At 66.0% G+C, this 56605-nt stretch carries 62 protein-coding genes and 1 tRNA gene (1 of these 63 cut by a window edge); 54 read left to right on the top strand and 9 right to left on the bottom strand.

From position 1 onward, the window contains the following. The 5 genes in view from E8P82_RS08235 to E8P82_RS08215 are tightly spaced (at most 58 nt apart) and all read right to left on the bottom strand, a layout consistent with a single transcriptional unit that may run on beyond the window. Positions 1 to 114: the 5' end (the start) of an NADH-quinone oxidoreductase subunit J gene (locus E8P82_RS08235; protein WP_136454021.1), read on the bottom strand. The gene continues 456 nt to the left of window position 1, outside the view; 114 of the gene's 570 nt are visible here — the first part of the coding sequence; its start codon is at positions 112 to 114; its stop codon lies beyond the left edge, outside the window. Further along, positions 111 to 1043 (bottom strand): NADH-quinone oxidoreductase subunit H, encoded by a 933-nt coding sequence (locus E8P82_RS08230; protein ID WP_246021110.1) that lies wholly within the window; start codon positions 1041 to 1043, stop codon positions 111 to 113. Before E8P82_RS08230 ends, E8P82_RS08235 begins: the two co-directional genes overlap by 4 nt. After that, positions 1036 to 2340 (bottom strand): hypothetical protein, encoded by a 1305-nt coding sequence (locus E8P82_RS08225; protein WP_136454020.1) that lies wholly within the window; start codon positions 2338 to 2340, stop codon positions 1036 to 1038. The genes E8P82_RS08230 and E8P82_RS08225 overlap by 8 nt, the downstream gene beginning before the upstream one ends. Beyond that, the gene (locus E8P82_RS08220) at positions 2331 to 2681 is read right to left on the bottom strand and encodes an NADH-quinone oxidoreductase subunit A (protein ID WP_211096835.1); all 351 of its coding nucleotides are present in this window, start codon (positions 2679 to 2681) and stop codon (positions 2331 to 2333) included. Before E8P82_RS08220 ends, E8P82_RS08225 begins: the two co-directional genes overlap by 10 nt. Positions 2682 to 2739: 58 nt before the next feature. After that, entirely contained in the window at positions 2740 to 3975 is a 1236-nt protein-coding gene (locus tag E8P82_RS08215) for a pyridoxal phosphate-dependent aminotransferase (protein WP_136454019.1), read from the bottom strand. 225 nt (positions 3976 to 4200) lie between these two features. Between E8P82_RS08215 and E8P82_RS08210 the strand changes: the two genes are divergently transcribed. The 7 genes from E8P82_RS08210 to rplL all read left to right on the top strand — a co-directional run bounded on the left by E8P82_RS08210 (position 4201) and on the right by rplL (position 8555). After that, positions 4201 to 4273 (top strand) — tRNA-Trp (locus E8P82_RS08210). A 154-nt stretch (positions 4274 to 4427) separates the two neighbouring features. Next, positions 4428 to 4685 carry a preprotein translocase subunit SecE gene (gene secE / locus E8P82_RS08205; RefSeq protein WP_211096834.1) on the top strand — a complete coding sequence of 86 codons (258 nt, stop codon included), beginning with the start codon at positions 4428 to 4430 and terminating at the stop codon, positions 4683 to 4685. Positions 4686 to 4783: 98 nt separating this feature from the next. Beyond that, positions 4784 to 5713: a transcription termination/antitermination protein NusG gene (gene nusG / locus E8P82_RS08200; protein WP_136454017.1), complete on the top strand. Its 930-nt coding sequence runs from the start codon at positions 4784 to 4786 to the stop codon at positions 5711 to 5713. A 122-nt stretch (positions 5714 to 5835) separates the two neighbouring features. Beyond that, positions 5836 to 6267 (top strand): 50S ribosomal protein L11, encoded by a 432-nt coding sequence (gene rplK / locus E8P82_RS08195; RefSeq protein ID WP_136454016.1) that lies wholly within the window; start codon positions 5836 to 5838, stop codon positions 6265 to 6267. 134 nt (positions 6268 to 6401) lie between these two features. Beyond that, positions 6402 to 7106 carry a 50S ribosomal protein L1 gene (rplA, locus tag E8P82_RS08190; protein WP_136454015.1) on the top strand — a complete coding sequence of 235 codons (705 nt, stop codon included), beginning with the start codon at positions 6402 to 6404 and terminating at the stop codon, positions 7104 to 7106. A gap of 366 nt (positions 7107 to 7472) precedes the next feature. Next, complete coding sequence (gene rplJ / locus E8P82_RS08185) at positions 7473 to 8117, top strand: 50S ribosomal protein L10 (RefSeq protein ID WP_136454014.1); 645 nt, start codon at positions 7473 to 7475, stop codon at positions 8115 to 8117. Positions 8118 to 8174: 57 nt separating this feature from the next. Next, positions 8175 to 8555 carry a 50S ribosomal protein L7/L12 gene (rplL, locus tag E8P82_RS08180; protein WP_136454013.1) on the top strand — a complete coding sequence of 127 codons (381 nt, stop codon included), beginning with the start codon at positions 8175 to 8177 and terminating at the stop codon, positions 8553 to 8555. Positions 8556 to 8680: 125 nt separating this feature from the next. Here rplL and E8P82_RS08175 read toward each other — a convergent pair whose 3' ends face one another. Together E8P82_RS08175 and idi are read right to left on the bottom strand one after the other, a co-directional pair. Then, the gene (locus E8P82_RS08175; RefSeq protein ID WP_136454012.1) at positions 8681 to 9880 is read right to left on the bottom strand and encodes an acetyl-CoA C-acetyltransferase; all 1200 of its coding nucleotides are present in this window, start codon (positions 9878 to 9880) and stop codon (positions 8681 to 8683) included. A gap of 90 nt (positions 9881 to 9970) precedes the next feature. Beyond that, complete coding sequence (gene idi / locus E8P82_RS08170) at positions 9971 to 10570, bottom strand: isopentenyl-diphosphate Delta-isomerase (protein WP_136454011.1); 600 nt, start codon at positions 10568 to 10570, stop codon at positions 9971 to 9973. An 81-nt stretch (positions 10571 to 10651) separates the two neighbouring features. Here idi and E8P82_RS08165 point away from each other — a divergent pair, with 81 nt between their 5' ends. The 43 genes from E8P82_RS08165 (at position 10652) to glmM (ending at position 48101) form a co-directional block, all read left to right on the top strand. Further along, the gene (locus E8P82_RS08165) at positions 10652 to 11719 is read left to right on the top strand and encodes a polyprenyl synthetase family protein (protein WP_136454010.1); all 1068 of its coding nucleotides are present in this window, start codon (positions 10652 to 10654) and stop codon (positions 11717 to 11719) included. Beyond that, on the top strand, positions 11720 to 12619 hold the full coding sequence (locus E8P82_RS08160; RefSeq protein WP_246021107.1) for a phytoene/squalene synthase family protein: 900 nt from the start codon (positions 11720 to 11722) through the stop codon (positions 12617 to 12619). Next, positions 12616 to 14280, top strand: coding sequence for a phytoene desaturase family protein (gene crtI / locus E8P82_RS08155; protein WP_136454009.1), 1665 nt, complete (start codon positions 12616 to 12618; stop codon positions 14278 to 14280). Before E8P82_RS08160 ends, crtI begins: the two co-directional genes overlap by 4 nt. 248 nt (positions 14281 to 14528) lie before the next feature. After that, positions 14529 to 18038, top strand: coding sequence for a DNA-directed RNA polymerase subunit beta (gene rpoB / locus E8P82_RS08150; protein ID WP_136454008.1), 3510 nt, complete (start codon positions 14529 to 14531; stop codon positions 18036 to 18038). Positions 18039 to 18232: 194 nt separating this feature from the next. Continuing rightward, positions 18233 to 22123 carry a DNA-directed RNA polymerase subunit beta' gene (locus tag E8P82_RS08145; RefSeq protein ID WP_136454007.1) on the top strand — a complete coding sequence of 1297 codons (3891 nt, stop codon included), beginning with the start codon at positions 18233 to 18235 and terminating at the stop codon, positions 22121 to 22123. Positions 22124 to 22413: 290 nt separating this feature from the next. Continuing rightward, positions 22414 to 22788: a 30S ribosomal protein S12 gene (gene rpsL, locus E8P82_RS08140; protein WP_136454006.1), complete on the top strand. Its 375-nt coding sequence runs from the start codon at positions 22414 to 22416 to the stop codon at positions 22786 to 22788. 1 nt (position 22789) lies between these two features. After that, on the top strand, positions 22790 to 23260 hold the full coding sequence (gene rpsG, locus E8P82_RS08135) for a 30S ribosomal protein S7 (RefSeq protein WP_087076905.1): 471 nt from the start codon (positions 22790 to 22792) through the stop codon (positions 23258 to 23260). Positions 23261 to 23347: 87 nt separating this feature from the next. After that, positions 23348 to 25462, top strand: coding sequence for an elongation factor G (gene fusA, locus E8P82_RS08130; RefSeq protein ID WP_136454005.1), 2115 nt, complete (start codon positions 23348 to 23350; stop codon positions 25460 to 25462). Positions 25463 to 25660: 198 nt separating this feature from the next. After that, a complete protein-coding gene (gene tuf / locus E8P82_RS08125; protein ID WP_136454004.1) occupies positions 25661 to 26851 on the top strand; it encodes an elongation factor Tu in 1191 nt (396 codons plus the stop codon). An 87-nt stretch (positions 26852 to 26938) separates the two neighbouring features. After that, positions 26939 to 27436, top strand: coding sequence for a hypothetical protein (locus E8P82_RS08120; protein WP_136454003.1), 498 nt, complete (start codon positions 26939 to 26941; stop codon positions 27434 to 27436). A 387-nt stretch (positions 27437 to 27823) separates the two neighbouring features. Continuing rightward, positions 27824 to 28132 (top strand): 30S ribosomal protein S10, encoded by a 309-nt coding sequence (gene rpsJ / locus E8P82_RS08115; protein ID WP_026531952.1) that lies wholly within the window; start codon positions 27824 to 27826, stop codon positions 28130 to 28132. A gap of 16 nt (positions 28133 to 28148) precedes the next feature. Continuing rightward, positions 28149 to 28805 carry a 50S ribosomal protein L3 gene (gene rplC, locus E8P82_RS08110; RefSeq protein WP_136454002.1) on the top strand — a complete coding sequence of 219 codons (657 nt, stop codon included), beginning with the start codon at positions 28149 to 28151 and terminating at the stop codon, positions 28803 to 28805. Between the two features lie 4 nt (positions 28806 to 28809). Then, positions 28810 to 29430: a 50S ribosomal protein L4 gene (gene rplD / locus E8P82_RS08105; protein ID WP_136454001.1), complete on the top strand. Its 621-nt coding sequence runs from the start codon at positions 28810 to 28812 to the stop codon at positions 29428 to 29430. Then, on the top strand, positions 29427 to 29732 hold the full coding sequence (gene rplW, locus E8P82_RS08100; protein ID WP_136454000.1) for a 50S ribosomal protein L23: 306 nt from the start codon (positions 29427 to 29429) through the stop codon (positions 29730 to 29732). Before rplD ends, rplW begins: the two co-directional genes overlap by 4 nt. A 31-nt stretch (positions 29733 to 29763) precedes the next feature. Next, positions 29764 to 30603: a 50S ribosomal protein L2 gene (rplB, locus tag E8P82_RS08095; RefSeq protein ID WP_136453999.1), complete on the top strand. Its 840-nt coding sequence runs from the start codon at positions 29764 to 29766 to the stop codon at positions 30601 to 30603. Positions 30604 to 30615: 12 nt separating this feature from the next. Then, complete coding sequence (gene rpsS / locus E8P82_RS08090) at positions 30616 to 30897, top strand: 30S ribosomal protein S19 (protein WP_136453998.1); 282 nt, start codon at positions 30616 to 30618, stop codon at positions 30895 to 30897. A gap of 36 nt (positions 30898 to 30933) precedes the next feature. Beyond that, positions 30934 to 31299 (top strand): 50S ribosomal protein L22, encoded by a 366-nt coding sequence (gene rplV / locus E8P82_RS08085; RefSeq protein ID WP_087030095.1) that lies wholly within the window; start codon positions 30934 to 30936, stop codon positions 31297 to 31299. Continuing rightward, a complete protein-coding gene (gene rpsC, locus E8P82_RS08080) occupies positions 31300 to 32133 on the top strand; it encodes a 30S ribosomal protein S3 (RefSeq protein WP_136453997.1) in 834 nt (277 codons plus the stop codon). Then, complete coding sequence (rplP, locus tag E8P82_RS08075; protein ID WP_136453996.1) at positions 32134 to 32550, top strand: 50S ribosomal protein L16; 417 nt, start codon at positions 32134 to 32136, stop codon at positions 32548 to 32550. It abuts the gene before it with no gap. Positions 32551 to 32552: 2 nt separating this feature from the next. After that, positions 32553 to 32897 (top strand): 50S ribosomal protein L29, encoded by a 345-nt coding sequence (gene rpmC / locus E8P82_RS08070; protein ID WP_136453995.1) that lies wholly within the window; start codon positions 32553 to 32555, stop codon positions 32895 to 32897. Next, a complete protein-coding gene (gene rpsQ / locus E8P82_RS08065) occupies positions 32894 to 33205 on the top strand; it encodes a 30S ribosomal protein S17 (RefSeq protein ID WP_136453994.1) in 312 nt (103 codons plus the stop codon). The genes rpmC and rpsQ overlap by 4 nt, the downstream gene beginning before the upstream one ends. A 318-nt stretch (positions 33206 to 33523) precedes the next feature. Further along, positions 33524 to 33892, top strand: coding sequence for a 50S ribosomal protein L14 (gene rplN, locus E8P82_RS08060; protein ID WP_026549116.1), 369 nt, complete (start codon positions 33524 to 33526; stop codon positions 33890 to 33892). Between the two features lie 3 nt (positions 33893 to 33895). Further along, a complete protein-coding gene (gene rplX / locus E8P82_RS08055; RefSeq protein ID WP_136453993.1) occupies positions 33896 to 34270 on the top strand; it encodes a 50S ribosomal protein L24 in 375 nt (124 codons plus the stop codon). After that, the gene (gene rplE, locus E8P82_RS08050; protein WP_136453992.1) at positions 34270 to 34854 is read left to right on the top strand and encodes a 50S ribosomal protein L5; all 585 of its coding nucleotides are present in this window, start codon (positions 34270 to 34272) and stop codon (positions 34852 to 34854) included. Before rplX ends, rplE begins: the two co-directional genes overlap by 1 nt. An 87-nt stretch (positions 34855 to 34941) precedes the next feature. Further along, entirely contained in the window at positions 34942 to 35340 is a 399-nt protein-coding gene (gene rpsH, locus E8P82_RS08045; protein WP_136453991.1) for a 30S ribosomal protein S8, read from the top strand. An 18-nt stretch (positions 35341 to 35358) separates the two neighbouring features. Beyond that, the gene (gene rplF / locus E8P82_RS08040) at positions 35359 to 35895 is read left to right on the top strand and encodes a 50S ribosomal protein L6 (RefSeq protein WP_136453990.1); all 537 of its coding nucleotides are present in this window, start codon (positions 35359 to 35361) and stop codon (positions 35893 to 35895) included. 2 nt (positions 35896 to 35897) lie between these two features. Beyond that, positions 35898 to 36281: a 50S ribosomal protein L18 gene (gene rplR, locus E8P82_RS08035; protein WP_136453989.1), complete on the top strand. Its 384-nt coding sequence runs from the start codon at positions 35898 to 35900 to the stop codon at positions 36279 to 36281. A 29-nt stretch (positions 36282 to 36310) separates the two neighbouring features. Next, positions 36311 to 37009 (top strand): 30S ribosomal protein S5, encoded by a 699-nt coding sequence (gene rpsE / locus E8P82_RS08030; protein ID WP_246021106.1) that lies wholly within the window; start codon positions 36311 to 36313, stop codon positions 37007 to 37009. Beyond that, positions 37009 to 37227, top strand: a complete 219-nt coding sequence (gene rpmD / locus E8P82_RS08025; RefSeq protein WP_136454150.1) for a 50S ribosomal protein L30 — start codon at positions 37009 to 37011, stop codon at positions 37225 to 37227. Before rpsE ends, rpmD begins: the two co-directional genes overlap by 1 nt. Continuing rightward, positions 37227 to 37721 carry a 50S ribosomal protein L15 gene (rplO, locus tag E8P82_RS08020; RefSeq protein ID WP_136453987.1) on the top strand — a complete coding sequence of 165 codons (495 nt, stop codon included), beginning with the start codon at positions 37227 to 37229 and terminating at the stop codon, positions 37719 to 37721. Before rpmD ends, rplO begins: the two co-directional genes overlap by 1 nt. A gap of 222 nt (positions 37722 to 37943) precedes the next feature. Beyond that, positions 37944 to 39254: a preprotein translocase subunit SecY gene (secY, locus tag E8P82_RS08015; RefSeq protein ID WP_136453986.1), complete on the top strand. Its 1311-nt coding sequence runs from the start codon at positions 37944 to 37946 to the stop codon at positions 39252 to 39254. Then, positions 39251 to 39823, top strand: a complete 573-nt coding sequence (locus E8P82_RS08010) for an adenylate kinase (RefSeq protein WP_136453985.1) — start codon at positions 39251 to 39253, stop codon at positions 39821 to 39823. Before secY ends, E8P82_RS08010 begins: the two co-directional genes overlap by 4 nt. 7 nt (positions 39824 to 39830) lie before the next feature. Beyond that, entirely contained in the window at positions 39831 to 40658 is an 828-nt protein-coding gene (map, locus tag E8P82_RS08005) for a type I methionyl aminopeptidase (protein WP_136453984.1), read from the top strand. Positions 40659 to 40870: 212 nt separating this feature from the next. Continuing rightward, the gene (infA, locus tag E8P82_RS08000) at positions 40871 to 41092 is read left to right on the top strand and encodes a translation initiation factor IF-1 (protein ID WP_019481515.1); all 222 of its coding nucleotides are present in this window, start codon (positions 40871 to 40873) and stop codon (positions 41090 to 41092) included. A gap of 21 nt (positions 41093 to 41113) precedes the next feature. Beyond that, positions 41114 to 41227 (top strand): 50S ribosomal protein L36, encoded by a 114-nt coding sequence (rpmJ, locus tag E8P82_RS07995; protein WP_136453983.1) that lies wholly within the window; start codon positions 41114 to 41116, stop codon positions 41225 to 41227. Between the two features lie 163 nt (positions 41228 to 41390). After that, entirely contained in the window at positions 41391 to 41768 is a 378-nt protein-coding gene (gene rpsM / locus E8P82_RS07990; protein ID WP_136453982.1) for a 30S ribosomal protein S13, read from the top strand. 191 nt (positions 41769 to 41959) lie between these two features. Beyond that, positions 41960 to 42361, top strand: a complete 402-nt coding sequence (gene rpsK, locus E8P82_RS07985) for a 30S ribosomal protein S11 (RefSeq protein ID WP_136453981.1) — start codon at positions 41960 to 41962, stop codon at positions 42359 to 42361. Between the two features lie 153 nt (positions 42362 to 42514). Continuing rightward, positions 42515 to 43525: a DNA-directed RNA polymerase subunit alpha gene (locus E8P82_RS07980; protein WP_136453980.1), complete on the top strand. Its 1011-nt coding sequence runs from the start codon at positions 42515 to 42517 to the stop codon at positions 43523 to 43525. A 63-nt stretch (positions 43526 to 43588) separates the two neighbouring features. Next, positions 43589 to 44245: a 50S ribosomal protein L17 gene (rplQ, locus tag E8P82_RS07975; RefSeq protein WP_136453979.1), complete on the top strand. Its 657-nt coding sequence runs from the start codon at positions 43589 to 43591 to the stop codon at positions 44243 to 44245. 20 nt (positions 44246 to 44265) lie between these two features. Beyond that, positions 44266 to 45192, top strand: a complete 927-nt coding sequence (locus tag E8P82_RS07970; protein ID WP_136453978.1) for a tRNA pseudouridine synthase A — start codon at positions 44266 to 44268, stop codon at positions 45190 to 45192. A 337-nt stretch (positions 45193 to 45529) separates the two neighbouring features. Next, a complete protein-coding gene (rplM, locus tag E8P82_RS07965; RefSeq protein WP_136454149.1) occupies positions 45530 to 45973 on the top strand; it encodes a 50S ribosomal protein L13 in 444 nt (147 codons plus the stop codon). Between the two features lie 37 nt (positions 45974 to 46010). Continuing rightward, complete coding sequence (rpsI, locus tag E8P82_RS07960) at positions 46011 to 46508, top strand: 30S ribosomal protein S9 (RefSeq protein WP_136453977.1); 498 nt, start codon at positions 46011 to 46013, stop codon at positions 46506 to 46508. A 234-nt stretch (positions 46509 to 46742) separates the two neighbouring features. Next, entirely contained in the window at positions 46743 to 48101 is a 1359-nt protein-coding gene (glmM, locus tag E8P82_RS07955; RefSeq protein ID WP_136453976.1) for a phosphoglucosamine mutase, read from the top strand. A 243-nt stretch (positions 48102 to 48344) separates the two neighbouring features. Here the strand turns inward: glmM and E8P82_RS07950 are convergent, their stop codons facing one another. Both E8P82_RS07950 and coaA read right to left on the bottom strand, forming a co-directional pair. After that, positions 48345 to 49160: a M15 family metallopeptidase gene (locus E8P82_RS07950; RefSeq protein ID WP_246021102.1), complete on the bottom strand. Its 816-nt coding sequence runs from the start codon at positions 49158 to 49160 to the stop codon at positions 48345 to 48347. 2 nt (positions 49161 to 49162) lie between these two features. Further along, complete coding sequence (coaA, locus tag E8P82_RS07945; RefSeq protein WP_246021095.1) at positions 49163 to 50140, bottom strand: type I pantothenate kinase; 978 nt, start codon at positions 50138 to 50140, stop codon at positions 49163 to 49165. Positions 50141 to 50201: 61 nt separating this feature from the next. On the opposite strand from coaA, the gene glmS reads away from it, so the two are divergent. The 4 genes from glmS to glgX all read left to right on the top strand — a co-directional run bounded on the left by glmS (position 50202) and on the right by glgX (position 56486). Continuing rightward, positions 50202 to 52148, top strand: a complete 1947-nt coding sequence (glmS, locus tag E8P82_RS07940) for a glutamine--fructose-6-phosphate transaminase (isomerizing) (RefSeq protein ID WP_136453973.1) — start codon at positions 50202 to 50204, stop codon at positions 52146 to 52148. 45 nt (positions 52149 to 52193) lie between these two features. Next, entirely contained in the window at positions 52194 to 52565 is a 372-nt protein-coding gene (locus E8P82_RS07935) for a holo-ACP synthase (protein ID WP_136453972.1), read from the top strand. A gap of 41 nt (positions 52566 to 52606) precedes the next feature. Beyond that, positions 52607 to 54163, top strand: coding sequence for an NAD(P)H-hydrate epimerase (locus E8P82_RS07930; protein WP_136453971.1), 1557 nt, complete (start codon positions 52607 to 52609; stop codon positions 54161 to 54163). Positions 54164 to 54299: 136 nt separating this feature from the next. Next, positions 54300 to 56486 (top strand): glycogen debranching protein GlgX, encoded by a 2187-nt coding sequence (gene glgX / locus E8P82_RS07925; RefSeq protein WP_136453970.1) that lies wholly within the window; start codon positions 54300 to 54302, stop codon positions 56484 to 56486. The last annotated feature ends 119 nt before the right edge of the window (positions 56487 to 56605 follow it).

Genomic DNA, 56605 nt, shown 5'->3' with positions numbered 1-56605 from the left:
CACCGCCAGGGCATAGGTGGCCCGGGCCATGGAGTCCACCCGGAACACGGCGATACCGGAGGCGACGGACACGACCGCCAGGAGCCAGAAGACGCCATCGAGAACGACACTCATAGCACCACCATCACACCGACGAGAAGAAGTTGGAGCAGCACCGCGGGCAGGACGACGATCCAGGCCACCTCCGCGAGTCGATCCGGGCGCACCACGGGCAGGAGCCGCCGTACCCCGATGAGAGCCGCGAGCACGGCCAGGGTCTTCACGAGCGTCCACACCCACGCAGGAGCAAGAGGACCCGACCCGCCACCCAGGAAGAGTGCGACGACGAATCCCGCGCCGGCGCTCAGCAGCGCATACCGGCCTGCCAGCACCAGCAGACGGTCGACGCCCGACAGCTCGGCGAGGACACCGCCGGCGATGTCCTCACCTGCGGCAGCACCGAAGGGGCCCCAGACGGAGAACGCCACGACGCCTGCGCAGAAGACAAGGAAGGCCACGGGCATCCAGACCACGAACCACAGGTCCTGCTGCGCCGCGACGACATCCCCCACCCGCAGGCTGCCTGCAGCGATGGCAGGCCCCGTCAGGGCGAACATCAGCGGCAATTCGTAGGACAGTGCCTGCCCGAGGAACCGGTACCCGCCGATGAGTGCGTGGGCGCTGTTCGCTCCCCATCCGATCAGCCACACCAGGGCCCACACCATCACATCCATGGCGTTGAACCACACCATGCCGATGGAAAGATCTGCGACGGTCCACCATCCGAGCGGAACGACGACGACCTTCAGCAGCGCCACGACGAGCAGCCCCACCACGCCGATACGCCACAGCAGGGAATCCGCGGCCACGATCGTCCGGCGCCGTTGCCTCAGGAGGCGAGCGGCCTCCCAGAGCGGCGCGGTCACGCCCGAGAAGGCCCGCCGGCCCTGCAGCCGCGCACCCAGCGTCCCGTCGAACGCCGCGGCCAGGACCGCGACGACCCCGAGAAGCACGGCGGCGGTGAGGGCACCGAGCGGCCCTACCTGCACCATGCCCTCAGTCACGGTCGGAGCCTGCCAGTGCCACCGGTGCCGTGTCCAGTCCCAATGAGGCGACCACGAGCCGCGCGGCGGTGACATCGAGACCCGTGATCAGCCCGGGGATCTGCTCCACGCCGGCCGTCCCGGCGGTGGGGGAGTAGCGGACGGCGGTGACCGCGTCGGCCGCACTGCCCAGGTTCGTCTCGGCCGCGCCCAGCATGGCGAGCAACCGCTCGCGGGCTCCGGGGAGATCCTCCAGGGACCAACGAAGCACCCGCGACCGACGGATGTGCCGGCCGAGGTGCGCCACGTCCGCGGCGACCTGATCGGGTGGCGTTCCGTCCAGCACCGCATCACGAAGCCGCTCAGCCCGTGCCGCCATGCGCTCGAACCCCAGGAGGGACAGCAGGCCGGCCGCCTGGTCACAGGTCCGGGCACTCGTGAACCCAGGAGAACTACGCATCATCCCTGCGTCCCCATGAAGCTGCTCCACGCCTGGATCGGCGGCACGGAGGAGTTCCACGGAGGCGTCGGTGACGACGTCGCCCTGCAGCGAGCAGCGGACCACCAATCCTGCCGGCCAATGCGGAAGCACCGGACCGAGCGAGACATGCAGGACATCCAGATCGAGGCCGTCCCTGTCGGTCCCCCCCTCGGCCAGGCCGATCCCGCCGGGCATCGGCATGTCCATGTCGCCGTGGTCCATGCCCGCATGGTCCATGTCCGCTTGGTCGCCGTCCCCGTGAGACATCCCCTTGTGGTCCATGCCCCCATGATTCATATTTGCCTGGTCGTCCTCACCGTGGTCCATGCCGCCGTGGTCCGTGTCCTCGTGCGCCGTGTCCCCCTGGTCGCCGTCCTCGTGGGACGTGTCGCCGTCACCGTCAGCAGCAGACTCCGGCTCGGTCTCCTCGGTCTCCTGATCCGATCCGTGGTCGTGGTCGTGGTCGTGGTCACTCGACGGTCCAGCGGCCGCTGCGGTCCGGGCGTCGGCGTCGTCGCGCTGGGTTGCGCCGTCCAGGAGCGCCTGCACGGACCTGTCCAGCACCGCGAGGACCTGGTCCGGATCCATTGCGTCGACCCGTACCCTCGGGCCGGGGAGCTGGTCCCAGACGCGGTCGAGGACCTCGCCGAACTCCGGGCCCGGTAGCCCGCAGGTGAGCAGGATGTCGGAGTCCGCCGGTGCATCCGCGCGTACCCAGCCCCGACGACGCAGCTCGCGTTCGGCGCTGATCCGGGTGAGGGCCCATCCGGGGACCTCGACGACGAGCACGTGCGGACGTCGAGCAGCCATGCGGGCGACGGCGGACATCAGGTCCACCGCAGCGCCCCTTCGCGCCATGCCCAGACGACGCCGGCCATCAGGACGCCGAGGAAGACGAACATCTCGATCACGGCGCCGATCCCGGCGTCGGCGACGATGACCGCCCACGGGTACATGAAGAGCATCTCGACGTCGAACGCCAGGAAGAGCATCGCGAGGGGATAGTACCGCGCGTGGTAGCGGGACAGTGCGTGCTCGGACGGTTCCCAGCCGGACTGGAACGGCAGGCTGGTCAGGGGCTCACGGGCAACAGCGACGAGCCGCGCCGCACCGTACAGGCACCCGGCGACGACAAGTGCGACGAAAAGCATGAGCAGGATGTTGAGATACGCGGACATGCGGGCCTCCTGATGTGCAGTCGGCGTCAGCGGACTTCCCCGAGCCCATCGACGCTCCTCAGCGGGCTGAGCCCAGGAACTCCTGCAGCCGGCCCACGCCCGTTGCGAGATCCTCGTCCCCGAGGGCATAGGACAGCCGGAGGTAGCCACTCGGGCCGAAGGCTTCCCCGGGAACGACGGCGACCTCTGCCTTCTCCAGGATCAGCGCGGCCAGCTCGGCCGACGTCGCGGGACGCACGCCGTCGAAATTGCGGCCGAGGAGGCCTCGGACATCCGCATAGGCGTAGAAGGCACCGTGGGGAGTGGGACACTCGACGCCGTCGATCGCGCTGAGCCCTGCGACCATGGCCCGACGCCGCCGATCGAAGGCCACCTTCATCTCGTCGACGGCGGTCAGCGGCCCGGACACCGCAGCCAGGGCGGCCATCTGCGGCACGTTGGAGACGTTCGAGGTCGCGTGCGACTGCAGATTGGTCGCCGCCTTGATCAGGTCCTTCGGCCCGATCATCCAGCCCACACGCCAGCCCGTCATGGCGTAGGTCTTCGCGACGCCGTTGAGGATGACGAGCCTGTCACCCAGCGACGGCGCAGCCGTTGCGATCGAGGTGAAGGGGACGTCGTCGTACGTCAGGTGCTCGTAGATCTCGTCCGTGAGCACCCACAGACCACGTGCTGCGGCCCATTCGCCGATCTCGCGAACGGCATCGGGGCCGTAGACGGCCCCTGTCGGGTTCGACGGCGAGACGAAGAGGAGCACCTTGGTGCGCGGTGTCAGCGCGGCAGCGAGCTGATCCACCGTGACGAGGTACCCCTGCTCGGGGCCGGCGAAGACCTCCACGGGCACTCCTCCCGCCAGGCGGATGGCTTCGGGATACGTGGTCCAGTACGGGGTGGGCACCAGGACCTCGTCCCCCGGATCGAGCAGCGCCGCGAAAGCCTCGTACACCGCCTGCTTGCCGCCGTTGGTCACCAGGACCCGAGCCGGGTCGGCCTCGTACTGCGAGTCGCGCATGGTCTTCGCCGCGATCGCCTCCCTCAGTTCCGGAAGGCCGGCGGCGGGGGAATAACGGTGGAATCGCGGTTGCCGGGCGGCGTCGATGGCGGCATCCACGATGTAGTCGGGCGTCGGGAAGTCGGGCTCGCCTGCGCCGAACCCGATCACCGGGCGACCGGCGGCCTTCAGGGCCTTCGCCTTCGCATCGACCGCGAGGGTCGCGGACTCGGCGATGGACGCGATCCTGCCGGAGATCCGGGGAAGCGCTGCGCGGATGGAGTCATCGGTCGTCACGTTCATCGGGTCCCGTTCAGTGAGGTTCCATGGATACCCTCAGCTTAGGTGTCACCGGGGCATACCGCAGTCCTGGACCCGGCCGTGCGGCGTGGTCGACCGGTTCGACGTTCGGCCCCCCAGTGCGTAGACTTGATCCTCGGTGTTGGATCGCCATGATGGACCGTGCCCTGGCAGGGGCCGTCCGGAGTCGGTGCAGCACTGGTGGTGGTCGGCGATGTTGCTGATCGAAGGGTAGTGGCGCAATTGGTAGCGCAGCGGTCTCCAAAACCGCAGGTTGCAGGTTCGAGTCCTGTCTGCCCTGCGCGTGGTCCTCGCGGTTCACAAGGCGAGGATGCGGCAGAAACAGATCACGAAGATCCGGCGCGGTCGCATCCGCGGTCGGCGGTAGACACGATCAGTCGGGACGCCGTGCGGTGGCCCCGGCCGGAGTACCACACAGATAGATGAGGTTGACGGTGACCGACACTGCTGCGAGCAGCTCCAGGGGAAGACCTCAGGACAAGGAAGGTCCCCGGCGCGGGTTCTTCGGACGGATCATCCTGTTCGTCCGGCAGGTCTTCGCCGAACTCGCGAAAGTCGTCACGCCGACGCGCCGCGAACTGGTCCGCTTCACCATCACCGTCCTGATCTTCCTGGTCATCATGATGCTCCTCGTCACTGCGCTGGATCTGCTGTTCGGCGCGGGCGCGGTGTGGGTCTTCGGCGACAGCTGAGGAATTCTCCGTCGAGTATCCCGTTACACCAGCAGACGCGGTGGGTGCACAACAGACAAGCAAGACAACTTCCGAAGAATGTCAGAAAGCAGGGCTAGGTGTCCGAGCAAGAACTCGAATCGCAGATCACTTCCGAGAACGGTCTGGAGAACGAGGAAAACGTACGGGACGGGGTCGAGTCGGCTCCGGGATCGGACGTGCCTGCTGACGGATCCGCAACAGGATCCGACGACGCAGTACCTGCCTCCGACGACGCGGAAGCCACTGCAGCAGACGAGACGGACACCGACATCGACACGGACACCGCGGCAGCCACCGAGCCGGCAGTGGACGACATGGGCGACGCCACCGAGGACGACGCGGATGGCGCGGTGTCGGACACCGCGGAGGAAGGTTCCGGGGCGAGCGACGACGAGCGCCCCGCGGAGGATCCGGTAGCCGACTTCAGGGCGAAACTGCGTCGGCAGGAGGGTGACTGGTACGTCATCCACTCCTACGCAGGATACGAGAACCGCGTGAAGGCCAATCTCGAGACGCGCATCCAGACCCTGGACATGGAAGATTTCATCTTCGAGATCCAGGTGCCGATGGAGGAAGTCGTCGAGATCAAGAACACCACCAGGAAGCTCGTCAACCGCGTACGGATCCCCGGGTACGTCCTGGTCCGCATGGAACTGACGGATGAGTCCTGGGGCGCGGTGCGGCACACCCCGGGCGTCACCGGGTTCGTCGGCAACGCCCACAACCCTGTGCCGCTGAGCCTGGGCGAGGTCTTCTCCATGCTCGAGCACACGATCGTCCACCTGGACGCGGAGTCGGGCAAGCCCGTGCAGCCGCAGTTCACACCTGCGACGGTCAACTTCGAGGTTGGCGAATCCGTGACCGTGAACGAGGGTCCGTTCGAGACCCTCCCGGCGACGATCTCCGAGATCAAGCACGAATCACAGCAACTCGTGGTCCTCGTGTCCATCTTCGAGCGCGAGACGCCGGTCACCCTGTCCTACAGCCAGGTCACCAAGATCCAGTAAAGCTTCGACGTCGTCCGGCCGGCTCGGCCGGACGGCATCGCAAGGGCCGTCACGCCATGACGGCCACCATCCTCAGGACGCTCCTGTCCGGAGATAACGCACTGCAAGAGAAGGACCCTTTCATGGCCCCCAAGAAGAAGGTCACCGGCCTCATCAAGCTGCAGATCAATGCAGGAGCCGCCAACCCGGCCCCTCCCATCGGTCCCGCCCTTGGCCAGCACGGTGTCAACATCATGGAATTCTGCAAGGCCTACAACGCCGCCACGGAATCCCAGCGCGGAAATGTCATCCCCGTGGAGATCACTGTGTACGAGGACCGCTCGTTCACCTTCATCACCAAGACGCCGCCGGCAGCGGAGCTGATCAAGAAGGCGGCAGGAGTCGCCAAGGGATCGGGCACTCCCCATACCGTGAAGGTCGCCACGCTCACCCGCGCCCAGGTCGAGGAGATCGCCACCACGAAGATGGAAGATCTCAACGCCAACGACGTCGCAGGCGCAGCGAAGATCATCACCGGGACGGCCCGTTCCATGGGTATCACGGTCGAGGGCTAGAAGCCCCACCCCTGCTCTGCCGGCGTCGCCGGTCAGGGCACAACCATTCACGACACGCGGCGTTCCGGCGTCCCGGGTCAGTGGCAGGGCCGAGCGCGGTCCGACGACCACGACTGCATAAGGAGAACAAGCAGATGGCACAGCGCAGCAAAGCATACAGAGGAGCCGCAGCGAAGATCGATGAGGGCAGGCAGTACGCGCCCATCGAGGCCGTGAACCTCGCAAAGGACACGAACCCCTCGACCTTCGACGCGACGGTAGAGGTCTCCTTCCGTCTTGGAGTGGATCCCCGTAAGGCGGACCAGATGGTCCGCGGCACCGTGAACCTTCCCCACGGCACCGGCAAGACAGCACGGGTACTGGTGTTCGCGACCGGCGAGAAGGCAGAAGCGGCCATCGCCGCAGGTGCCGACTTCGTCGGTTCCGACGACATGATCGAGAAGGTCTCCGGCGGCTGGACCGACTTCGACGCAGCCGTCGCGACGCCGGACCTCATGGGCAAGGTGGGGCGCCTGGGCAAGATCCTCGGTCCGCGCAACCTGATGCCGAACCCGAAGACCGGGACCGTCACGGCCGATGTCACGAAGGCAGTGACGGACATCAAGGGCGGGAAGATCGATTTCCGCGTCGACAAGCACTCGAACCTGCACTTCATCATCGGCAAGGTGTCCTTCGACGAGCAGAAGCTGGGCGAGAACTACGCCGCCGCCCTCGAGGAGATCCTCCGGCTCAAGCCCTCCGCGTCGAAGGGTCGGTACATCCAGAAGGCAACGGTGTCGACCACGTTCGGCCCGGGCATTCCGGTCGACCCGAACGTCACGAAGGTGTTCGCAGGCTAGGACCTCCGTCGGCGAGGCCCCGCGGTTCCACCCGCGGGGCTTCTTCGTGTCCATCACCGGCCGCCGGAGATCCGTCCCGGCAGATCGATTCCTGCTGTCGGCCGATTTTGCCGGATCGGGCCGCTCCCGTACGCTTGGACTACCAAAGACCGTCGGTCGATCCACCTCCGCTTCCCGTGGGGCGCAGCAGCGTTCCACGTCGAAGAAGGAGAAGGATCCGAAAGCTCCCTTCTGGGGCGGCCTACGCAGGTGAACGAAGCTCCTCCCATCCGTGTCCCACGAATGGGAACCAAGCCCCGTGCATCTGCGCGGGGCGTTTTTTGTTGGAGCGGGAACGACCGGCGCACAATCCCCGGAAGGAGGGTTATGGCAACGCCGACAAAGGTTTCCGCAGTGGACGAGATCACTACCGATTTCAAGGATTCCACCGCTGCTGTCCTGACCGAATACCGCGGGCTCACTGTTGCTCAGCTCAAGGAACTGCGTCGCTCCCTCGGAGCCGACACGAAGTTCTCCGTCGTCAAGAACACCTTGACCGGTATCGCGGCGAAGGAGGCCGGCATCGACGCGTTCGATGACCAGCTCTCCGGACCCACCGCGATCGCCTTCATCAAGGGTGACGCCGTAGCTGCGGCGAAGAGCCTCACGGATTTCGCGAAAGCCAACCCGAAGCTCATCATCAAGACCGGCATCTTCGAGGGCAAGGCCCTCGACGCATCAGCCGTCGCCGCCCTGGCAGCTCTGGAGTCGCGCGAGTTGCAGCTCGCGCGGGTGGCAGGGGTCCTCAAGGCTCCCATGTCCGCCCTGGCACGCACCGTCGACGCACTGCGCGTCAAGCTCGAGGAGGCGGGCGGCGCTGCACCGGCAGCGGACGACGCCCCGGCTCCCACCGAGGAAGCCGAAGCGGCGGCAGAGGCCGTCGCTCCAGCCACTCAGGACGACGCCGCCGCGCCGGCGGACACCGCCACCGAGGCGCCCGCCGAGGGAGTTGCAGCACCCGAGGAGAACTAGTTCTCCTCGGTCCACACACCGAAGGTGCCGTGCACCACTGAAGGAAGGACGCCACCCATGGCGAAGCTCACCAACGAAGAGCTCATCGAAGCTTTCAAGGAACTGTCGATCATCGAACTCTCCGACTTCGTGAAGTTGTTCGAGGAGACGTTCGACGTCACTGCCGCTGCAGTCGCAGTCGCAGGCCCCGCAGGCGGCGGTGCAGGCGAGGCGGTCGAGGAGGAGCAGACGGCGTTCGACGTCATCCTCGAAGCTGCCGGCGACAAGAAGATCGCAGTCATCAAGGAGGTCCGCGCGCTCACCTCGCTGGGCCTGAAGGAAGCCAAGGACGTCGTCGACAGCGCGCCCAAGGCTGTTCTCGAGGGCGCCACGAAGGAAGCTGCGGACAAGGCCAAGGAGTCCCTCGAGGCTGCCGGCGCCACCGTCACGCTCAAGTAGCAGTACCCCGCGATTCCGGCGGTCCGCGTCACAGCGCAGAGCACCGCAACGCAGAGGAAAGCCCCGCTTCGCCAGGAAGCGGGGCTTTTCTTCTGTCGTCGTACCGGCCCGAAGTGGCAGGCGGCTCAGCGCCAGAGCAGCAGTGCCTCTCCCTGACCCCCACCGCCGCAGAGGCTGACGGCTGATCGTCCGGTACCCCGACGTTCCAGTTCCATCGCGGCGTGCAGTGCGAGGCGGGCGCCCGAGGCGCCGATGGGATGACCCAGGGCGATCGCCCCCCCGTGAATGTTGCACTTGTCCAGCGGGTAGTCCAGATCCTGCAGGGACTGTACCGCGACCGAGCCGAAGGCCTCGTTGATCTCGATGAAATCGAGATCCGTGGCCGTCCACTCCGCGCGGGCGAGTGCCTGCTTGATGGCCTCGGACGGCTGGGAGTGGAGTGAGTTGTCGGGTCCGGCGACCTGGCCGGGCCTGCCCACCACGGCCAGCAGATCGAGCCCTTCCTCCTCCGCATAGGCTCGCGTGGTGATGACGAGCGCCGCGGCGCCGTCGGACAGGGGCGAGGAGTTGCCCGCCGTGATCGCACCGTCCGGGCTGAAGGCCGGTCGCAGCTTCGCGAGTGACTCGACCGTCGTCGTCGGGCGGATACCCTCGTCGGCGGTGAGGACGACGTCGTCGCCCCTGCGCTGCTTCACCGTGACCGGGACGATCTCCCGGGCCAGGACGCCACTGTCGGTGGCTTCGGCCGCGCGCCGGTGCGAGGCGGCAGCGACGGCATCCTGCGAGGTGCGGTCGATCTCGAGGCGGACGTTCCCTCGCTCCGTGGTGGCTCCCATCGACTCGTGGTCGAAGGCGTCGGTGAGACCGTCGTGGGCCACGGAGTCCAGGGCCTGGATGGACCCGTAGTTCCACCCCTGACGGGATCCCGGCAGGAGGTGCGGTCCGCGGGTCATCGACTCCTGGCCTCCGGCGACCACCACGCGCGCCTCACCGCTGCGGATGAGGCGCGCGGCGTCTATCACGGCGGTCAGGCCGGAGAGACAGACCTTGTTGAGCGTCACGGCCGGGACGCTCCAGCCGATCCCCGCCATCACGGCACTCTGCCGGGCGGGATTCTGCCCGCAGCCGGCCTGGACCACGTGGCCCATGATCACGGCATCGACGGCCGCTGTTTCCACTCGCGAGCGCTCCAGCGCCCCGGTGATCGCCCGCGAGCCGAGCTCGACGGCCGTGAAGGAGGCGAGCTGCCCGTTCAGGCGCCCGAGCGGTGTGCGTGCTCCGCCGACGATCACGACGTCGTCGGGGGATGGCGTGGGTGTCGCCATGGCGAATCTCTCTTTCCGTCGGTGGATGCTACAAGACTAGATGCCTTCCCGACCAGCGCTTCACCCGGCAGGGCGCTGGGCGTCCGGAGCTCAGGCGGCGTCCCGCGGTCCCGGGCCGCCGGCTCCCTGCGGGTACAGCAGTGGGAGCTGGAGGGTGAGCCAGGGGCTGAAGGCCCAGGGTGTCGCAGCGACGGCTGCGACGAGCTGTGCAGGATCCACCCACTGGACGTCCATGACCTCCTCCGGCACGGGGGACACCGGCTTCTCGGCCACCGCGGTGTAGACGGGGCAGATCTCGTTCTCGACGATGCCCGAGGCGTCGACCGCCCGGTACCTGAAGTCGGGGAGCGCGGTCCTGATTTCGCGGACGGAGAAGCCGAGCTCCTGGGCGGCCCGACGTCGTACGGCGTCCTCGACGTCCTCCCCGGGCGCAGGATGACCACAGAAGGAGTTCGTCCACACGCCCGGCCAGGCCTTCTTGTCCAGGGCACGCCGCGTCACCAGGATCCGCCCCGCCTCGTCGAAGACGTGGGTGGAGAACGCGAGGTGGAGCGGGGTGTGGTGCGTGTGCACCGTGGCCTTGTCCTGCGTGCCGATCGGCGTTCCGTCCTCGGCGAGCAGGACCACGACCTCGGCGCCGCCGTCCTCGTCGGTCCCGCCCTGTGCGCCGGGCCGTGCTTCGCTCGTCATCGTGCCACCTTCTCGTTGCTCGTCCGTCCGGACGGCCCGATCTCTTCGTCAGCGACGCCCTATCCGTTGTTTACTTTACCTATGGACATGGACACCCTGCTGGTCGAGCCTGTCGGGCTGGAGGAGGTCGAGGGTGCTCTGGCGCGCTTCTTCGAGGAGTCGAAGCTGCGCGCGGAGAAGATCAGCCAGGGCTACCACGGCCTGTGGCAGACCCTGGAGCAGTGCACGGCCGGAGGGAAGCGCTTCCGCCCCCGGCTCGTCATGTCCGCCTACCGGATGCTCGGCGGCACCGATGTCGACAACGCCGCGGAGCTCGGTGCGGCCTTCGAACTGCTGCACACGGCACTGATCGTCCACGACGACGTCATCGACCGGGATTTCGTCCGCCGCGGTATCCCCAATGTGTCCGGTCGGTACCGGTTCATCGCGGAGAGAGCGGGCATGGATCCCGCAGGTGCACGCCACGTCGGCTTCTCCGCTGCCGTCATCGCGGGTGATCTCGCGCTGTCCAATGCCCACCGGCTGCTGGAACGCGTCGAGGCTCCCTCCGGTGTCCGGCGCCGCCTAAGCGAGATCCTCGACGAGGCCGTGTTCGCCTCCGCGGCAGGGGAGTTCCTCGACATCGAGACCTCGCTCGACGCCGCCATGCCGCCGCTCGAGGACATCGTGCACATGGCGCGGCTGAAGACCTCCGTCTACTCCTTCGAAGGCCCGCTGCAGGCCGGAGCCGTGCTCGCGGGTGGCTCGGAGGACGTGATCACCAGATTGGGCGAGTTCGGGCGCGACGCCGGGATCGCCTACCAGATCGCCGACGACATCCTCGGCGTCTTCGGCAACGAGACCCGTACGGGCAAGACGAACTGGGGGGACCTGCGTGAGGGCAAGCGTACGGCCCTGATGTCGTTCGTCTCCGCGCGCCCGGAGTGGGACAGCATCTCCGCCCTGGTCGGTGATCCGCAGATGTCCGCGGCGGAGGCCGACTACGTTCGACGCATCCTCGTGAACTCCGGGGCCAAGGACTACTCGGCGCATCTTGCTGCCGACTATGCCCGCCGGGCGCGTACCCATCTGGAATCCGATGCCGTGCCCTCCGCACTGCGGGCCGCCCTCGATCCTGTCGTCTCCGCCGTTGTGGACAGGGTGCGCTGAGTGAACCTCGACGACTCGCTGCAGCGTTACAGCGCTGCTGCACTGAAGACCTCCGCTGAGGTGATCCGGATCTATTCGACCTCCTTCGGCATGGCCGCGCGGATCCTGGACCGGACCACGCGCGGCCACATCGAAGCGGTCTACGCCCTGGTGCGTATCGCCGATGAGATCGTCGACGGCGCAGCAGCCGGTGCGGGTCTGTCGGCGAGCGAGGTGGCGGCACTCCTGGATGATCTCGAGCGTGACACCGAAACGGCACTTCGTACCGGCTACAGTACGAACCTCGTGGTCCACGCCTTCGCAGTCACGGCGCGCTCGACCGGCATCGGCACCGAGCTCACGCGACCGTTCTTCGCCTCCATGCGCGCCGATCTCACGCGGAACGAGCACACCCAGGAATCCTTCGACCTCTACGTCTACGGCTCTGCGGAGGTCGTGGGCCTGATGTGCCTGCGGGCTTTCCTCGTGAAGCGCCCGGTGGGACGTGAGGGGGAGGCCGTCCTGATCGATGGCGCCCGGCATCTGGGCGCGGCCTTCCAGAAGATCAACTTCCTGCGCGATCTCGCGGAGGACTTCTCCACGCTGGGACGCAGTTACTTCCCCGGTATCAGCCCCACGAGCTTCTCCGAGGCGGACAAGCTCCGTCTGCTGGACGAGATCGACGAGGACCTGCGCATCTCGGCTGCTGCGCTGCCGGGGTTGCCTCCGACCGCGCGCCGGGCCGTCTCGCTCGCGCAGGCTCTGTTCGCCGAACTCGCGCTGAGGCTGCGGCGGACACCCGCCGAGGAACTCCTCAGAGCACGCATCCGGGTACCCAACCCGGTCAAGATCCGCATCATGGCGAAAGCCTTCACCGGTCGCGCGGTGCCGGGACTCGTCGCGCAGGAGAGGACGGCATGAGAGCAGAGCAGCCCGAACGGAACCCGGCGGGCACGGGACCAGGCGCGAAAGAGGTCGTCGTGATCGGCGCCGGGATCGGGGGACTGGCGACGTCGGCCCTGCTGGCGCGGGAGGGCCACCGGGTGACCCTGCTCGAGAAGCGCGATGAGGTGGGCGGCCGGGCGGGCTCCTGGGAGCAGGACGGCTTCCGCTTCGACACGGGACCCTCGTGGTACCTGATGCCCGAGGTGATCGACCACTTCTTCAAGCTCATGGGCACGAGCGCCGCGCAGCAGCTCGATCTCCGGAAGCTGGACCCGGGATACCGCGTGATCTTCCAGGAGGGCCTGGACACGGTGGATGTCCCCGCGGAGCGGGAGGCCGTCACGAAGCTCTTCGAATCGATGGAGGCCGGCGCCGGCGAGCAGCTCTCGGCGTACCTCGATTCGGCCGAGGACGCCTACGAGATGGCGAAGAAGCGCTTCCTGTACTCGACCTTCGAGTCCTTCGCCCCGTTCCTCCGGCCCGATGTGCTCCGACAACTGCCCCGGATCGGCTCACTGCTGCTGCAGTCCCTGAACTCCTTCGTGGAGAAGCGGTTCAGGGATCCCCGGATCCGGCAGATCCTCGGCTATCCCGCGGTCTTCCTCGGTAGTTCACCCTTCGAGGCGCCGAGCATGTACCACCTGATGAGCCACCTCGACCTCGACGACGGCGTGCTCTACCCGATGGGCGGCTTCACCACCCTCATCGAGGCGATGCGCCGGGTCGCGGTGGAGGCCGGCGTCGAGATCCGCACCGGCGCCGACGTCGTGTCCATCGACACCAGTGCCCGCACACCGGGGAGATCACCGCTGGACCGGCGTTCAGCGGTGGTCAGGGGCGTGACGTACCGCGCGGCGGGGAAGCAGGCCTTCGTCCCCGCCGACCTCGTGGTCTCGGCGGCGGACCTCCACCACACGGAGACCGCGCTGCTCCCCGGTGAGCTGCAGACGTACCCGGAGAAGTACTGGCAGAAGCGTGTGCCGGGCCCGAGCGCCCTGCTGCTGTACCTCGGGGTGCGGGGCGAATTGCCGCAGCTCGAACACCACACGCTGCTGTTCACCTCCGACTGGCGTGAGAACTTCGGCCGGATCTTCGGCAAGGAGACCTCCGTACCCTCGCCGGCGTCGCTCTACGTCTGCCGGCCCAGCGCGACCGATGATTCCGTGGCGCCGGCCGGGCACGAGAACGTCTTCGTGCTCGTGCCCATCCCCGCCGACGTGAGCATCGGCAGGGGCGGCCTGGAGGGCGGGGGAGACGCGCGGGTCGAAGTGCTCGCCGACGAGGTGATCGGTCAGATCTCCGCATGGGCGGGGATCCCGGATCTCGCTGATCGCATCGTGGTACGCCGCAGCTACGGACCGCAGGATTTCGCGGACGACCTCAACGCGTGGCGGGGTACGTCGCTGGGACCGGCGCACATCCTGCGCCAGAGTGCCTTCTTCCGCGGCTCGAACAGGAGCGCCAGGGTCGAGAATCTTCTCTACGCGGGCAGCTCCACGATCCCCGGCATAGGTATTCCGATGTGCCTGATCAGCGCGGAACTGGTGGTCAAGCGGCTGCGCGGAGACGTCAGTACGGGGCCACTGCCCGAGCCAGCGCCACGCCGGCGGGCTCCCCAGGGAGCGCGCGGGGCTTGACGGCGCAGCGGATACAGGTTATTGGACATCTGCAGGTTCTTCCCGTAATGTAGATCTTTGCGTCTTCCCTCTAAACCTCAGCCTTCATATAGCGGTGGGCTTTGCTCTGCTCTCGTCGTTCGATCTGGCCTCCTGGTTGGGATACACGTGGGCAGTTCAGGTAGGCACTGAGATCCCTGCAGCATACTGCGGTGGCGGTGCCGAGGCGGAAGCGCTGACAAGCCTGACGGTCTGTGGAAGGATCCCTCTTGGTCGCCTCGAGCACCTCTAATAATGCAACCGCTACCAGCCAGGTCGACGCCGACGGCGTCGCACCCCGGCTCTCATTCGCAAAGATTCACGAACCGCTTGATGTTCCGAATCTCCTCGCCCTCCAGACGGACAGCTTCGACTGGCTCATCGGCAACGAGCAGTGGAAGGCTCGCGTCGAGGAAGCGCTGGAGAACGGGATCCAGGGCATGGCCACCACGTCCGGCCTGGCCGACATCTTCGAGGAGATCTCCCCGATCGAGGACTTCCAGGGCACCATGTCCCTGAGCTTCTCGGAGCCCGAGTTCGCCGATCCCAAGTACACGGTGGCCGAGTGCAAGGATCGCGATGCGACCTATTCTGCGCCCCTGTACGTCAAGGCCGAGTTCATGAACAACAACACGGGCGAGATCAAGCAGCAGACCGTGTTCATGGGCGACTTCCCGCTCATGACCGACAAGGGAACCTTCGTCATCAACGGGACCGAGCGCGTCGTCGTCTCGCAGCTCGTCCGTTCACCGGGTGCCTACTTCGAGCGCACTGCCGACAAGACCAGCGACAAGGACATCTTCAGCGCGAAGATCATCCCCTCGCGCGGTGCCTGGTTCGAACTCGAGATCGACAAGCGTGATCAGGTCGGTGTGCGCCTCGACCGCAAGCGCAAGCAGTCCGTCACGGTGCTCCTGAAGGCACTGGGCTGGACCGAGGGGCAGATCCTCGAGGAGTTCGGGCAGTACGACTCGATCCGCGCCACCATGGAGAAGGACGCGACGGAGACGCGGGAAGATGCACTCCTCGACATCTATCGCAAGCTGCGCCCGGGAGAGCCGCCCACGGTCGAGGCGGCCCAGACGCTGCTCGACAATCTTTACTTCAATCCCAAGCGCTACGATCTCGCGAAGGTCGGCCGGTACAAGATCAACCGGAAGCTCGGCATCGACAAGAGCCTCACGGACGATGATGCGTCGGTCCTGAACATCGACGACATCGTCGCCATGATCAAGTTCCTCGTCGCACTGCACGCGGGCGACAAGACCCTCGCCGGCAAGCGTGACGGCGAGAACGTCGAACTGCGCGTCGAGGTGGACGACATCGACCACTTCGGCAACCGCCGTATCCGCGCCGTCGGTGAGCTGATCGAGAACCAGGTGCGCACCGGGCTCTCGCGCATGGAGCGCGTGGTCCGTGAGCGGATGACCACCCAGGACGTCGAGGCCATCACCCCCCAGACCCTGATCAACATCCGGCCCGTCGTGGCAGCGATCAAGGAGTTCTTCGGCACTTCGCAGCTGTCCCAGTTCATGGACCAGAACAATCCGCTCGCCGGGCTGACGCACAAGCGCCGCCTGTCCGCGCTGGGTCCGGGCGGTCTCTCACGCGACCGCGCCGGTATGGAGGTCCGCGACGTCCACCCCTCGCACTACGGACGCATGTGCCCCATCGAGACCCCTGAAGGTCCGAACATCGGTCTGATCGGCTCGCTGGCCTCCTACGGTCGTATCAACGCCTTCGGCTTCATCGAGACCCCGTACCGCAGGGTCGTCGACGGAGTGGTCACCGACCAGATCGACTACCTGACGGCCGATGACGAGGTCGAGCGCCTGATCGCCCAGGCGAATGCGCCACTGGACGCCGGGAACACCTTCACCGAGGACATGGTGCTCGTACGCACCCGCGGTGGTTCGGGTGAGCCCGTGCTCGTCGAGCCGGATGAGGTCGAGTACATGGACGTCTCGCCGCGGCAGATGGTCTCCGTCGCCACGGCGATGATCCCGTTCCTCGAGCACGACGACGCCAACCGCGCACTCATGGGTGCGAACATGCAGCGCCAGGCTGTTCCCCTGCTCCGTTCCGAGCGTCCCCTCGTGGGCACGGGAATGGAGAAGAACGCAGCCGTCGACGCCGGCGACGCAGTCACCGCGACGAAGGCGGGCGTCGTCAAGGAAGTGTCCGCCGACCTCGTCAGCGTCCTGAACGACGACGGTACCGAGACGAACTATTCGATCATGAAGTTCGCCCGCTCCAACCAGGGCAACGCGTACAACCAGCGCGTCCTGGTCGGCGAGGGTGATCGCGTCGAGTACAACACGATCATCGCCGACGGTCCGTCCACTGACCAGGGTGAGCTGGCACTGGGCAAGAACCTGCTCGTGGCATTCATGTCCTGGGAGGGTCACAACTTCGAGGACGCGATCATCCTCTCGCAGCGCATCGTCTCCGACGACGTCCTGACCTCGATCCACATCGAGGAGCACGAGGTCGACGCCCGCGACACCAAGCTCGGGGCCGAGGAGATCACGCGTGACATCCCGAATGTCTCCGAGGAGGTGCTCGGCGCACTCGACGAACGCGGCATCATCTACATCGGGGCCGAGGTCGAGGCCGGCGACATCCTCGTGGGCCGGGTCACGCCGAAGGGCGAGACGGAGCTGACCCCCGAGGAACGGTTGCTCCGCGCCATCTTCGGCGAGAAGAGCCGTGAGGTGCGCGACACCTCGCTGAAGGTCCCCCACGGTGAGTCGGGAACCGTCATCGGTGTGCGCATCTTCGACCGTGACAACGACGACGAGCTGCCTCCGGGCGTGAACCAGCTGGTCCGCGTCTACGTGGCACAGAAGCGCAAGATCACGGACGGTGACAAGCTCGCCGGACGCCACGGCAACAAGGGCGTCATCTCGAAGATCCTGCCCGTCGAGGACATGCCGTTCCTCGAGGACGGTACGCCGGTCGACATCGTGCTGAATCCGTTGGGTGTGCCGGGCCGGATGAACGTCGGTCAGGTGCTCGAGATCCACCTGGGCTGGGCGGCCAAGCAGGGCTGGAAGATCGAGGGCGAGCCGGACTGGGTCCGGAACCTGCCGAATCTGCCCCGGGAGGTCTCGTCCACCACCGTGGCGACGCCGGTGTTCGACGGCGCCACCGAGGACGAGATCGTCGGCCTGCTCGGTTCCACCAACGTCACCCGTGACGGCGATCGCCTGATCGGTGAGACCGGCAAGGCGCGGATGTTCGACGGACGCTCCGGCGAGCCGTTCCCGGACCCGATCTCCGTGGGCTACATGTACATCCTGAAGCTCCACCACCTGGTGGACGACAAGATCCATGCGCGATCCACGGGACCGTACTCGATGATCACCCAGCAGCCGCTGGGCGGTAAGGCGCAGTTCGGTGGCCAGCGCTTCGGTGAGATGGAGGTCTGGGCCCTGGAGGCCTACGGAGCGGCGTACACGCTGCAGGAACTCCTGACCATCAAGTCGGACGACATCCACGGACGCGTCAAGGTGTACGAGGCCATCGTCAAGGGCGAGAACATCCCCGAGCCGGGTGTCCCCGAGTCCTTCAAGGTACTGATCAAGGAAATGCAGTCGCTCTGCCTGAACGTGGAAGTCCTTTCCACCGACGGCACCACGATTGAAATGCGTGACTCGGATGAAGAAGTCTTCCGGGCCGCGGAGGAACTGGGCATCGACCTCTCACGGGCCGAGCCGAGCTCTGTCGAAGAGGTCTAGGCGACATCCGGATCAAGTCTGGTCCGGCGCCTGGAGGAAGGCGGCTTTAATATTTCGGAGGCCGTCCGCGGCCGAGGAAATTTCGTTGCCGCCGTTCCAGGCGCCGGGCCAGACACCCGACACGCGCCCAGCACTCTTCGCCGCACCCCACAAGACTTCACGAATTTAGAGAACAAAGAGAGAACAGGGACCCTATGTCCAGCGAATCCTCCTTCGGCCTCATGCGAATCGGCCTTGCCACCGCGGACGAAATCCGTGGCTGGTCCTACGGCGAGGTCAAGAAGCCGGAAACCATCAACTACCGCACGCTCAAGCCCGAGAAGGACGGACTCTTCTGCGAGAAGATCTTCGGCCCTTCCCGCGACTGGGAATGCTACTGCGGCAAGTACAAGCGCGTGCGCTTCAAGGGCATCATCTGTGAGCGCTGCGGCGTCGAGGTCACCCGCGCCAAGGTGCGCCGCGAGCGCATGGGGCACATCGAGCTCGCCGCTCCCGTCACGCACATCTGGTACTTCAAGGGCGTTCCCTCACGCCTCGGGTACCTCCTGGACCTGGCACCGAAGGACCTCGAGAAGGTCATCTACTTCGCCGCCTACATGATCACCTCGGTCGACGAGGAGAACCGCCACGCCGAGCTGCCCAATCTCCAGGCCGAGCACGACCTCGAGAAGAAGCAGATGACGGATCAGCGCGATTCGGACATCGCCGCTATCGCCAAGGATCTCGAGGACGAGCTCGCCCGCCTCGAGGGCGAGGGCGCCAAGGCTGCGGACAAGAAGAAGGCCCGCGACTCTGCGGACCGTCAGATGGCCAATGTCCGCAAGCGGGCGGATGCCGACATCGAGCGGCTCGTCCAGGTGTGGGAGCGCTTCAAGACCCTCAAGGTCGCCGATCTCGAGGGTGACGAGGGGCTCTACCGTGAACTGCGTGACCGGTACGGTCTGTACTTCGAGGGCTCCATGGGTGCCGAGGCGATCAAGAAGCGGCTCGAGACCTTCGACATGGCCGCGGAAGCCGAAATGCTTCGCGACATCATCCAGAACGGCAAGGGCCAGCGCAAGACGCGCGCCCTGAAGCGCCTGAAGGTCGTCAATGCATTCCTGACCACGACGAACAGCCCGCTGGGCATGGTCCTCGACGCCGTTCCCGTGATCCCGCCGGAACTGCGTCCGATGGTCCAGCTCGACGGCGGCCGGTTCGCCACGTCCGATCTCAACGACCTCTACCGTCGTGTGATCAACAGGAACAACCGGCTCAAGCGCCTGCTCGATCTCGGAGCTCCCGAGATCATCGTGAACAACGAGAAGCGCATGCTCCAGGAAGCCGTCGACTCCCTGTTCGACAACGGTCGGCGCGGCCGTCCGGTCACCGGACCGGGCAACCGTCCGCTGAAGTCGCTCTCCGACATGCTCAAGGGCAAGCAGGGGCGGTTCCGCCAGAACCTCCTGGGCAAGCGCGTGGACTACTCGGGCCGTTCGGTCATCGTCGTCGGACCGCAGCTGAAGCTGCACCAGTGCGGCCTGCCCAAGCAGATGGCGCTGGAGCTCTTCAAGCCGTTCGTCATGAAGCGGCTGGTGGATCTCAATCACGCGCAGAACATCAAGAGTGCCAAGCGCATGGTCGAGCGCTACCGTCCCCAGGTATGGGACGTGCTCGAGGAGATCATCACCGAGCACCCCGTCCTGCTGAACCGTGCACCCACCCTGCACCGGCTCGGCATCCAGGCGTTCGAGCCGCAGCTCGTGGAAGGCAAGGCTCTCCAGCTCCACCCGCTGGTCTGTGCTGCGTTCAACGCCGACTTCGACGGCGACCAGATGGCAGTGCACCTGCCGCTGAGTCCCGAGGCCCAGGCCGAGGCACGCATCCTGATGCTCTCCTCGAACAACATCCTGAAGCCGTCCGACGGCCGTCCGGTGACCCTGCCCTCACAGGACATGATCATCGGCCTGCATCACCTCACCACCAAGCGCGAGGGTAGTGCGGGCGAGGGTCGGGTCTTCACGAGCCCGGCGGAAGCGATCATGGCGTACGACGCCGGTGAGCTGCACCTGAACTCGATCGTCCGCATCAGGGTCACCACGTTCGTGCCCAGCAGTGACATTGCTGCGCCCGAGGACTGGGAGCCCGGTACGCCGGCGCTCATCCAGACCTCGCTCGGACAGGTCCTGTTCAACGACACCCTCCCCGAGGACTATCCCTGGGTGGAGAAGGTGGCGGACAAGGGTCAGCTCTCCGCGATCGTCAATGATCTCGCGGAGCGCTATCCCAAGGTGGTCACCGCGGCGACGCTGGACAACCTGAAGGATGCCGGCTTCTACTGGGCGACCCGCTCGGGTGTCACCGTCGCGATCTCCGACATCTCCGCGCCGATCAACAAGGCCGGCATCATGGAGGGCTACGAGACGCAGGCCGCGAAGGTGCAGTCCCAGTTCGACAGGGGCCTGATCGCGGACGAGGAGCGCCGCCAGGAGCTCATCGACATCTGGAACAGGGCGACCAACGAGGTAGCCGCATCCATGCGTGAGGCCATGCCGAAGGACAACACCATCAACCGGATGGTGTCCTCGGGCGCTCGAGGCAACTGGCTGCAGGTCCGGCAGATCGCCGGTATCCGTGGTCTGGTGGCCAACCCGAAGGGCGAGATCATCCCGCGTCCGATCAAGTCCTCGTACCGTGAGGGTCTGTCGGTGCTCGAGTACTTCATCGCCACGCACGGTGCCCGGAAGGGCCTGGCCGACACCGCACTGCGTACGGCCAACTCGGGGTACCTGACACGCCGCCTCGTCGACGTCTCACAGGACGTCATCGTCCGCGAGGACGACTGCGGTACCGAGCGCGGGCTGAAGGTCACGATCGCCGTGCCGAACGCCGACGGCGAGCTGGTCCTGCACGAGGAGGTCGAGAACTCGGCCTACTCGCGCACGCTGGCCACCGACGTCGTCGACTCGACGGGGAAGGTGCTCGCCCCGGCGGGCTCCGATGTGGGCGACGTGCTCATCGGTGAACTGTTCGAGGCCGGCGTCGCCGACATCAAGGTGCGCTCCGTGCTCACCTGTGAATCAGGTGTCGGAACGTGTGCCCTGTGCTACGGCCGCTCGCTGGCCACCGGCAAGACCGTGGACATCGGCGAGGCGGTCGGTATCATCGCCGCCCAGTCGATCGGTGAGCCCGGGACGCAGTTGACCATGCGTACCTTCCACACCGGTGGTATCGCATCCGCGGAGGACATCACCCAGGGTCTGCCCCGTATCCAGGAGCTCTTCGAGGCCCGTACACCCAAGGGTGTCGCGCCGATCTCCGAGGTCGCAGGGCGCGTCACCGTGGAGGATGCCGAGAAGCAGCTCCGCCTGGTGGTCACACCCGACGACGGGTCCGAGGAGATCGCGTACCCGGTCCTGCGCCGTGCACGTCTGTTGGTCGCCGACGGGGATCACGTGGAGGTCGGGCAGCAGCTCGTCTTCGGCGCGGTCGATCCGAAGCAGATCCTGCGGATCCTCGGCCCGCGCAAGGCCCAGGAGTTCCTGGTGAACGAGGTGCAGCGCGTGTACCGCAGCCAGGGCGTGGGTATCCACGACAAGCACGTCGAGGTGATCGTCCGGCAGATGCTGCGTCGGGTCACCGTGATCGAGTCCGGCGAATCGGACCTGCTTCCCGGTGAACTGGCCGAGCGTCGTCGTTTCGAGGACGAGAACCGGCGCGTGGTGTCCGAGGGCAGGAAGCCGGCCTCCGGTCGTCCCGAGCTCATGGGTATCACCAAGGCCTCGTTGGCCACGGAATCGTGGCTCTCGGCCGCGTCCTTCCAGGAGACCACCCGTGTGCTCACACAGGCGGCCATGGAGGGCAAGAGTGATCCGCTGCTGGGTCTGAAGGAGAACGTGATCATCGGTAAGCTGATCCCGGCCGGAACCGGTCTGGATCGCTACACGAAGGTCACCGTGGAGCCCACGGAGGAGGCCAAGGCCAATCTCTTCACCGGTCCGAGCGCGTTCAGCGACTTCGACTACGCCGGTGTCGACAGCGGTCTGAGCCCGGAGTTCCAGGCGGTCCCGCTGGACGACTACGACATGGGGTCGGAGTTCCGCTGATCCGACGCGAACGAGAAGTCCCGCGCACCCCTCGGGTGCGCGGGACTTCTCGTCGGCAGGGAGATCCCCTCGCGACCGGTCGGTTCGGGGATGCCTGTACTCCTCTGGTATGCTAGGGACAATTGTTTGGCAGAGGATCGGCGCCGTCAAGGGCGCATCTCCGTGGTGTACGGATCGTGTACATCGAATGCCACCTTTTTTCACGCCTGCCGACAAGTGCGAACGGTCTCGGTCTGTAGGTCTGGCGCAAACGACCGTCATCATCTCTAGACAGTTCGGAGAACTCAGAAGTGCCAACTATCCAACAGCTGGTCCGTAAGGGCCGCACACCCAAGGTCGTCAAGACCAAGGCTCCCGCACTCAAGGGCAGCCCTATGAAGCGCGGCGTCTGCACCCGCGTCTACACGACCACCCCGAAGAAGCCGAACTCGGCGCTGCGCAAGGTTGCCCGCGTACGGCTCAACGGTGGTGTCGAGGTCACGGCGTACATTCCCGGCGTCGGCCACAACCTGCAGGAGCACTCCATCGTGCTCGTGCGCGGGGGCCGTGTGAAGGACCTCCCCGGTGTGCGGTACAAGATCGTCCGCGGCGCTCTGGACACCCAGGGCGTGAAGAACCGCAAGCAGGCTCGCAGCCGCTACGGAGCGAAGATGGAGAAGAAGTAATATGCCTCGCAAGGGTCCGGCCCCCAAGCGGCCGCTCGTCCTCGATCCTGTCTACGGTTCGCCACTGGTCACACAACTGATCAACAAGGTTCTCGTGGACGGCAAGAAGTCGACCGCGGAGCGCATCGTCTACGGCGCACTCGAGGGTGCTCGCGCCAAGTCCGGCGGCGATCCCGTGGCGGCACTGAAGAAGGCCATGGACAACGTGAAGCCGACCCTCGAGGTCCGCTCACGTCGCGTCGGCGGCGCAACGTACCAGGTACCCGTGGAGGTGAAGCCGGGTCGCTCCACGGCCCTGGCTCTGCGCTGGCTCGTCGGCTACTCGAAGGCGCGTCGTGAGAAGACCATGACCGAGCGCCTGCAGAACGAGATCCTCGACGCCTCCAACGGCCTCGGCGCCGCAGTGAAGCGCCGCGAGGACACGCACAAGATGGCCGAGTCGAACAAGGCCTTCGCACACTACCGCTGGTAACGACGCGCTCGGCCGGGTCGCGACCCCCACAGGGACGACCCGGCTCCGCGGCCGGCAGAACTCCATCTTCGTAAAAAGGGAGACACCGTGGCACAGGACGTGCTTACCGACCTCAACAAGGTCCGCAACATCGGCATCATGGCCCATATCGATGCCGGCAAGACAACGACTACAGAGCGCATCCTGTTCTACACGGGTGTCAACCACAAGATCGGCGAGACGCACGACGGCGCCTCCACGACCGACTGGATGGAGCAGGAGAAGGAGCGCGGCATCACCATCACGTCTGCCGCCGTGACCTGCTTCTGGGAGAACAACCAGATCAACATCATCGACACCCCCGGGCACGTCGACTTCACGGTCGAGGTGGAGCGTTCGCTGCGCGTCCTCGACGGTGCCGTTGCCGTGTTCGACGGCAAGGAAGGTGTCGAGCCGCAGTCCGAGACGGTGTGGCGCCAGGCCGACAAGTACGAAGTGCCCCGCATCTGTTTCGTCAACAAGATGGACAAGCTCGGCGCCGACTTCTACTACACGGTCGACACCATCGTCAGCCGCCTCGGGGCGAAGCCGCTCGTGCTGCAGCTGCCCATCGGGGCCGAGAACGACTTCGTCGGCGTCGTGGATCTGCTCTACATGCGTGCCCTGGTCTGGCCCGGCGACTCCAAGGGCGACGTGACCATGGGTGCCAGCTACGAGATCCAGGAGATCCCCGACGATCTCAAGGAGAAGGCCGAGCAGTACCGCGCGACGCTCGTGGAGACGGTCGCCGAGTCCTCGGACGAACTCATGGACAAGTACCTCGAGGGCGAGGAGATCTCGATCGAGGAACTCAAGGCCGGCATCCGCAGGATGACCGTCAACTCGGAGCTGTACCCGGTCCTGTGTGGCTCGGCGTTCAAGAACCGTGGTGTCCAGCCGATGCTCGACGCCGTCATCGACTACCTGCCCTCGCCGCTCGACGTGCCCGCGATGGTCGGGCACGATCCGCGGAACGAGGAGACGGAGATGACGCGTGCCCCCTCCACGGAGGAGCCGTTCGCGGCACTGGCGTTCAAGGTCGCGACCCACCCGTTCTTCGGTCAGCTGACGTTCATCCGCGTCTACTCCGGTCACGTGACCGCCGGTACGCAACTGGTGAACTCGACGAAGAACAAGAAGGAGCGCATCGGGAAGCTCTTCCAGATGCACGCGAACAAGGAGATCCCCGTCGACGAGGCCTTCGCAGGCCACATCTACGCCGCGATCGGACTCAAGGACACCACCACGGGAGACACGCTCTCCGACGCGTCGAGCCAGATCGTCCTCGAGTCCATGAGTTTCCCGGAGCCCGTGATCTCGGTCGCGATCGAACCCAAGACCAAGGGCGACCAGGAGAAGCTCTCCACGGCCATCCAGAAGCTCTCGGCCGAGGATCCCACCTTCCAGGTGTCCCTCAACGAGGACACCGGGCAGACGATCATCGCGGGCATGGGTGAGCTCCACCTGGACATCCTGGTGGATCGGATGCGGCGCGAATTCCGCGTCGAGGCGAATGTGGGCAAGCCACAGGTCGCCTATCGCGAGACCATCAAGTCCACGGTGGCCAAGCACGACTACACCCACAAGAAGCAGACGGGTGGGTCGGGGCAGTTCGCCAAGATCCAGATCGCCATCGAACCGATGGAGGTCGAGGAGGGCGTCCTGTACTCGTTCGAGAACAAGGTCACAGGCGGCCGCGTTCCCCGCGAGTACATCCCGAGCGTGGACGCCGGTATCCAGGATGCGCTCAACGACGGCGTCCTGGCCGGTTATCCCGTGGTGGGTATCAAGGCGACGCTGCTCGACGGCGCGTACCACGACGTCGACTCCTCGGAGATGGCGTTCAAGATCGCCGGACGCATGGCGTTCAAGGAAGCTGCGCGGATGGCCAAGCCCGTTCTGCTCGAGCCGCTGATGGAGGTCGAGGTCCGCACCCCCGAGGAGTACATGGGCGAGGTCATCGGCGACATCAACTCCCGCCGCGGCCAGATGCAGTCGATGGAGGACGCGAGCGGTGTGAAGGTCATCACCGCGCACGTCCCGCTCTCGGGCATGTTCGGCTACATCGGTGATCTGCGGTCGAAGACCCAGGGCCGCGCTGTCTACTCGATGAAGTTCGACAGCTACTCGGAGGTCCCCCGGGCAGTTGCCGACGAGATCATCCAGAAGACCCGCGGCGAATAGCGAAACCCCGGAGACGGGAGAGACAGGGCGGGGACGGCACCCCTCGAGGGAATGGCGTCCCCGCCCGGGTGTCGGTCCGCAACGACCGGCAGAGTAGTTCAGTTTCATCAAAATCAAAAGCCCCCAGTAGACTTGCAACAGTTTCGGTCGCGAAAAGCGCGGCTGGGAAGCAAATCTGAAACGTTCTAGGAGGAACCCGTGGCGAAGGCAAAGTTCGAGCGGACTAAGCCGCACGTTAACATCGGTACCATCGGTCACGTCGACCATGGGAAGACCACGTTGACGGCTGCCATTTCCAAGGTGCTGTACGACAAGTACCCCAATCTCAACGAGAGGCGTGACTTCGCGTCGATCGACTCGGCCCCCGAGGAGAAGCAGCGCGGCATCACCATCAACATCTCGCACGTCGAGTACGAGACCGAGAAGCGTCACTACGCCCACGTGGACGCCCCCGGTCACGCCGACTACATCAAGAACATGATCACCGGCGCCGCCCAGATGGACGGGGCAATCCTCGTTGTCGCCGCGACGGACGGACCCATGGCCCAGACCCGCGAGCACGTGCTGCTCGCCCGCCAGGTCGGTGTCCCCTACCTGCTGGTCGCGCTGAACAAGTCCGACATGGTCGACGACGAGGAGCTGCTGGACCTCGTCGAGATGGAGGTCCGTGAGCTGCTCAGCTCGCAGGGCTTCGAGGGTGACGATGCCCCCGTGGTGCGCGTCTCGGGCCTGAAGGCTCTCGAGGGCGACGCCGAGTGGGTCAAGTCGGTCGAGGACCTGATGGAAGCGGTCGACGAGAGCGTGCCCGATCCGGTGCGTGACAGGGACAAGCCCTTCCTGATGCCGGTCGAGGACGTCTTCACGATCACCGGTCGTGGAACCGTGGTCACGGGCCGTGCGGAACGCGGCACGCTGGCCATCAACTCGGAGGTCGAGATCGTCGGCATCCGGCCGATCCAGAAGACCACGGTCACCGGCATCGAGATGTTCCACAAGCAGCTCGACGAGGCCTGGGCGGGCGAGAACTGTGGCCTTCTGCTGCGCGGTATCAAGCGCGAGGACGTGGAGCGCGGACAGGTCATCGTGAAGCCCGGCTCCATCACGCCGCACACGGACTTCGAGGCCAACGTCTACATCCTGGCGAAGGACGAGGGCGGGCGTCACAACCCGTTCTACTCGAACTACCGTCCGCAGTTCTACTTCCGCACCACCGACGTCACCGGCGTCATCACACTGCCCGAGGGCACCGAGATGGTCATGCCCGGCGACAACACCGAAATGACGGTCGAGCTCATCCAGCCGATCGCCATGGAGGACGGACTCGGCTTCGCCATCCGCGAAGGTGGCCGCACCGTCGGTTCGGGACGTGTCACGAAGATCCTGAAGTAGCACCAGCAGTTCCAGACGCCGGCTCGTGCCGGTGACACCGGAAGGGCCCGGATCGCCGATCGGCGATGCGGGCCCTTCCGCTCTCTGTTGCTCCGGCACCTACACGGAGCTCAGAACTCACGCCCGAGTTCTCGGGTAGGGATTCGATGGCAGTGGTACTGGTGGTTTCCCCGGCGGGGTTCCTCGGGCTCGTCTTCGGGCAGGCTGGTTCCCGCAAGGGCCGAGCGGAACCTCCTCACGGGCGCCGGCTTCGCCCTCTCCCGCCGGGACCACCTGCCCTGGCTCGATGCCGCCGCGGCCCCCGCCGTCGCCCTTTTCTCCACCGCACTCGTCCAGCAGCTGACGACGGACGTCGATGGAACGCCGGGGACCGTCACGATGCAGGGTCTGCTCGGTGCCGTGCTGGGCCGTGGAATCCTCTGCACCGCCCGGACGGTCCTGCCGCCCAGCGGGCACCGCATGCTCCGCCGTCGGCTCCTCGCAGCCGTCGCGCTCGGACGGGAAGGCGCGGCAGCGGCTACGGCCACGATTCCCGCCGTGTCGGGGTCCTCCACGGCGGGGACGGGCGGGCGTGACGCCGGGTAGGCAGGAGTACGGGTGCCGGAAGAGCGAGGGCCGGGCACGCGTGGTTCGCAATCGACCCGGCGATCTGCGACACTAGATAAGTTGTTCACGTGCCGACAGGCGGTTTGCGGTTGCATCCCGGTCAGGATAATGCCTGATGCGGGGATCGGACCCACCGCCATGGACCACAGTGATCCGTCCAATCGACCAGATCAGGATGCAGTCGGTCACTCGTGACCAGGGTGAGCGACACGCCCGAGCGCGGGGGTCGGTACCGAGCAGGGTGAGGAACCCGGAGATCTCCGGATTCAGTCTGCGCGGGAAGCGTTGCACGGTGAACACAGATGCAGGTTGATTCCGGAGCTGCCCAGGCAGCTACCCACAGGTTAGAGAGAGAGTCGAGACGCCATGGCGGGACAGAAGATCCGCATCCGGCTGAAGTCGTATGACCACGAGGTCATCGACGTTTCAGCGCGGAAGATCGTTGAGACGGTGACGCGCGCAGGCGCAACGGTCGTGGGCCCCGTGCCCCTTCCGACGGAAAAGAACGTCTTCGTCGTCATCCGGTCTCCACACAAGTACAAGGACAGCCGCGAGCACTTCGAGATGCGCACGCACAAGCGGCTGATCGACATCATTGATCCCACGCCCAAGGCCGTCGATTCGCTGATGCGTCTCGATCTGCCGGCGGACGTGAACATCGAAATCAAGCTGTAGGGGAGAGCGGATACTCATGTCTACTTCACTTACACGCCAGGTCAAGGGTCTGCTCGGCACCAAGTTGGGAATGACGCAGGTCTGGGACGAGAACAACGTCCTTGTCCCGGTGACCGTCATCCAGGCCGACTCGAATGTCATCACGCAGCTGCTCAGCGAGGACACGGACGGCTACACGGCGGTCCAGATCGGCTTCGGCCAGATCGACCCCCGGAAGGTCACCCGGCCGCTCGCCGGCCACTTCGAGAAGGCAGGTGTCACGCCCCGCCGTCACGTCGTGGAGCTGCGCACCTCCGATGCCGAGTCCTACTCGCTCGGACAGGAACTGTCCGTCGAGATGTTCGACGCCGGCCAGCTGGTCGATGTCATCGGGACCACCAAGGGCAAGGGCTTCGCGGGCGTCATGAAGCGTCACGGCTTCCACGGTGTCGGAGCCTCCCACGGTGCACACAAGAACCACCGCAAGCCCGGTTCCATCGGTGGTGCATCCACCCCCAGCCGCGTCTTCCGAGGAATGAAAATGGCAGGCCGCATGGGTGCCGTTCGTCAGACCACGCTGAACCTCCGGGTCCACGCCGTGGACGTCGAGAAGTCGCTGCTGCTCATCAAGGGTGCCGTTCCCGGCGCCCGCGGACAGGTCGTCTTCGTACGCACCGCCGTGAAGGGAGCATAGCCACATGGCTGTCACAGTTCAGGTCGATCTCCCCGCGGAGATCTTCGATGCGCAGACCAACGTGCCCTTGATGCACCAGGTCGTCGTCGCCCAGCTTGCTGCCGCCCGCCAGGGTACGCACAAGACCAAGACCCGCGCCGAGGTCAGCGGCGCGGGCCGCAAGCCGTTCAAGCAGAAGGGCACGGGTCGCGCCCGCCAGGGGTCCATCCGCGAGCCCCAGATGACCGGTGGTGGTGTGGTCCACGGACCGACGCCGCGCGATTACAGCCAGCGGACGCCCAAGAAGATGAAGGCTGCCGCCCTGCGCGGTGCCCTCTCCGACCGGGCCCGCAACAACCGCATCCACGTCCTCGAGTCACTCGTCCAGGGCGAGCGGCCCTCGACGAAGGCTGCGATCGAGACCCTGCGGTCGGTGTCCGATCGGGCTCGCCTGCTCGTCGTGATCGAGCGTGACAACGACGTCGCTGCACTGTCCGTGCGCAACGTCCCCGCAGTTCACGTCCTCTACGTCGATCAGCTCAACACGTACGACGTGCTGGTCTCCGACGACGTGATCTTCTCCAAGGCCGCGTACGACCAGTTCGTCGGCTCTGCCGATGCCATCTCCGAGGAGGACGCACAGTGAGCGGCACAATTGCCAAGGATCCGCGCGACGTGGTGATCGCGCCCGTCGTCTCGGAGAAGAGCTACGGCCTGATCGACGAGGGCAAGTACACCTTCCTGGTCGACCCCCGGTCGAACAAGGAAGAGATCAAGCTGGCGGTGGAGAAGATCTTCTCCGTGAAGGTCGACTCCATCAACACCATCAACCGGATCGGGAAGCGCAAGCGGACCAAGTTCGGCTGGGGCCAGCGCAAGGGCACCAAGCGTGCCATCGTGTCCCTCAAAGAGGGCTCGATCGACATCTTCGGCGGTCCGCTCTCCTAGGGCGGAGACCACTTTAACGAGGAATTGAGTTATGGCAATCCGTAAATACAAGCCGACAACGCCGGGCCGTCGTGGCTCGAGCGTCGCCGACTTCGCTGAAATCACCCGCTCGACACCTGAGAAGTCGTTGGTCCGTCCGCTGCCCAAGAACGGCGGACGTAACAACACTGGCAAGATCACCACGCGTCACAAAGGTGGTGGACACAAGCGCCAGTACAGGCTGATCGACTTCCGCCGCCACGACAAGGACGGCGTCGATGCGCGCGTCGCGGAGATCGAGTACGACCCCAACCGCACGGCGCGCATCGCCCTCCTGCACTACGTCGACGGCACGAAGCGCTACATCATCGCGCCGAACAGGCTCCGGCAGGGTGACTTCGTCGAGGCAGGTGCCGGGGCGGACATCAAGCCGGGCAACAATCTGCCGCTGCGCAACATCCCCGTCGGTACGGTCATCCACGCCGTCGAGCTTCGTCCGGGGGGAGGCGCCAAGATGGCTCGCTCCGCCGGTGCCTCGGTGCAGCTCGTCGCCAAGGAAGGCCGTTTCGCCCAGCTGCGCCTGCCGTCCGGCGAGATCCGCAACGTGGACGTCCGCTGCCGCGCGACGGTCGGCGAGGTGGGCAACGCCGAACAGTCGAACATCAACTGGGGCAAGGCCGGCCGCAATCGCTGGAAGGGTATCCGCCCGACGGTGCGCGGCGTAGCCATGAACCCCGTCGACCACCCCCACGGTGGCGGCGAGGGCAAGACCTCCGGTGGTCGTCACCCGGTCAACCCGAACGGCAAGCCCGAGGGCCGTACCCGGCGCCCCAACAAAGAGAGCGATTCACTCATCGTGCGTCGCCGTCGATCCGGCAAGAACAAGCGATAGGAGCCTGGAGACATGCCACGCAGCCTGAAGAAAGGCCCCTTCGTCGACCAGCACCTGTACGTCAAGGTGGCACGCGAGAACGAATCGGGCAAGAAGAACGTCATCAAGACCTGGTCCCGCCGCTCCATGATCGTCCCCGACATGCTCGGGCACACGATCGCGGTGCATGACGGGCGCAAGCACATCCCGGTGTTCGTCACCGAATCGATGGTCGGGCACAAGCTCGGCGAATTCGCGCCGACGCGGACATTCCGCGGCCATGTCAAGGACGACCGCAAGGGCAAGCGCCGCTAGGCGCTGCTCTTCGGATAAGACGAGAGAAGGAAAGCAATGGAAGCCAAGGCTATTGCGCGGCACATCCGCGTGACGCCTATGAAGGCCCGGCGCGTCGTCAACCTTGTTCGTGGTAAGCAGGCGAACGAGGCTCTGGCTATTCTGAAGTTTGCCCCACAGGTTGCTTCGGAGCCGGTTTTCAAGGTGGTCCAGTCGGCAGTCGCCAACGCCCGCGTCCGCGCGGACCGTGACGGCGTCGCCTTCGACGAGGACAACCTCATCATCAGTGAAGCATTCGTTGATGAAGGCCCCACGATGAAGCGGTTCCGGCCGCGAGCCCAGGGCCGCGCGTTCCGCATCAACAAGCGGACCAGCCACATCACGGTTGTCGTAGCTACCCCTGAGAAAGTGGAGGTCCGCTAAGTGGGACAGAAGATCAACCCGCACGGGTTCCGACTCGGTATCACCACTGACCACAGGTCACACTGGTTCGCCGACAGCAACAAGCCCGGTCAGCGCTACCGCGACTTCGTCCGCGAGGACATCAAGATCCGCCAGCTCATGTCCACGGGCATGGACCGCGCGGGAATCGCCAAGGTCGAGATCGAGCGCACCCGCGACCGCGTTCGCGTGGACATCCACACCGCGCGTCCCGGGATCGTCATCGGTCGTCGTGGCGCAGAGGCCGACCGCATCCGCGGCGAGCTCGAGAAGCTCACGGGCAAGCAGGTGCAGCTGAACATCCTCGAGGTCAAGAACCCCGAGATCGAGGCGCAGCTGGTGGCCCAGGGCGTCGCCGAGCAGCTCTCTTCGCGTGTGGCGTTCCGCCGCGCGATGAAGAAGGCCATCCAGTCGGCACAGCGTGCCGGCGCCAAGGGTATCCGTGTCCAGTGCTCGGGTCGCCTGGGTGGAGCGGAGATGAGCCGTTCGGAGTTCTACCGCGAGGGACGCGTTCCCCTGCACACGCTCCGGGCGAACATCGACTACGGCTTCTTCGAGGCCAAGACCACGTTCGGCCGTATCGGCGTGAAGGTCTGGATCTACAAGGGCGACGTCACGGCGAAGGAGCTCGCGGCCCAGGCTGCAGCAGCGCCGTCGCGTGGCCGTAGCTCGGACCGTCCGGGTCGAGGCCCGGCCGGCGCGGATCGCGGTGGCGAGCGCCGCCGTCGGGCGCCGGAGCGCTCCGAGGGGCAGGGAGCCCAGGCTCCCGCCGAGACCGCAGCAGCTCCCGCTGCCGCTGAAGGAGGACAGGCTTAAATGCTCATCCCACGTCGAGTAAGGTTCCGCAAGCAGCATCACCCGGGTCGATCGGGCGCTGCGACGGGCGGTACGGAGGTCAGCTTCGGCGAGTGGGGTATCCAGGCGCTGAGCCCGGCATACGTCACCAACCGGCAGATCGAGTCCGCTCGTATCGCCATGACCCGTCACATCAAGCGTGGCGGCAAGGTCTGGATCAACATCTATCCGGACCGTCCGTTGACCAAGAAGCCCGCCGAGACCCGTATGGGTTCCGGTAAGGGTTCGCCCGAGTGGTGGGTGGCCAACGTCAAGCCCGGACGGGTTCTCTTCGAACTGTCCGGTGTTTCCGAGGAGGTAGCCCGCGAAGCCATGCGCCTCGCGATCCACAAGCTGCCGTTGAAGGCACGCATCGTGCACCGTGAGGGTGGTGAATAGCCATGGCGCTGGGTTCAAAGGAACTGGCGACAGACCAGCTGGACGGCTTCGACAAGGACCGTCTGGTGGAAGAGCTGCGCAAGGCCAAGGAGGAGCTGTTCAATCTCCGCTTCCAGTCGGCCACCGGTCAGCTCGAGAGCCATGGCCGGCTCCGCTCGGTCAAGCGCGACATCGCGCGTATCTACACGGTGCTGCGTGAGCGTGAACTGGGTATTCGTCCCGAGGTGCTCGCTCCTGTCGAGGAGGCGACGCCCGCCAAGGCGGAGAAGACCCGGAAATCCAGGAAGGCCGCCGCTAAGGATGACTCCTCCGTCGGCACCGAGGCTTCTGAGGAGGACGCCAAATGAGTGAGCAGCAGAGCGAGACGACCGCAGTACCCGAGAAAGCGGTTCATGACGCGTCGTCGCGGGGATACCGCAAGATCCGCCGCGGCTACGTGGTCTCGGACAAGATGCAGAAGACCATCGTCGTCGAGGTCGAGGACCGGGTGAAGCACGGCCTGTACGGCAAGGTGCTTCGCCGGACCTCGAAGGTGAAGGCTCATGACGAGCTGGACGCCGCCGGTGTCGGAGATCTCGTCGTGATCAGCGAGACCCGCCCGCTGTCGGCCACCAAGCGGTGGCGCCTGGTGGAGATCGTCGAGAAGGCGAAGTAGCAGACAACAGTAGACACTGAGCAGGATCGGGGAGCGGTACCACCTCTTCCCACGCGCTGTGCCCCGGATGCGATTTCGTATCCGGGGCACAGCCGCGATATGATCAGAATCTTGTCTGTCCGGTGGGCTGACGCATGCCCTGAGGGGATCGGCACACCGGGCACATAGGCAAAAGCCCGCTGATCTTGTTCGGCACGACTCTCCCCTGCAGAGGATCTCGTCCTCTCCTGCTCGTGCCGAGTACCAGTATCACGGGGCCAACCCATATCCGTTCCGCAAGGCTCGAGCAGAGAACCGGCGCGACGACAGGAGTAATGAGTGATTCAGCAGGAATCGCGGCTGAAGATCGCCGACAACACGGGCGCCAAGGAAATCTTGACGATCCGTGTCCTCGGAGGATCCGGGCGCCGCTACGCAGGTATCGGTGACGTGATCGTCGCCACCGTGAAGGATGCCATCCCCGGTGGCAACGTGAAGAAGGGCGACGTCGTCAAGGCCGTCATCGTCCGCACCAAGAAGGAACGCCGCCGTGCGGACGGCTCCTACATCAAGTTCGATGAGAACGCAGCAGTGATCCTGAAGAACGACGGCGACCCGCGCGGTACCCGTATCTTCGGCCCTGTCGGTCGCGAACTGCGCGACAAGCGTTTCATGAAGATCATCTCGCTGGCGCCGGAGGTGCTGTAGTCCATGGCACAGAAGACAAAGCTCAGGATCAAGAAGGGTGACCTCGTCCAGGTCATCACGGGAGCCAAGCAGGAGCGCGGCGGAGACCGCGGCAAGCAGGGCAAGGTGCTGAAGGTCTTCCCGGAGACCAACCGCGTTCTCGTCGAGGGCATCAACAGGGTCACGAAACACACCAAGGCGGGCCAGTCGCAGCGCGGAACCACGACCGGTGGTATCGAGGTCATGGAGGCCCCCGTGCACATCAGCAACGTCGCCGTCGTCGATCCGGAGACCAAGAAGCCGACCCGCGTCGGGTACCGCACCGAGACCGTCCAGCGTGACGGCCGCGATCGCGTGGTCCGCATCCGCGTGGCCAAGTCGTCAGGGAAGGATCTGTAATGACTGTCGAAACCACAGGTACCACAGAAGCAGCAGCTCTCCCACGCCTCAAGGCACGCTACGCATCGGAGATCAAGTCCAGTCTTCAGGAGGAGTTCGGGTACTCCAACGTCAATCAGGTGCCCCGCCTGGTGAAGGTCGTCGTCAACATGGGTGTCGGTGATGCGGCGAAGGACTCCAAGCTGATCGACGGCGCAGTCAAGGACCTCACCGCCATCACCGGTCAGAAGCCGCAGGTCACCAGGGCCCGCAAGTCGATCGCCCAGTTCAAGCTCAGGGAGGGAATGCCCATCGGCGCCCACGCCACCCTGCGTGGCGATCGGATGTGGGAGTTCACCGACCGGCTCGTCTCCCTGGCACTGCCCCGTATCCGCGATTTCCGCGGCCTCAACGGCAAGCAGTTCGACGGTAACGGCAACTACACCTTCGGTCTCACCGAGCAGTCGATGTTCCATGAGATCGACCAGGACAGGATCGACCGCGTCCGTGGCATGGACATCACCGTCGTGACCACTGCCAAGACCGACGCCGAGGGCCGAGCGCTCCTCAAGGCGCTCGGATTCCCGTTCAAATCCGAAGATTAATCCAACTACGTCTCAGGTCCACTCCTGCCGCCGCAGCACGCGCCCGCAGGAACCGGGAAACCGTTTCGAGGAAGGGCAAGAGCCCACATGACAATGACAGATCCTGTCGCAGACATGCTGACGCGTCTGCGCAATGCAAACTCGGCATACCACGACTCCGTGTCGATGCCGTACAGCAAGCTGAAGGCCCGCGTGGCTGACATCCTCAAGGCCGAGGGCTACATCGCCGGCTGGAAGGAAGAGGAGGCCGAGGTGGGCAAGAAGCTCACCCTGGACCTCAAGTTCGGACCCGACCGGCAGCGTTCCATCGCCGGCATCCGCCGTATCTCCAAGCCGGGGCTGCGCGTCTACGCGAAGTCCACCAATCTGCCCCACGTTCTCGGGGGCCTCGGAATCGCGATCCTGTCCACGTCCTCCGGTCTGCTCACGGACCGCCAGGCATCCAAGAAGGGCGTGGGTGGGGAAGTCCTCGCCTACGTCTGGTAACGGGAAAGGGAAAAGAACATGTCACGAATTGGACGTCTCCCCATCACCGTTCCCGCTGGTGTCGAGATCGCACTCGACGGCAACGTGGTCTCCGTGAAGGGCTCGAAGGGGGAGCTGAGCCACACCGTGCCCAGCCCCATCGAAGTCTCTCTCGACGAGGGCATCATCACGGTCACCCGACCGAACGACGAGCGTGAATCGCGCTCGCTGCACGGGCTCACCCGCACGCTGATCTCCAACATGATCGTCGGAGTCACCGAGGGGTACAGGAAGAACCTCGAGATCGTGGGCACGGGTTACCGCGTCCAGGCCAGGGGCAGCGACCTCGAGTTCGCCCTCGGGTACAGCCACCCGGTCGCCGTCGAGGCGCCCGAGGGGATCACCCTGACCGTCGACAGCCCCACCAAGCTCTCGGTGTCCGGTATCAACAAGCAGCGTGTCGGCGAGGTCGCTGCAACCATCCGCAAGCTGCGCAGGCCCGATCCCTACAAGGGCAAGGGCATCCGCTACGCAGGCGAGATCATCCGCCGCAAGGTCGGAAAGGCTGGTAAGTAACCATGGGTCTGAGCATCAACAAGAAGCGCAGCTCGAAGAGCAGGTCCGCCTCGCGCGGCCGCCGTCATCTCCGCGTACGCAAGCGCGTCTCCGGCACCGCAGCCAGGCCACGCATGGTCGTGAACCGGTCGGCACGGCACGTCTTCGTGCAGGTCGTCGACGACACCAAGGGCATGACCGTGGCGTCGGCATCCACGCTCGAGGCCGATCTGCGGGCGTTCGACGGGGACAAGACGGCCAAGGCCAAGCGCGTCGGAGAACTCGTCGCGGAGCGCGCGAAGGCCGCCGGTATCGAGGCGGTCGTGTTCGACCGGGGCGGTAACAAGTACCACGGCCGCGTCGCAGCAATTGCAGACGGTGCACGGACGGGTGGTCTGTCACTGTGACCGAGGAAATCAAGGCAAAGGAAGCCCCAGTGAATACGGCTACAGAGCAGCCGGCGGCGGAAGCTCCGGCAGCAGGTGCAACAGGCACCGGGTCCGGTGATGCTAATCGCACCAATACGCGCGGCACAGCGCGTGGCGGCGAGCAGCGCGGCGGTCGGAACGAGCGCGGCGGTCGTGGCGGCCGCGACGGCGGTCGCAATGACGACAAGGACAAGTTCATCGAACGCGTCGTCGCGATCAACCGAGTGTCCAAGGTCGTCAAGGGCGGACGCCGCTTCAGCTTCACCGCACTCGTGGTGGTGGGCGACGGCAACGGCATGGTCGGCGTCGGCTACGGCAAGGCGAAGGAAGTGCCCTCCGCCATCCAGAAGGGTGTCGAGGAAGCCAAGAAGACCATGTTCCGTGTTCCGCGCATCGGCGGCACGGTTCCTCACCTTGTCCAGGGCGAAGCGGCCGCCGGGGTGGTTCTGCTCCGTCCGGCCTCACCCGGTACCGGCGTCATCGCCGGCGGCCCTGTGCGTGCGGTACTGGAGTGCGTCGGCATCCATGACGTCCTGTCCAAGTCGCTCGGTTCGGCGAACGCCATCAACATCGTTCACGCAACCGTCGATGCCCTCAAGCGCCTGGAAGAGCCCCAGTCGGTCGCGGCCCGCCGCGGTCTGCCGCTCGACGAGGTCGCATCTCACCAGATGCTGCGGGCCATCGCGGCGCAGAAGGCAGGTGCATGATGACTGCAATCACCCCGAGGAAAGTACGCGTGGGTTCGGGCAAGCTCTCGATCACCCAGATCAAGTCCGTGATCGGCGGCAAGCAGAACCACCGGGACACGGTGCGTTCGCTGGGCCTGAAGCGCATCGGCCACACCGTGGTCCGCGACGCGGATGCAGTCACGGTCGGCATGGTCAACACGGTGCCGCACCTCGTGAAGGTTGAGGAGACCAACTAATGACAGAGAACACCTCAGCGGCTCCGGCCGCTCCGGGAACGGACGGGCGCACCCATGCCCTGAAGGTCCATCATCTGCGCCCGGCGCCCGGCGCGAAGACGGCCAGGACCCGTGTGGGTCGTGGTGAAGCGTCCAAGGGCAAGACCGCCGGCCGAGGCACCAAGGGAACGGCAGCGCGTTACCAGGTCAAGGCCGGTTTCGCCGGAGGCCAGTTGCCGCTGCACATGCGGCTGCCCAAGCTGCGCGGGTTCAAGAACCCGTTCCGCGTGGAGTTCCAGGTCGTGAATCTGGACAAGCTCTCGGAGCTGTACCCGACCGGGGGCGAGGTGAGCGTGGAGTCACTCGTGGCGCGCGGAGCCGTGCGCAAGAACCAGCCCGTCAAGGTGCTGGGGACCGGCGAGGTCACGGTTGCGCTCACGGTTTCGGCTGACGCCTTCTCGGCCTCGGCTGCCCAGAAGATCCTCGCAGCGGGCGGATCCGTCACGGAACTGTAGGACGCCGGGCGTCGCAGTCCGGAAATCCGGAGAACGTCTGCAGCGCCGCATGTCATATCGTTATATCGCAGAAGGACCCCTGATGCGCAGGGCTGGATCAGCGCATCAGGGGTCCTTCTCCGTCCCGGGCAACGCGCCGGTTCAATCGCATCGGCGGCCAACCGTTACACTCGGTTGTTGTGTGCGGTCCGCGACGGGACCGAAGAATCTTCAGGAGGACGCTTGCTGAGCGCTATTGGCCGGGCATTCCGGACACCAGATCTGCGGCGCAAGCTGTTGTTCACGCTGGGAATCATCACCATCTTCCGTCTCGGTGCGTTCATTCCCGCACCTGGCGTCGACTACGGCAACGTCCAGAGCTGTCTGGCACTGGGAAACACGGAGGGTGGGCTCTACCAGTTCGTCAACCTGTTCAGCGGCGGAGCACTCCTCCAGGTGTCCATCTTCGCCCTGGGGATCATGCCGTACATCACCGCCAGCATCATCACGCAGCTGCTCCGGGTGGTCATTCCCCGCTTCCAGGAACTGCACCAGGAGGGCGCCCAGGGCCAGTCCAAGCTGACCCAGTACACGCGCTACCTGACCATCGCACTCGGGCTGCTGAACGCGACCACGCTGGTCTCCCTCGCCCGCTCAGGAGCACTGCTCGGCAACTGCCCGGTGCCGCTGATCCCGGACGACTCACTGATCATCATCGTGTTGCTGATCATCACGCTCACGGCAGGGACCGGCCTCATCATGTGGATGGGCGAGCTCATCACCGAGAAGGGGGTGGGCAACGGCATGTCGCTGCTCATCTTCACGGCGATCGCAGCCGGGTTCCCCACCTCGCTGGGTGAGATCCTGCGGACGCAGGGCGGCACGGTGTTCGCGCTCGTCCTGCTCATGGGCATCGTGGTCGTCACGCTGGTCATCTTCGTGGAGCAGTCCCAGCGCCGCATCCCCGTCCAGTACGCCAAGCGCATGGTGGGGCGTCGCACTCTCGGCGGGAGCAGCACCTACATCCCCATCAAGGTGAACATGGCCGGGGTAATCCCGGTCATCTTCGCCTCGTCGATGCTCTACCTGCCGAGCCTGGTGTCGCAGTTCAACACGCCCCAGGACGGGACGCCGCCGGCGGGCTGGGTCGTCTGGGTCTCCAACTACCTCACGAGCGGGGACCACCCGCTGTACATGGCGTTGTACTTCCTCCTGATCGTGTTCTTCACCTACTTCTACGTGGCGATCACGTTCAATCCGGACGAGGTGTCCGAGAACATGAAGAAGTACGGCGGATTCATCCCGGGGATCCGGGCAGGACGTCCGACGGCGGAATACCTGCAGTACGTGCTCTCGCGCATCACGCTCCCGGGCGCGATCTATCTGGGACTGGTGGCGCTGATCCCGCTCATCGCCCTGGTCTCCATCGGCGCGAACCAGAACTTCCCGTTCGGCGGGACGTCCATCCTCATCCTGGTCGGCGTGGGCCTCGAGACGGTCAAGCAGATCGACGCTCAGCTCCAGCAGCGTCACTACGAAGGGTTGTTGCGATGACGAGAATGCTGATCATTGGCCCGCCCGGTTCGGGCAAGGGCACCCAGGCCGCCCGGATCTCGGAGCGCCTGGACGTCCCTGCCATCTCGACGGGGGACATCTTCCGGGACAACGTCAGGCGTGAGACGCCGCTGGGGGTCCAGGCCCGGGAGTTCATGGACGCGGGAGACTTCGTTCCCGACAGCGTCACCAACAGTATGGTGCGGGACCGGCTCGCGAACGAGGACGTGCGGGACGGTTTCCTGCTCGACGGGTATCCCCGGACGGCCTCGCAGGTCGCCGAGCTCGATGACATCCTCAGCGAGAACGCACTGGAGCTCGACGTCGTCCTGCAGCTGACCGCGGACGACGAGGAACTCGTCAGACGCCTCCTGGGCAGGGCGCAGCTCGACGGGCGTTCCGACGACACCGAACGGGTCATCCGGCACCGGCTCGGTCTCTATCACGATCAGACGGAGGTCGTCGTCTCGCGCTACGAGGAACGCGGTATCGTGCTCCGCGTGAATGGACTAGGTCCGATCGACGAGATCACCGAGCGCATCATGAGTGCACTGAAGGTCTCGAGCTAGGTCTGGCATGTTCCGTCAACCCAAGATCGAATACAAGACCCCCGCCCAGATGCTCGTGATGCGGGATGCTGGTCTCGTTCTTGCCGACGCGTTGGACAGAACGGTCGCTGCGGCGGAGGTAGGCGTGACGACGGCGTACCTGAACGAGGTGTTCGAGAGCGTTCTGCAGGAGGCCGGTGCGACGTCCAACTTCCTGGGTTATCACGGGTTCCCGGCCAGCATCTGCACCTCGGTCAACGAGGAGGTGGTGCACGGGATCCCCGGCGACTACGTCCTGGCAGACGGGGACATCCTCTCCGTAGACGGCGGCGCCGTCGTGAGCGGATGGCACTCGGATTCGGCGCGGACGACGATCGTCGGAGCTGCCAGACCGGAGGATGTCCGACTGTCCCGAGTGACGGAGGACGCCATGTGGCACGGTATCGCCGCACTGGCCTCGGCTCGCCACGTAGGCGACGTCGGTGCAGCCATCGACGACTACGTGGCATCCGTGCCGGGTGCGGAACTCGGGATCCTGGAGGACTACGTGGGCCATGGGATCGGCACACAGATGCATCAGGCGCCGGACGTCCTGAACTATCGGAGTTCGAACCGCGGACCGCGAGTGCGTGAGGGTCTGTGCCTCGCGATCGAGCCCATGCTGGTGCAGGGCGGCCTCGGGACGCGAGTCCTCGAGGACGACTGGACAGTGGTCACGACGGACGGCGGACGGGCGTCGCAGTGGGAGCACAGCGTAGCCGTTCACGACGGCGGGATCTGGGTACTGTCCGCACCCGACGGCGGTGCATCGCAGCTCGAGCCACTCGGCGTGAGGCCGGTGCTGCCCGCAGAGTGACCGTGAGAGTGCGGCCCGCCCGAGGCGCGCGGCGGAATTTAACTATCGCGCTGCCGTAGCGTAGAATTCGTTGTTGGTCGTCTGCGTTTTTGTGCCCTTCTGAGGCCTCTACGCGTACCTCCACCGGCGATCGTATCTCCGGACGGGAGCCGATGGCCAGAACCTGAACCGGTCTGCCGTACATGCGGTGGACATAGACGTTAGCGGAGGATATGGCCAAGAAAGACGGTGTCATTGAGATCGAAGGCACTGTGAACGAGGCACTGCCCAACGCGATGTTCCGCGTTGAGCTTGCCAACGGACACATTGTTCTCGCTCACATCTCGGGAAAGATGCGTCAGCACTACATCCGGATCCTTCCCGAGGACCGGGTCGTGGTGGAACTGAGCCCGTACGACCTCACCCGGGGTCGTATTGTCTACCGCTACAAGTAAGAACGAACGCAAAGGAACACCATGAAGGTCCAGCCGAGCGTGAAGCGTATCTGCGAGAAGTGCCAGGTGGTTCGCCGCAAGGGCAACGTTCTCGTCATCTGCGCGAACCCGCGCCACAAGCAGCGCCAGGGCTGAGAAGCCTCCCGGGGGGCCTGCCCCTCGCTCGTAGTACCACCAACGGCAGAACGGCGTCCCGCAGAGGGACGGACACCCCCGGCTCGGAGGCCGGGGACCGGAAGATGCGTTCCGGAATCGTTCTGCTCAAGACCTCCGGTTATACAAGAGGAGCACCGTCTCTATGGCACGTCTTGCCGGCGTAGACATTCCCCGCGAAAAGCGGGTCGTCATCGCGCTTACCTACATCTACGGCATGGGGAGGACCCGCGCGGAGAAGACGATCGTCGATACGGGGATCTCGGCGAACACCCGCGTCAAGGATCTCTCCGACACGGAACTGGTCCAGCTCCGTGACTACATCGAGGGCAACTTCAAGGTCGAGGGCGATCTTCGCCGCGAGGTCGCCGCTGACATCCGCCGCAAGGTCGAGATCGGCAGCTATGAGGGCATTCGGCACCGCCGCGGCCTTCCCGTACGCGGACAGCGTACGAAGACGAACGCGCGGACCCGCAAGGGCCCGAAGCGTACGGTCGCAGGCAAGAAGAAGGTCGGGCGCTAGTCCCTAATGGCACCCTAACCGGGCTCGCCAAGGCTCGCCCGGCCAGGGAACCCGGCCATCAGGGGCCCGCCCACTAACTCCACCGGCGGCCAGGGGCCCACCCGCCGGCTCCCTGGCGGAGGCCCCTTCGGTGGCCAGGGCCCGAATGAGATTCGCCCCATGCTCTATTCAATATCTTCGTAGGAGAAGCAATGCCCCCCAAGACTCGTGGAGCGGTGCGCAAGCCGCGTCGCAAGGACAAGAAGAATATCGCGCTCGGACAGGCGCACATCAAGAGCACCTTCAACAACACCATCATCTCCATCACCGATCCCGGTGGAGCTGTCATCTCCTGGGCATCAGCCGGGGAGGTCGGCTTCAAGGGCTCGCGCAAGTCCACACCGTTCGCGGCCCAGATGGCCGCGGAGGCTGCCGCCAAGCGTGCACAGGAGCACGGCGTCCGCAAGGTCGACGTGTTCGTGAAGGGTCCGGGATCCGGTCGTGAGACGGCGATCCGTTCGCTGCAGGCCACGGGTCTGGAAGTCGGCTCCATCCAGGACGTCACCCCGAGCGCACATAACGGCGTCCGCCCGCCCAAGCGCCGTCGCGTCTGAGTCACAGGCCGCACCGATGCTGTTCGTCGCCGGGGCGGATCGGGTCCGATCCACTCCGGCGGGGTAGCATCTCTGGCCTGCTGAGCAGGCCGACCAGCAGTCCCGCCCATTCCGAAGTGTCATATAGCGGATGCTTCCTGAAAGGAAATGTACGTGCTCATTGCACAGCGCCCCACCCTGACTGAAGAAGTCGTCGCCGACAACCGGTCCCGTTTCGTCATCGAACCCCTCGAGCCCGGCTTCGGCTATACCCTCGGTAATTCGCTCCGCCGCACCCTGCTGTCCTCGATTCCCGGCGCTGCAGTGACGAGCGTCCGGATCGACGGGGTGCTCCACGAGTTCACCACGGTCCCAGGGGTGAAGGAGGATGTCACCGAGATCATCCTGAACATCAAGAATCTTGCCGTGTCCTCCGAGCACGACGAGCCGGTCGTCGCCTACCTGCGCAAGCAGGGGCCCGGAGTGGTCACAGCTGCCGATATCGCACCGCCCGCCGGCGTCGAGTTCCACAACCCCGATCTGCACATCGCCACCCTCAATTCGAAGGGCAAGTTCGAACTCGAGCTGACGATCGAGCGCGGTCGCGGGTACGTCTCGGCGTCGCAGAACAAGTCGGGGGACTCCGAGATCGGCCGCATCCCGGTCGATTCGATCTACTCGCCCGTCCTGAAGGTGACCTTCCGCGTGGAAGCCACCCGTGTGGAGCAGCGCACCGACTTCGACAAGCTGATCGTCGATGTCGAGACGAAGGATGCCATCGCCCCGCGCGATGCGGTTGCCTCGGCGGGAACCACCCTGGTGGAACTCTTCGGCCTGGCCCGCGAGCTGAACGTTGCGGCAGAAGGCATCGAGATCGGTCCGTCACCTACCGATGCGGCACTCGCCGCGGACATGGCCCTGCCCATCGAGGATCTGGAACTGACCGTGAGGTCGTACAACTGCCTCAAGCGTGAGGGCATCCACTCCGTGGGTGAGCTCACGGTCCGCTCGGAAGCCGATCTGATGGACATCCGGAACTTCGGCGCGAAGTCGATCGATGAGGTGAAGGCCAAGCTCGTGGAGCTCGGTCTGTCCCTGAAGGATTCCCCTCCAGGGTTCGATCTCGCGGCCCGTGCTGCGGCCATCGATGAGGACGACGCCGGCTACGCCGACGAAGAGGTCTAGCACGCTATCCGTCCCGGCACCGCACAAGAGCGGTGCCGGGACGCCTAATGAGGAGAAAGAATCATGCCCACACCCACCAAGGGCCCACGTCTCGGAGGCGGTCCGGCGCACGAACGCCTGATGCTCGCCAACCTGGCCGCCTCACTGTTCGAGCACAAGCGCATCACCACCACGGTGACCAAGGCCAAACGGCTGCGCCCGTACGCGGAGCGTCTCATCACCTTCGCGAAGAAGGGAGATCTGGCCTCGCGTCGACGCGTTCTCGGTGTCATCAGCAACAAGGGCATTGTCCATGAGCTGTTCACCGATATCGCTCCCGCCGTGGCCAATCGCGAAGGCGGTTACACGCGCATCACGAAGATCGGCAACCGTAAGGGCGACAACGCGCCGATGGCTGTGATCGAACTGGTCCTGGAGCCGATGTCCGCCAGACAGTCCGTCGTGGCCGAGGCAGAGCGGGCCGCAGCGCCTGCCGCCGCCCCCGTAAGCCGGTCCGCTGACTCGGTGGATTCCGTTGATTCGGTCGACTCGGCCCCGTCCGCTGATTCGGTCGATTCGGTTGACTCGGTTGATTCTGCCCAGTCGGCCGACTCCGCCGAGGAGGTTGCGGGCGAGGACGGCACGGTCACTTCCGAGGCCGAGACCGATGATGTCGTCATCGTCGAGGGCACCGTGGAGGACAGCACTGCGGTGGACGCGGCCGAGGACGAGAAAAAGTAGTTCCCCGGATCCGGTCCACCATGACATCGCACGAGCCCACCCTCCCCGGCCGGGACGGTGGGCTCCTGCGTATCCGGCTCGATATCGCCTACGACGGGACCGCGTTCTCGGGTTGGGCACGTCAACCCGGCCTGCCCACTGTGCAGGGGGTGCTCGAAGACGCACTTCTGCTGGTGCTGGGCAGGCCCGCGCGCCTCACCGTCGGTGGACGAACGGACGCGGGCGTGCACGCGCGAGGGCAGGTTGCGCATGTCGATCTGACCACTGCGGAGTGGAACGGTGTGGCCCGCGGTCGCGCCGTGGATCCCGCTCGGGCTCTGCTGCGGCGCATGAGCGGAGCCGTCAACCGGATCCTGAACGACACCGCCGACCAGGGACGGAGCGGACGCAGGAGGGTTCCCGCCGTCGTGGTCCGGTCCGCCGGAGTGGTACCGGAGGCCTTCGACGCGCGCTTTTCTGCGTTGTGGCGACGCTACAGCTACGCCATCGCGGACATCGACGCGGGACAGGACCCGCTGCGGCGGACGACGACGCTCTGGTATCCGGGGGCACTCGACGTCGCCCTGCTCAACGACGGGGCAGCTCACCTGCTGGGCGTGCAGGACTTCGCAGCCTTCTGCAAGGCGCGTGAGGGAGCCACGACGATCCGCGAGCTTCAGCGGTACGAGTTCGTGCGCGGTCCGGACGGCGTCATCACCGCGCAGGTACAGGCCGATGCGTTCTGCCACAGCATGGTCCGCGCACTGATCGGCTCGACGCTGCGCGTGGGCGCGGGCGAGAAGCCGCCGACGTGGTTGGCGGAGAGGCTCGCCGCACGGGTCAAGGATGCGCGGTCCATCCTGGCGGCAGCGCATCCACTGGTTCTCGAGGAGATCTCCTATCCTCCCGACGCCGAGGTCGGTGCCAGGGCGGAGCTCACACGCGCCCGGCGGACGGCGGAACGGTGACGGCCTACCGGGGCAGGGTGAACGCTGAATGGTGAATACCAGGAGCACCCAGGCGGATGAATCGGCGTCAGGAGCACGCAGGACGATTTTGACCTCGCGGGCGGCAGCAGGCTAGGCTTGGCAGTCGTCGTGCGTATCCCTTCTCGATTCATCTTCGCCCATCGGTGCGGTTCAGTTGCAGAACCACATGGCCCGGGGACGAGGCCGAGATCCAGGGATCACTGGCCGTATTTCAGCCCTCACCTGGAGTTCCGGTAACGCATGAGTCAGCTGAGTTCGCGGAAAGAGCCCCAGAGTTCCCGTGAGCGACACCGAAACAGAAACGAAGGCCATAACCGTGCGTACGTACACCCCGAAGCCAGGCGATATCGATCGCCAATGGCACCTAATCGATGCAACCGACGTCGTCCTCGGCCGTCTTGCCAGCCAGACCGCCATTCTCCTGCGCGGAAAGCACAAGCCGACCTTCGCCCCTCACATGGACATGGGCGACTTCGTGGTCATCATCAATGCTGACAAGGTTGCGCTCACCGGAGCCAAGCTCGAGCAGAAGCGCGCCTACCGCCACTCGGGCTTCCCCGGTGGCCTGAAGTCCACGAACTACGCCGAACTCCTGGAGAAGAACCCGGAGCGCGCAGTGGAGAAGGCCATTCGAGGGATGCTTCCCAAGAACTCGCTCGCCGCCCAGCAGATCGGCAAGCTGAAGGTCTACCGCGGAGCAGAGCACCCCCACGCCGCGCAGCAGCCCAGAACATTCGAAATCACCCAGGTCGCCCAGTAGTCCTGGCCACCGACACTAGACAGTTTCAAGGAGAACCGTGGCTCAGAACACTGAAGAAATGAACGAACCGACAGAGGAGCTCACCAGCTACACCTCGGAGTCGAGCGAAAGCGTCGAGACCGCCGTCAGGGAACGCCCCGCACTGACCGTGGGTGGCGGAGCAGTGGGGCGCCGCAAGGAAGCGATCGCCCGTGTGCGCCTCGTTCCCGGCACGGGCAAGTGGATCGTCAACGGGCGCGAGCTCGCAGACTACTTCCCGAACAAGCTCCACCAGCAGGAAGTCAACGACCCGTTCAAGCTCCTCGAGCTCGACGGTGCCTACGACGTCATCGCCCGCATCCACGGTGGTGGGCCCTCCGGCCAGGCCGGCGCACTGCGGCTGGGCGTGGCACGCACGCTGAACGAGATCGACCGCGAGAACAACCGGCCCGCGCTGAAGAAGGCGGGTTTCCTGACCCGCGACGCTCGCGTGATCGAGCGCAAGAAGGCCGGACTGAAGAAGGCACGCAAGGCGCCGCAGTACTCCAAGCGCTAAATCCTGCCTTCCCCGGTGCCAATCGCCGGAGCGATCGGCACCGGGTCCCCTCGGCAGGGATCAGCTTCCAGCTCCACGCGCTCGTGCCGGGGCAGAGTTTCCGCTCGGTTCCACTCGCGGTTCTCGGCAGGAGGCGCTCAAATGCCCGTCCGGGCCTCTCGGACGGGCTTCGTGCTTTAACCTGAGGGTGTCCCTTGCTGGGCTGACTCATGTTCTTCTCTTAGGATGTCTACGATGAGCAAATTATTCGGCACCGATGGCGTACGGGGTCTGGCCAACGGTCTGATCACGGCAGAACTGTCCCTGCACCTGGCGCAGGCGGCTGCTGTCGTGCTCGGCCACAATGCGGTCGAGGGAGGACGGCGGCCCACTGCCGTCATCGCACGCGATCCTCGCATCAGCGGTGAATTCATCGCCGCGGCCGTCGAGGCCGGACTCGCCAGTGCCGGCGTCGACGTGTTCGACGCCGGTGTGCTGCCCACCCCCGCTGCCGCCTTTCTGGTCGCAGATCTGAAGGCCGACTTCGGGGTGATGATCTCCGCCTCGCACAACCCCGCGCCGGACAACGGGATCAAATTCCTCGCCCGGGGCGGAAAGAAGCTCAGCGACGCGCTCGAGGACGCCATCGAGGACGAGATGGAGAACGTACGTCTTCGGCCGGTCGCAGGGGACGTGGGGCGTATCCAGCGATTCGCCGATGCCGAGGACCGCTATGTGGTCCATCTCCTGCAGACCCTCCCGCGCCGCCTCGAGGGACTGAAGGTGGTACTGGACTGCGCGCATGGTGCGGCCAGTGGCTGCTCTCCGGAGGTGTTCAGGAACGCCGGAGCGGAGATCGTCGTCATCGGTGCCGAGCCGGACGGCGTGAACATCAACGACGGGTACGGCTCCACGCATCTGGGGGAACTGCAGGCAGCGGTCGTCGCTCATGGTGCGGATCTCGGGATCGCACACGACGGCGATGCCGATCGCTGCCTCGCCGTGGACCATGAAGGCACCGTGGTGGACGGTGACCAGATCATGGCGATCATGGCGCTGGCGCTCAAGGAATCCGGGAAGCTCACGGACGACACCCTGGTGGCGACGGTGATGAGCAATCTCGGTCTGAAGATCGCCCTCCGTGAGGCGGGTATCACGCTCCGGGAGACCGGGGTCGGGGACCGTTACGTCCTCGAGGGCATGCGCGAGGGAGGATTCAGTCTCGGCGGGGAGCAGTCGGGCCACGTCATCTTCGCGGAGTATGCGACCACCGGGGACGGAGTGCTGACGGGACTACAGCTGGCTGCGCGGATGGCGGAGACCGGCAAGAGCCTCAAGGAACTCACCGGGGTGATGACGAAGCTGCCGCAGGTCCTGATCAACGTCAGGGGTGTGGACCGCACGGCTGTCCGCTCGGACGAGGGCGTGCAGGACGCCGTGCGTCAGGCGGAGTCGATGCTGGGGGAGACCGGAAGGGTGCTGCTGCGCCCCTCCGGCACGGAGCCCGTGGTGCGGGTGATGGTGGAGGCGGCTGACCTCGGAACAGCCCAGCGTGTCGCCGAGCAGCTCGCCGGGATCGTGGAGAGCCGCCTCCAGCTGACCCCGGTGGCCTGAGTTCTCGCCGGTATCTGTCAGCCCCCTGTCTGACAGTTCGTGGATCACGGCTGCGTACCGATCGATGAACCATGGCCGGGACTGCGGTATCGAATCCGGGGACTTCGGCCGCTGACCACGCCGCCACGACGGCGTGTCGCGGGTCGACACTCCGCCGGGACCGGCAAAGTCCCCGGAACCGGTAGGCGTCAGTCCCATCGCGGCGCCACCGGAGGCCTGATCAGGATTGCCCGCCGAGCTGTATCAGTACGACGATGCGCCCGGTAGTCCGAAGTACTCCTCGAGGGTGAGCTGCCCCGCCTCCCTCATGCCGAGGGCCACGTCAGTGCCGACGTAGCGGAAGTGCCACGGCTCGGCGAAGAAGCCGGTCACCGTGTGGTAGCCGAGTGGATAGCGCAGGATGATGCCGTACTCGGCGGCATGCTCGGCAGCCCACTGGGCGGCAGCGGTCCCGGCGAAGCAGGCGACGAGGGTGCAGCTTCCGTCCTCCTGGGCGATGTCGAAGGCTAGTCCGGTCTGGTGTTCGGAATAGCCGGGCCGCGCGGACACGACGTCGGCATCGGCGCTCGAGCCATAGTGGTCCAGCCAGTGCCGGTAGGTGACGTCCTGCTCGGCGTAGGAGCGATAGCCGCTGGCGATGACCAGGCCGACGCCGTCCTCGCGGGCCGCGGCGAACATCCTCTCGACCGCCGCAGCCGTGTCCGGCCCGAGCAGGACGCCCGGACTCGTGGCGGGCACGTCCGGTGGTCGGAGGTCGGCCGGCTCGAAGGTGGCCGGTTGCAGGGGCCGCTGCTTGTTGACGACGACGTCGGCAGCGGCCGGATCGCTGTGCGGGGCCGTGGCCGGGGGTTCGGGCGCAGGGGAGGTGGCCTCTGCCGAATCCTGGGCGGCTGGAGCCGTGATGGCATCGGGACCCGGGCCTGCCTCTTCCGACGCGGCGCCGTCGTCCATGGCGGTAGGGGCCGCGGTCGCCGGCCCGGTACCGGCCGGCCCGGCCTGAGCCGAACATGCGGACAGTGCCAGGACCAGCAGCACCGCCGCGAGCGGTCGGGCGGGCACCGTCAGGTCTTCCGCAGGAGCATGCGGCGGATGGAGTGGTCGGCGTCCTTGGTCAACACGAGCTGGGCCCGCCCGCGCGTGGGCAGGACGTTCTGCAGCAGATTCGGTTCGTTGATGCGTTCCCAGATGCTTGTTGCGGTGTCCCGGGCCTCGTCGTCCGTGAGATTCGCGTAGCGGTGGAAGTAGGAATCAGGATCCGCGAAGGCGCTGGAGCGCAGGGACTGGAAGCGGTTGATGTACCACTGCCTGATGAAGGCGGTCTTCGCGTCCACGAAGATGGAGAAGTCGAAGAAGTCGCTCAACGCCAGGCCGGTGATCCCGTCGGAGCGCGGGCGAGCGGGCGCGAGCACGTTCAGGCCCTCGACGATCAGGACGTCGGGTCGGCGTACCACCACCTCGCGGCCGGGAACGATGTCGTAGGTCAGATGGGAGTACCACGGCGCGCGTACCTCTGCGGCACCACTCTTGACCTCGCTCACGAACCGCAGGAGCCGTCGTCGGTCGTAGGACTCCGGGAAACCCTTGCGCTGCATCAGTCCACGCCGCTCGAGTTCCGCGTTGGGGTGGAGGAAGCCGTCCGTGGTGATGAGCTCGACGTTCGGTGTGTCGGGCCAACGGCGCAGCAGCTCACGGAGCACTCGCGCCGTCGTCGACTTGCCCACCGCGACCGAGCCCGCGACGCCGATGACGAACGGTGTCCTGGTGGTGGTCTCGCCGAGGAAGGTGTTGGTCGCCATGTGCAGCTGTCCTGCTGCCGCGGTATAGAGATTCAGCAGCCGGGAGAGTGGCAGGTACACCTCGCGGACCTCGTCGAGATTCAGGGCGTCGCCCAGGCCCTGCAACCGCTGTACGTCCTCGACGTTGAGGGGGCTCTCGATCTCGTGGGAGAGCCGGGACCACCTGGGCCGGTCCAGTTCGACGAACGGTGTGAAGGATTCAGCGTTGGAAGCCTGCTGGGTGCCCGTGCTTCTGTCGCTCACCCGATGATTCTGCACGGTGGGATGCACAGGGACAAACATACCCACCGGTAAGCTTGAGGCCATGTGCGGAATTGTGGGTTACGTGGGGCAGAGCTCCCATTGGGAATCGTCGGCTACTGACGGGTCACCGGAGACGGGCCGGAACGGACAGGTGCCGTCCGGGAACGAGCATGACGCGCTCGACGTCGTCATGGAGGGCCTGCGGCGCCTCGAGTACCGGGGCTACGACTCGGCGGGCGTGGCGGTCATCTCGGAAGGCGGCATCGAGTCCCGCAAGAAGGCCGGCAAGCTCACGAATCTGGTCGGCGAGCTCGCCGCCGATCCGCTGCCGCGCGCGCTGACCGGCATCGGCCACACCCGCTGGGCGACGCACGGCGGGCCGACGGACCAGAATGCCCACCCCCATCTCGCGGACGACGGCCGACTCGCCGTGATCCACAACGGGATCATCGAGAACTACGCGGAGCTGAAGGCAGAGCTGACGGAGCAGGGACTCAGCTTCGTCTCCGACACCGACACGGAGGTCGCCGCGGGCTACCTCGGGCATCTCTACCGCACGCTGATCGACGACGGCGCGGAAGGAGACGTCCTGACGCAGGCACTCCAGCAGGCGTGCCGGCGGCTCGAAGGCGCCTTCACCCTGCTCGCCATCCACGAGGACCAGCCCGGCACGGTGGTTGCCGGCCGGCGCAACTCCCCGCTCGTCGTGGGGCTGGGCGATGGTGAGAACTTCCTCGGCTCGGATGTCTCCGGCTTCATCGACTTCACGCGACGCGCCGTCGAGCTGGGCCAGGACCAGATCGTCACCATCACGCCCGACGACGTCGTCATCACCGATTTCCTCGGCGCCCCGGCCCAGGGCACGGAGTTCCACGTCGACTGGGACGCGGCCGCCGCCGAGAAGGGCGGGTTCGACTCCTTCATGGAGAAGGAGATCCACGACCAGCCCGACGCCGTCGCCCAGACCCTCCTCGGGCGCTCCGACACCGCCGGCAACCTGGTGCTCGACGAACTGCGCATCGACGAGTCGATCCTGCGCTCGGTCGACAAGATCGTGGTGCTCGCCTGCGGTACGTCCGCCTACGCGGGGCAGGTGGCCAAGTACGCCATCGAACACTGGTGCCGGATCCCCACCGAGGTCGAGCTGTCCCACGAGTTCCGGTACCGCGACCCGATCGTGAACGAGAAGACGCTCGTGGTGGCCATCTCGCAGTCGGGCGAGACCATGGACACGCTCATGGCCGTCCGCTACGCACGCGAGCAGGGCGCGAAGGTCGTGGCCATCTGCAACACCAACGGCTCCACGATCCCGCGTGAATCCGACGCCGTCCTCTACACGCACGCCGGCCCGGAGATCGCCGTGGCCTCGACCAAGGCGTTCCTGGCGCAGATCACCGCCGCCTACCTGCTGGGTCTCTACCTGGCCCAGCTGCGCGGCAACAAGTACCGGGACGAGATCGCGGCTGTGATGGACGATCTCGCGGAGATCCCCGCCAAGATCCAGGCGATCCTCGACGACGCCGAGAAGATCAAGGCGCTCGGCACCGATATGGCGAACGCGAAGTCGGTGCTCTTCCTCGGCCGCCACGTCGGTTTCCCCGTGGCCATGGAGGGCGCCCTGAAGCTCAAGGAGCTCGCCTACATCCACGCGGAGGGCTTCGCCGCCGGGGAACTCAAGCACGGCCCAATCGCCCTGATCGAGGAGGGCCAGCCCGTGGTCGTCGTCATGCCCTCGCCGCACGGACGGGACTCGCTCCACGCGAAGGTCGTCTCGAACGTGCAGGAGATCCGTGCACGCGGCGCCGTCACCATCGTCATCGCGGAGGAGGGCGACACGTCGGCGGAAGCCTATTCGGAGCACGTGTTCTACGTGCCGGTCTCCCCGGCGCTGCTGGCGCCGCTGCTGACCACCGTCCCGCTGCAGATCTTCGCCCTCGCCCTCGCCGGCGCCAAGGGCTACGACGTGGACCAGCCGCGCAACCTGGCGAAGTCGGTCACGGTTGAGTAGAACCGGACCAGCCCCGTCCCCGCGTCCGGCGACCGGCCGCCGCGCATGATCATCGGCATCGGCGTGGACGTCGTGGACATCGAGCGGTTCGGCCGTCAGCTCCAGCGCACCCCCGCGCTCCGGAACCGGCTCTTCGTCCCGTCGGAGCGGAGCCTGAACGTGCGCTCGCTCGCGGCGCGCTTCGCTGCGAAGGAGGCCATCGCGAAGGCGCTCGGCGCGCCCGTGGGCATGAACTGGCAGCACTGCACCATCGAGGTGGACGGGGCCGGGGCGCCGTCCGTCGTCGTCGAGGACACCGTCGCGGACGCCGCCCGTGCCCGCGGTATCCAGTCCTGGCATCTGTCCCTGAGTCACGACGGCGGCCTCGCGACGGCGATGGTGGTCGCGGAGGGCAGAACGCCCGAGTGCGCGCACTGACCGTTCCGCCCTCCCGCCGACGTACCGCTAAACTCGACCCTATGCTTGAAGCCTTCTCAGGGGCAGACGTCCGCGCTGCGGAAGCCCCCCTCATCGACGCCGGGCAGGGTGATGCCCTGATGCAGCGGGCAGCCCATGCCCTGTTCGGTGTGGCGCTGGGGCTGCTGCGCGAGGCAGGACGGAGCACCTACGGCGCCACCGCCGTCGTCCTCGCGGGCAGCGGCAAGAACGGCGGCGACGCGCTGTACGCGGGGGAGCGCCTGCTGCGCCGTGGCGTCGGCGTGACGGCCGTCCTCCTGGCCGGCAACGTCCACGCACCTTCACTCGATGCCTTCCAACGGGCCGGCGGAACCGCCGTCGGGCTCGACGACGCCACCGAGCCGTCCGCGCTCGCCGACCACGCTGCCGCCGCCGACATCGTCATCGACGGCATTCTGGGTACCGGCGCCAGCGGTGGCTTGCGCGGCAGTGCGCTGCACTTCGTGGAGGCGTTCCACGCCCGGGCCGGAGCCCGCGGCAGCCGGTCGGCCATCGTCGTCGCCTGCGATCTGCCGAGCGGTATCGGCGTGGACGACGGCCGCATCTCCGGAGCTGTCCTGGAGGCCGACGCGACGGTCACCTTCGGAGCCGTGAAGCCCGGGCTGCTCCTCGGGGACGGCGCCCAGGCAGCCGGAGAGCTCGATGTCGTGGACATCGGGCTGGAGATGTCCTCCTTCACCCCTGTGGTGCGCACTCTCCTCGACGCCGATGTCGCGGCACTGTTCAGCCGTCCCACGTCCCGGGACCAGAAGTACACGCGCGGGGTACTCGGGATCGCTGCCGGCTCCACCCGGTATCCGGGGGCGGCTGCCCTCGCGGTCGGTGCTGCACTCGCGACGGGCGTGGGCATGGTGCGCTACCTCGGACCCGAGTCCGTGGCGGCGCTCATCCACCAGCACAATCCCGAGGTGGTGGCCTCCACGGGATCGATCGCCGACGCGCGGTCACAGGCATGGGCCGTCGGCCCCGGCGCCGTGGACGACGACGACCAGCGGCGGCGTGCCGTGGACGCCCTGCACTCCGGACTCCCCGTCGTCGTCGACGCCGGAGCCCTGACCGAGCTTCCCGAGCGCGTGGGACCCCACGTCATCCTGACCCCGCACGCAGGAGAGTTGCAGCAGCTCCTCGCCGCCCGCGGCATCGATGCCGAACGGTCCGCAATCGAGGCCGAACCGGCGAGATTCGCATTGCGCGCCGCGGAGGTGACCGGAGCAACCGTGCTCCTCAAGGGCTTCGCCACCACCATCGCCTCACCGTCCGGTGCGCTCTTCGTCCAGCGCGACGCCACGCCCTGGCTCGCCACCGCCGGTTCCGGCGACACCCTCACAGGCATCATCGGCGCCCTGGGTGCCACGCTCGCCGAGGACGACGGGGCGGCGAAGCGCCTGCGTCTGCCACCCGAGGACCTGTGGGCGGCAGTGGCTGCAGCCGGCGCCCTGATCCACGGTCGTGCGGGTCGGAGAGCGGCACGGAGAGGGCCCGTCGTGGTGTCGACCCTGCCGGCGGATATCGGCGCCGTGATCGCGGACCTCCTGCAGGAGCCTCCGCCGACGACGTGAGCGCCCGCGCGGCACTCGACCACACCTGCAGACGCCAGGTATCGATCCAACGGCCGGGGTACCAGATCCCGACGCCGACTGACATGTCCGCCGCTGCCCACCGGGCACCGGCGGAGGAGAACACCAAGGAGACCCGATGGAACTATGGCCTGGAGACGCATACCCCCTGGGAGCGACCTATGACGGCACGGGAACGAATTTCGCGCTGTACAGCGAGATCGCGGATCTCGTGGTCCTGTGCCTCATCGACGACGACGGCAGCGAGACGCAGGTCGAGCTCAAGGAGGTCGACGGCTACGTCTGGCACGGCTACCTGCCCCAGGTCAGCCCCGGGCAGAAGTACGGCTACCGGGTGCACGGCGAGAACAACCCGGCCGAGGGTCACCGCTGCAACCCGAACAAGCTCCTCCTCGATCCGTATGCGAAGGCGATCGCCGGTGACCTCGACTGGGACCAGGCACTGTTCGGGTACAACTTCGGGGACGAGCACTCCGTCAACAACGAGGACTCCGCGGCGCACATGATGCTCGGGGTCGTCGTGAACCCGTTCTTCAACTGGGACGGGGACCGCATGCCGCGCACACCCTACCACCAGTCCGTGATCTACGAGGCCCACGTCAAGGGCCTCACCCAGCTGCACCCCGATGTCCCGGAGGATCAGCGCGGCACCTATGCCGGCATCGCCCACCCCTCGGTGATCGCCCACCTGCAGAAACTCGGTGTCACGGCGATCGAACTGATGCCCGTGCACCAGTTCGTCAACGACAGCACTTTGCAGGAACAGGGCCTGTCGAACTACTGGGGCTACAACACCATCGGGTTCTTCGCCCCGCACAACAAGTACAACTCCTCGGGCGATCAGGGCGAGCAGGTCCAGGAGTTCAAGGCCATGGTCCGCTCGCTGCACCTGGCGGGGATCGAGGTGATTCTCGACGTCGTGTACAACCACACCGCCGAGGGCAACCACCTGGGGCCCACCCTGTCGATGCGCGGCATCGACAACGCCGCCTACTACCGGCTGGTGGAGGACGACAAGCAGTACTACATGGACACCACGGGTACCGGCAACTCGCTCAATGTGGGCCACCCTCACGCCCTGCAGCTGCTCATGGACTCGCTGCGCTACTGGGTCACGGAGATGCACGTGGACGGCTTCCGCTTCGACCTCGCCTCGGCCCTGGCACGCGAGTTCTACGAGGTGGACCGGCTCTCGGCCTTCTTCGAACTCGTGCAGCAGGACCCGGTGGTCTCGCAGGTCAAGCTCATCGCCGAGCCGTGGGACGTGGGTCCCGGCGGCTACCAGGTGGGCAACTTCCCGCCGCAGTGGACCGAGTGGAACGGCAAGTACCGCGACACGGTCCGCGACTTCTGGCGTGGTGAGCCCTCGAGCATCGGGGAGTTCGCGTCCCGGCTCACCGGCTCGGCGGACCTGTACGAGCACTCGATGCGGCGCCCGGTCGCGTCCATCAACTTCGTCACGGCACACGACGGCTTCACGCTGCGCGATCTCGTCTCCTACAACGAGAAGCACAACGAGGCCAACGGCGAGGACAACAACGACGGCGAGTCGCACAACCGTTCCTGGAACAGCGGCGTCGAGGGGCCCACGGACGACCCGGAGGTCCTTGCGATCCGTGCCCGCCAGCAGCGCAACTTCATCGCCACCCTGCTGCTCTCGCAGGGTGTGCCCATGCTGCTGCACGGTGACGAGCTGGGCCGCACGCAGGAGGGCAACAACAACACCTACGCCCAGGACTCCGAGCTCAGCTGGGTGCACTGGGACAAGATGGACCAGCCGCTGCTCGAATTCACCGCCGCGGTGAACCGGCTGCGCTCGGAGCACCCCACCTTCCGCCGCCGCCGCTTCTTCGACGGGCGGCCCGTGGGCCGCGGCGAGGGCGAGGCGCTGCCGGACATCGTCTGGCTGGACACGACGGGCGAGCTCATGGCACCCGAGGACTGGGACACCGGTGTGGGCCGGTCCATCGGCGTGTTCCTCAACGGTGAGGGCATCCAGGGACGCGACGCACGCGGCCAGCGGATCGTCGACGCCAACTTCCTGCTCTACTTCAACGCCGACGACGTCGCGGTCGATTTCACCGTGCCGCCGGAGGAGTACGGTACGTCCTGGGACGAGGTGATCGACACGGCGGGCAGGTACGCCGACACCGAGGCGATCCCGGCCGGGGCCACGCTCTCGGTCGAAGCCAAGTCGATGGTGGTCCTCAGGGTGCACTCCGAGGTGGAGGACCTCGACCACTCGGTCGCGGCGTCGCTGGCGATCCTCGCCAACGAGGTCGGCGACAAGACCGGCGCGCCCTAGCGCCAATGCCGTGTAGTTAGGCGGTGGGTGGGGTTGTCAAGGACTTGGGTCGGGGAGGATGTTGATGCTGATGGTGGTCTGGTAGGTGGGGCCGCGGAGCCGGTTCTTGCCGGTGTTGG

Source organism: Arthrobacter echini (genome assembly GCF_004803505.1).
Taxonomy (GTDB): Bacteria; Actinomycetota; Actinomycetes; order Actinomycetales; family Micrococcaceae; genus Arthrobacter_D; species Arthrobacter_D echini.
The sequence above is the reverse complement of the archived record's forward strand: the minus strand, read 5'-3'. Positions and strand labels throughout refer to the sequence as shown.

Coding starts and splice junctions, on each gene's coding strand:
- E8P82_RS08220 (WP_211096835.1), bottom strand. CDS start 2,681: ATGTCCGCGTATCTCAACATCCTGCTCATGCTTTTCGTCGCACTTGTC.
- E8P82_RS08215 (WP_136454019.1), bottom strand. CDS start 3,975: ATGAACGTGACGACCGATGACTCCATCCGCGCAGCGCTTCCCCGGATC.
- rplK (WP_136454016.1), top strand. CDS start 5,836: ATGGCCCCCAAGAAGAAGGTCACCGGCCTCATCAAGCTGCAGATCAAT.
- rplA (WP_136454015.1), top strand. CDS start 6,402: ATGGCACAGCGCAGCAAAGCATACAGAGGAGCCGCAGCGAAGATCGAT.
- rplJ (WP_136454014.1), top strand. CDS start 7,473: ATGGCAACGCCGACAAAGGTTTCCGCAGTGGACGAGATCACTACCGAT.
- rplL (WP_136454013.1), top strand. CDS start 8,175: ATGGCGAAGCTCACCAACGAAGAGCTCATCGAAGCTTTCAAGGAACTG.
- E8P82_RS08175 (WP_136454012.1), bottom strand. CDS start 9,880: ATGGCGACACCCACGCCATCCCCCGACGACGTCGTGATCGTCGGCGGA.
- idi (WP_136454011.1), bottom strand. CDS start 10,570: ATGACGAGCGAAGCACGGCCCGGCGCACAGGGCGGGACCGACGAGGAC.
- E8P82_RS08165 (WP_136454010.1), top strand. CDS start 10,652: ATGGACATGGACACCCTGCTGGTCGAGCCTGTCGGGCTGGAGGAGGTC.
- crtI (WP_136454009.1), top strand. CDS start 12,616: ATGAGAGCAGAGCAGCCCGAACGGAACCCGGCGGGCACGGGACCAGGC.
- E8P82_RS08145 (WP_136454007.1), top strand. CDS start 18,233: ATGTCCAGCGAATCCTCCTTCGGCCTCATGCGAATCGGCCTTGCCACC.
- rpsG (WP_087076905.1), top strand. CDS start 22,790: ATGCCTCGCAAGGGTCCGGCCCCCAAGCGGCCGCTCGTCCTCGATCCT.
- rpsJ (WP_026531952.1), top strand. CDS start 27,824: ATGGCGGGACAGAAGATCCGCATCCGGCTGAAGTCGTATGACCACGAG.
- rplC (WP_136454002.1), top strand. CDS start 28,149: ATGTCTACTTCACTTACACGCCAGGTCAAGGGTCTGCTCGGCACCAAG.
- rplD (WP_136454001.1), top strand. CDS start 28,810: ATGGCTGTCACAGTTCAGGTCGATCTCCCCGCGGAGATCTTCGATGCG.
- rplB (WP_136453999.1), top strand. CDS start 29,764: ATGGCAATCCGTAAATACAAGCCGACAACGCCGGGCCGTCGTGGCTCG.
- rpsS (WP_136453998.1), top strand. CDS start 30,616: ATGCCACGCAGCCTGAAGAAAGGCCCCTTCGTCGACCAGCACCTGTAC.
- rplV (WP_087030095.1), top strand. CDS start 30,934: ATGGAAGCCAAGGCTATTGCGCGGCACATCCGCGTGACGCCTATGAAG.
- rplP (WP_136453996.1), top strand. CDS start 32,134: ATGCTCATCCCACGTCGAGTAAGGTTCCGCAAGCAGCATCACCCGGGT.
- rpmC (WP_136453995.1), top strand. CDS start 32,553: ATGGCGCTGGGTTCAAAGGAACTGGCGACAGACCAGCTGGACGGCTTC.
- rpsQ (WP_136453994.1), top strand. CDS start 32,894: ATGAGTGAGCAGCAGAGCGAGACGACCGCAGTACCCGAGAAAGCGGTT.
- rplX (WP_136453993.1), top strand. CDS start 33,896: ATGGCACAGAAGACAAAGCTCAGGATCAAGAAGGGTGACCTCGTCCAG.
- rplE (WP_136453992.1), top strand. CDS start 34,270: ATGACTGTCGAAACCACAGGTACCACAGAAGCAGCAGCTCTCCCACGC.
- rpsH (WP_136453991.1), top strand. CDS start 34,942: ATGACAATGACAGATCCTGTCGCAGACATGCTGACGCGTCTGCGCAAT.
- rplF (WP_136453990.1), top strand. CDS start 35,359: ATGTCACGAATTGGACGTCTCCCCATCACCGTTCCCGCTGGTGTCGAG.
- rplR (WP_136453989.1), top strand. CDS start 35,898: ATGGGTCTGAGCATCAACAAGAAGCGCAGCTCGAAGAGCAGGTCCGCC.
- rpmD (WP_136454150.1), top strand. CDS start 37,009: ATGACTGCAATCACCCCGAGGAAAGTACGCGTGGGTTCGGGCAAGCTC.
- rplO (WP_136453987.1), top strand. CDS start 37,227: ATGACAGAGAACACCTCAGCGGCTCCGGCCGCTCCGGGAACGGACGGG.
- E8P82_RS08010 (WP_136453985.1), top strand. CDS start 39,251: ATGACGAGAATGCTGATCATTGGCCCGCCCGGTTCGGGCAAGGGCACC.
- map (WP_136453984.1), top strand. CDS start 39,831: ATGTTCCGTCAACCCAAGATCGAATACAAGACCCCCGCCCAGATGCTC.
- infA (WP_019481515.1), top strand. CDS start 40,871: ATGGCCAAGAAAGACGGTGTCATTGAGATCGAAGGCACTGTGAACGAG.
- rpmJ (WP_136453983.1), top strand. CDS start 41,114: ATGAAGGTCCAGCCGAGCGTGAAGCGTATCTGCGAGAAGTGCCAGGTG.
- rpsM (WP_136453982.1), top strand. CDS start 41,391: ATGGCACGTCTTGCCGGCGTAGACATTCCCCGCGAAAAGCGGGTCGTC.
- rpsK (WP_136453981.1), top strand. CDS start 41,960: ATGCCCCCCAAGACTCGTGGAGCGGTGCGCAAGCCGCGTCGCAAGGAC.
- rplQ (WP_136453979.1), top strand. CDS start 43,589: ATGCCCACACCCACCAAGGGCCCACGTCTCGGAGGCGGTCCGGCGCAC.
- E8P82_RS07970 (WP_136453978.1), top strand. CDS start 44,266: ATGACATCGCACGAGCCCACCCTCCCCGGCCGGGACGGTGGGCTCCTG.
- glmM (WP_136453976.1), top strand. CDS start 46,743: ATGAGCAAATTATTCGGCACCGATGGCGTACGGGGTCTGGCCAACGGT.
- glmS (WP_136453973.1), top strand. CDS start 50,202: ATGTGCGGAATTGTGGGTTACGTGGGGCAGAGCTCCCATTGGGAATCG.
- E8P82_RS07935 (WP_136453972.1), top strand. CDS start 52,194: ATGATCATCGGCATCGGCGTGGACGTCGTGGACATCGAGCGGTTCGGC.
- E8P82_RS07930 (WP_136453971.1), top strand. CDS start 52,607: ATGCTTGAAGCCTTCTCAGGGGCAGACGTCCGCGCTGCGGAAGCCCCC.
- glgX (WP_136453970.1), top strand. CDS start 54,300: ATGGAACTATGGCCTGGAGACGCATACCCCCTGGGAGCGACCTATGAC.